Consider the following 47,909-nt stretch of genomic DNA (forward strand, 5'->3'; position numbering starts at 1 on the left):
ACCTCCTCTGCCAGCTTGTTGATAGCCTGCTGGCAGTTCAACAAAACAGGGGCTGACGCCAAAAGGCGCGGCCTTGTTTCAAGGAGGTTTTCATGACGGCACAACTCAAAGAACAGCGCTGCGTGTCGTTAAGCCAGCTGTCCGATCTTCGGCTTCTGCGCGAACACGCTTATATTGACGGGCGCTGGTGCTCGGCCGACAACCGTCAGGTTATCGAAGTCACCAATCCGTTCGACGGTGCGTTTCTTGGTACCGTGCCAAATATGGGCATTGCCGAAACCCGTAACGCCATTGCCGCGGCCCATGCGGCCTTTCCGGCATGGGCCGCCCTTCTGCCGCAGGATCGCGCCGCGCGTCTGCGCAGCTGGTTTGATCTTCTGATTGAAAACAAGGAAGACCTCGCCCTTCTGATGACGCTTGAACAGGGCAAACCGATTTCGGAATCCCGTGGCGAGATTGATTATGCCGCAAGCTTCATCGAATTCTTCGCCGAAGAAGCCAAACGGGTGAATGTCGAAAACATCTCATCCCACCTGCCCGGCCGGAATATGAGTGTCAAACGCGAACCGGTTGGCGTCACCGCGGCAGTAACACCGTGGAACTTCCCGTGTGCGATGATCACGCGCAAGGCCGCCGCCGCACTGGCCGCCGGTTGCACCATGATTATCCGCCCGGCGACCGAAACGCCGTTTTCGGCCACCGCCCTTGCCGAACTGGCCGAACGGGCCGGTATCCCGGCCGGTGTCTTTAACGTCGTGACCGGTGATCCCAATCCGGTTGTCGGCGAACTTTGCGGCAACCCGGTTGTGCGCGCACTGTCCTTTACCGGCTCGACCGAAGTCGGCCGACTGCTGCTGTCGCAAGGTGCGCAAACCGTCAAAAAAATGTCGATGGAACTGGGCGGACATGCGCCGTTCATCCTGTTCCCCGATGTCGATCTGGATGAGGCTGTCAATCACGCGGTCGGGGCCAAATTCGCCACCAGCGGGCAGGATTGCCTTGCCGCGAACCGCATCTTTGTCCATCGTGATATCTATGATGCGTTCCTTGACAAATATGCCAAGGCAATCGGCGAACTGCGCGTTGGCAACGGGCTTGATGACACCACCGAAATCGGTCCGCTCATGCATGATCGTGCGGTTGCCAAATGCGATGAACATGTTGCAGATGCCCGCGCCAAGGGTGCCCGCGTTCTGACCGGTGGCAAAAAGATGGGCGGGCTGTTCTATGCCCCGACCCTTCTGGCCGATGTGACCGAAGATATGAAAATCTATCACGAGGAAACCTTTGGCCCGGTTGCCCCGGTCATCCCGTTCGATACCGAGGAAGAAGTCATCAGCCGCGCCAATGATAGCGAATATGGTCTGGCGGCCTATGTCTATACCAGGGATCATGATCGCGCCGCGCGTGTTTCAAACGCACTTGAATACGGCATGGTCGCACTGAACTGCGTGAAAATCACCGGCGCACCGGTCCCGTTTGGTGGCGTCAAGCAATCCGGCCTTGGCCGCGAAGGGTCGCGCCACGGCCTCGAAGAATTCACAGAACTCAAATATGTCTGCGCCGCGTTCAAACAGTAACATGCGCAGCAGCCACCGCATTCACATGGGAGAAGCAAAATGAATGTCATCAAAAACACCACCGCCGATTTGCAGGAAATGGATCGCGCCCATTTCATGCATCCCTCGACCCACATGCGCCAGCACGCGGCGGGCGAAACCCCCAACCGCATCATCAATGGCGGCAAGGGCATCTATATCCATGATACCGAAGGCAAGGAATCGCTTGATGCCTTCGCCGGTCTTTACTGTGTGAATGTCGGTTATGGCCGTACTGAAATCGCCGATGCGATTTACGCCCAGGCCAAGGAACTGGCCTATTACCACACCTATGTCGGGCACGGGAACGAGCCGGTCATCCGCCTGTCGGATCGCATCGTCAAATCCGCCCCCGAAGGCATGCAGCGCGTCTATTACGGCATGTCGGGGTCGGATGCGAACGAAACCAACATCAAACTGATCTGGTATTACAACAATATCCGCGGCCTGCCGCAGAAGAAGAAAATCATCTCGCGCTGGCGCGGTTACCACGGTTCGGGCATCATGACCGGAAGCCTGACGGGTCTGGCAGCCTTCCACAACGCGTTTGACCTGCCGCGTGCGCCGATCCTGCACACCACCTGCCCGCATCACTACTGGAATGCCGACGCGGGCGAGACAGAGGCCGAATTTGCCAAACGCTGTGCCGATGACCTTGAAAAAATGATCCTGCGCGAAGGCCCGGAAACCGTTGCCGCCTTCATCGGCGAGCCGGTCATGGGCACGGGCGGCATCATCACCCCGCCCGAAGGATACTGGGCCGCGATCCAGAAGGTTCTGAACAAATATGATGTGCTTCTGGTTGCCGACGAGGTCGTCACCGCATTCGGCCGCACCGGGTCCTATTTCGGTTCGCACCATTACGACATCAAGCCCGACCTGATCACGATTGCCAAAGGCGTGTCTTCGGGCTACCTGCCGCTGTCGGGTGTGATCATCGGCGAACGCGTCTGGAAGGTTCTGGAACAGGGGTCCGATAAAATGGGGCCGATTGGTCATGGCTGGACCTATTCCGCGCATCCGGTCTGTGCGGCTGCCGCCAATGCCAACCTTGATATTGTCGATGGTGAAAACCTGACCGGCAATGCGGCCGATACTGGGGGCTATTTCCAGAAACGCCTGCGCGAAACATTTAACGAGCATCCGCTGGTTGGCGAAGCGCGTGGTGTCGGCCTGATGGCCGCACTGGAATTTGTCGCCGATAAAACCAAAAAGGAACGGTTCGATCCGAATGCGAAAATCGGCCCGCGCGTTTCTGCCGCCTGCCTTGAACGCGGCATGATTGCACGTGCGATGCCCCATGGCGATATTCTGGGCTTTGCCCCGCCGCTTTGCATCACCAAGGCCGAAATCGACAAGGTTATCGACATCGCCAAACAGGCCGTTGATGCGATTGCCGACGAAGTTGCCAGCGGCAAATAATAAGGCTCACACCATCCCCACCCGGCCTTCTTTATGACGACCGGGTGCACCACAGAGGCCGGACCCATGCCGGCCTCTGTTTTTTTGTCGGTACAAAATCATTTTCCCGACACCTGCGTCTACCAAGCAGACAAAAAGAAACCCCTGCGGCCAACATTGCAGGGGTTTCAGATATCATCCCGCGAAGGGGAATGGCGTCAGAGATGATTACATCTCGGTGCCAAATTCCTTGCGGAGCGCTTTCAGCACTTCTTCGGTGTCACCACCGACTTCCTTGACAAGGCTGTCACCAATACCGGCCGATGCCTCTTTGAAGGCAGCGCGCTGTTCATCATTCAGACGAATGACTTCGATTTCTGGCTTGGCTTTCTTGATGCGATCAAGTGCCTCGGCATTTGCCTTTTGCTGCGCTTCATAGATGAAGTCATCGAGTTCCGATTTGACTTCCTTAAGCATTTCTTTGCGCTCGTCAGACAGACCTTCATAGAAGGCAGCATTCGATACCACGGTGGTGGTATATTGCTGCTGACCGGCATAGATCAGATAGTCGGTAACTTCATAGAATTTCGCACTTTCGATGAAGAAGATCGGGTTGACCTGCGCATCGATAACGCTGGTCTGAAGACCGGAATAAACTTCACCCCAGGGCAACGCCACCGGATCGGCACCGAAGGACTCATAGCTTTCGATCAGGATCGGCGACGTCATGACACGGAATTTCACCCCATCAAATTCGGACGGCTGGGTCACCTTTTTCTTGGTGGTCCAGACCATCTCGCCTTCGGGATACATGGTATAAAGCTTAAGACCCTTGGACTCAAAATCCTTCGACAGACCTTCATAGATCGTCGGGCTGCTCGACAGGACTTCCTTGTTCACCTCGTTATCCTGCGACAGCAGGTAGGGAACACCGAAAACCTGAATTTCCGGAACAAAGGTGCCAAGATGGCCCGGCGACGCGTTCGAGAACTGGACAGCCCCCGCCGTCGTCAGTTCGGTAATGTCGTTTTCGGTACCCAACTGGCCATAGGTGTAGACGGTAACCGTCACATCACCGTTGGTTTTTTCCTCGACCAGGCGCTTGAATTCCTGTGCATACAGGTCCTGCACATCGCCCGGGCTTTCTTCATGCGCAAATTTCCATTCTTCGGCTTGGGCGGCTGTCCCGGCAACCGCAAAGATTGCGGCGGCAGACAGGGTCGCCTTGAAGAGCTTGTTCAAACTCATATCGAAGTCTCCCTTATTATGCCGCGACGACCGGGATTGAACCCTGGACCGGCGGCGATTAGTTGGCACATCAATGTCATGAACGCGCAAAGTGTTGGAATGTTCCTGCATCAGGTCAATGTTAGTTTTGTATCATGACAAAATAACATTGACGTCTACACATTAACCCACAGGTCATGTTAGGGTCGGAAAAACCCCCAAGGGGCACAAGGGTAGACAAGGGTAGGAATCGACAAGATGTGGCTGCCAAATATTGACCTGAGCGGCGATACGGGACCAAAATACAAGGCCCTTGTCGAAGCAATCATCACCGATATCGAGGCAGGACGCCTTCGCCATGATGTCCGGATGCCGACCCATCGTGAACTGGCCTATAGGCTGCATGTCAGCGTGCAAACCGTCAGTGCGGCCTACAAGGAAGTAGAACGACAGGGTTATCTCAGGTCGGAACGACGGCGCGGCACATTCGTCCAGGCACGCCTGACAGATCGCGCATCGACCTTTATTCTGGACAATCGCCAGCCCGACCTGATCGACCTGTCGATTGTGCGCACGGCCTATACCGATTTCCACAATGATCTGTCGCGCCAGATTCACAGCAAGCTGGCCGAGGAAACCCACCATAACTGGATGGAAAGCTGCCGCCCGGTCGCAGGATTCGAATACCACCGCGAAATCGGCAGCAAATGGCTGGCATCGATGGGAATTTCGGCCGAGCTTCCCAACATCCTGATCACCAATGGCGCGGCACAGGGGGTCTTTACCGCCCTTGCCACCGTGGTTCAGCCCGACGATGTCGTGCTGACCGAAAGCCTGACCGATCATGGTGTCATTGGCACTGCCAGCATCCTTCGCTTCAAGCTGGGCGCATTGCCAACCGATGACGAAGGCATTCTGCCCGACGCGTTTGAACGTGAATGCCGTGCGCGCCACATCCGCGCCCTTGTCGTGACCCCGATCTACACCAACCCGACCAACTGCCTGATGGGGCTGGAACGGCGCAAACGAATCGCCGAGATCGCCGAGCATTACGGCGTCTATGTCATCGAAGATGATGTCTATCGCCCGCTTCTGGAACAAAACCTGCCGCCGATCACAAGTTTCCTGCCGCGTCTGGGTTTCCATGTTTCCAGCCTGACCAAGATCGTCATGCCGGGACTTCGCACCGGTTTTCTGGTCGTGCCACAACACCTGTCGATCCGTGCCAGCAGCGTTTTGCGAGTCACCGGATGGATGGGAACACCCCTGATGGCCGAGATCGGCGCACGCTGGATTGCCGATGGCACCGTCGAACAAGCGGTAACGGTCCAACGCGCCCTGATGCGTGAAAGACAGACCCTTGTTGCGGAAATACTGGGTGATGCCGTGGTCCGCCATCACCCCACTTCGCTAAGCGCCTGGGTGCGCATTCCGCATCACTGGCAGGAAGAATGGTTTGCCTCGGAACTGAGGAAAAACGGCGTTGCCGTGACGATTTCCGACCCGTTCATGACCGTCAAGGTCCCCCGCCCGAATGCCATCCGGATTTGTGTCGGCGGGGCGGTTGATACCCCGTCCCTGCATCACGGCCTGATGCAGATCCGTCACACGATGGAACAGATGCCAGGTGTGCATGCCTTCGACGTTATGTATTGATTTTTGTGTCATGACAAAAATCTGATTGAACCGTCACAAACCGTTTTTATTCTGGCAGTCTGGCGTGAAGCGAGCAGGAAAACGTGTGGGAGGGAACCAATAACCACACACAACGTTCAGCAAGAATGTCTCGCACGCGCATCATGGAGGTCGTATGTCGGATTCTAACGGGGAGGCTCCCGCGCCGAAAGGCGGGGTGCTGTCGGTGCTGAAACGGCTTGATGACGGTTTATCCGTTGTCGAGCGTCAGTTGCTGGGGTGGAGCATCGTGATCATGGCCGTCAATACGGTCGCCAATGTGATCATGCGTCTGGGTTTCAGTTCGAGCATCTTCTTTTCCGAAGAGCTCAATCAATTTCTGATCATTCTTGTCACGTTTGTCGGCATTAGCGAGGCCGCCCGCATGGGGCGCCACATTCGCATGTCGGCCTTTACCGATATGCTGGGCCCGCAGGCCAGCAAGATCATGATGATCATCATCACGCTGGGCACCGCCGCCCTTCTGTTTCTTCTGGCATGGTATTCGATCGGCTATGTTTCATCGCTGATCCAGTCCAACCGCCTGACGCCGGCCCTTCGCATCCCCTATTATTTCACCGTCCTCATCGTACCCTTTGGCCTGACGGTCACGGGGATCCAGTTCGTACTTGCCGCGGCAACGAATATCTTCAGACCCGGAACGCATTTGTCGTACCGGGTGGAAGATACGTTCTCCGACGCTGACGATCATCATCTGTAAGGGGACGGAAAATGGATCTTGGAACCACAATTCTCATTGTGATGCTCGTCCTTCTGGTGCTGGGCTTCCCGATGATGGTGCCGCTGACCATGGCCAGCGTCGTCGCCTTTACCTTTTACATGCCGATTGATCCCAAAATTCTGATCCAGCAAATGGTGACCGGGATTTCTCCGGTGGCACTGATTGCCGTGCCGATGTTCATCTTTGCCGCCGATATCGTGACAAAGGGGCATACGGCCAACCGGCTTATCGATCTCGCCATGACCTTTGTCGGCCATGTGCGAGGCGGCCTTGCCGTAACAACCGCCCTTGGCTGCACCATGTTTGGGGCGGTGTCGGGTTCGACACAGGCAACCGTGGTCGCGATGGGCGGCCCGTTACGGCCCAAAATGCTGAAAGCCGGTTACAAAGACAGCTTTGCCATGGCCCTGATCATCAATGCCAGCGACATCGCGTTTCTGATCCCACCTTCCATCGGCATGATCGTGTTTGGCGTGGTCGGCAAGGTATCGATCGGTGAATTGTTCCTGGCTGGTATCGGCCCGGGCATCCTGATCCTGCTGATGTTTTCCGCCTATTGCGTCTTTTACGCAAAAAGGAACAACATTCCGACCATCCCGCGCATGAGCTGGGCGGAACGTGGCAAGGCGATTGTGAATGCCGGCCCGGCCATCATGTTCCCGGTTCTGATTGTTGGCGGCATTTATCTCGGCTGGGTCAGCCCGACCGAAGTCGCAGCCGTTTCCGTGGTCTATGCCATCATTCTTGAAGTCATGATCTTCAAGTCGGTGAAATGGTCCGAACTTCTGGAAATTGCCCGTTCGACCGGCCTGATTACCGCTGTGGTCTTCATCCTTGTCGGCGCGGGTACAACCTTCTCGTTTGTGATTTCCTTTGCCCAGATTCCGCAGCATGTGATCGGTGCATTGGGGCTTGAAGGTGCAAACAGCTATCTGATCCTTGCCGCGATCTGCATCGCCTTCTTCATCGGCTGCATGTTCGTTGATCCGATTGTCGTCATTCTGGTCCTGACACCGATCTTCATGCCGCTGGTACGTGATGCCGGGCTTGATCCGGTTCTGGTTGGCACGCTGGTGACGCTTCAGGTCGCCATCGGGTCGGCAACGCCGCCTTTCGGGTGCGATATTTTCACCGCCATCGCGATCTTCAGGCGACCTTATTACGAGGTCATCCGCGGAACGCCGCCCTTTATCTTCATGCTTCTGCTCGCGGCCGTGATTCTGGTCTTTGTTCCGCAGATCGCATTGTTCCTGCCGACCATGGCTTTCCGTTAATCGGCAGATAACCGGGATCATCCCGGAAAAGAACAACCACAATATCAAACCGGGGTGCGGGCAGTCATTGCCCCACCCCATCAAGGAGTTCAGGACGATGTCCGTTGCCCCCGCGGTCACGCCAGAGCCGGTAGACCTGTCCTATTTGCCCGATCCGGTTGCCCCGGCCGGGCGGATCGGGCTGATTACGCTCGCCACCGATTTCAACAGCGAGGATGACCTGCGCCGCATCATTCCCGCCGATGTTGGCCTGTTCACGACCCGCATTGAAAATGCCAATCCGATCACGGTCGATACCCTGCGCAGCATGGCCGACGATCTGCCGCGTGCCGCACGCACCCTGTTGCCGGGATATGGTGTGGATGTCGCCATTTTCGGCTGCACGTCGGGAACGGCGGTCAATGGATCGGACCGGATCGAAGCCCTGATCAACAAGGGCATGCCGGGCACGGCGGTGACCAATCCATTGCTGGCAACAGATGTCGCATTACGAACAATCGGTGCACAAAAAATCGCCGTGGTCGCCCCCTATGTTCTGGATGTCACCCGATCCGTTGCCGAACAACTGATCGCGCGCGGTTTCGATGTGACCCGGCTGATGGGGTTCGGGCTTGAAAACGATATCGATATGACGGCAATCCCGCCGGACGCCCTTTTGGCTGCGGCATTGCAGGTCAATAGCCCTGATGCCGATGCCGTGTTCATTTCCTGCACCGCAATCCGGTCCGCCGAGATTGTCGAACGTGCGGAAAAGCTTCTGGGCAAGCCTGTGATTACCAGCAATCAGGCAATGATCTGGCACGCGCTGCATCTGATGAAATACGACAAACCGGTCACGGGGTTCGGAACCCTGTTTGACCACGCCCCACACAAATCGTAACGAGGTCGCCATGAAGGAACCCATCACACTTGGTGATGTGCTTTCTGCCCGCAAGACCATCGCGGGCCACGTGATCCATACACCACTGCGCCCGTCTGCCAGCCTGTCTGAGCGGATCGGATCGCCCGTGTGGCTGAAATGCGAACACCAGCAATATACCGGCAGCTTCAAGCTGCGCGGGGCGGCGAATGCCGTTCTGAAACTCTCGCCCGAACAGAAGGAAAAGGGCGTTGTCGGCGTATCAACCGGCAATTATGGCCGCGCCCTTGCCAATGCGGCGCGCAATGCCGGGGTTCGCGCCGTGATCTGCATGTCCGAACTGGTCCCGAAAAACAAGGTCGAAGGCATCCGTGCCCAGGGTGCCGAAATATGCATATCCGGCACCTCGCAGGACGAGGCCCAAAACGAAGTGGATCGTCTGGTTGCGGAAAACGGCATGACCATGCTGCCCCCCTTTGACCATGCCGACATCATCGCCGGTCAGGGAACCCTTGGCCTTGAAGTTCTGGAACAGCTTCCCGAAGCCCACACGCTCCTGGTACCCTTGTCCGGTGGCGGGCTTCTGGCCGGGGTGGCACTGGCCGCGAAGTCGATCAACCCGGCGATCCGGGTTGTCGGCATTTCGATGGAACGCGGCTGTGCGATGATCACAAGCCTGCAGGAAGGCAAACCGACCGCAGTTAAAGAACTGCCGACACTGGCCGACAGCCTCGGCGGCGGCATCGGGCAAAACAACCAATACACCTTCGATATGTGTGCCGATCTGACCGATGACTTTGTTCTGGTCAACGAAACCCAGATCGCCGATGGCATCCGCGCCGCCTATCACGATGACCAGCAGGTGATCGAAGGGGCCGCCGCCGTTGGCATCGCCGCCCTTCGTGCCGGGCTGATCGATAATCCCGGCACCACGGTCGTTCTGTCGACCGGCTGCAATATCGACATGGATTTGCATAAACGTATTGTCGGCGGCGAAGACGTCGACCTGATGGCGGAGTAACCGATATGCCCAACATCAGAATTCTGACCGAAGCCGACCTTCGCAACGTGATCACCCTTGATAGCGATGCGATTGCCTGTATCGAAAATGCCTTTCTGGCACTGGCGACCAAGGATGTCCGGATGCCGCCGATCCTTCGGCTTGATATCGACGACCACAATGGCGAGGTCGATGTCAAAACCGCCTATGTCCCCGGGCTGGACAGCTTCGCGATCAAAATAAGCCCCGGCTTCTTTGACAACCCCAAACTCGGCCTGCCATCGGTCAACGGTTTGATGAACCTGTTTTCGGCCAAAACCGGCCTGCTCGAAGCCGTGATGCTTGATAACGGTTATCTGACCGATGTGCGCACCGCTGCCGCCGGGGGTGTTGCGGCCAAACATCTGGCACGCAAGGATGCAAAACATGCCGCGATCTTCGGGGCCGGTGTGCAGGCGAAATTGCAGCTAAAGGCGCTTAAACTGGTGCGCGGCATCACATCGGCGACCATCTGGGCACGCGATATGGCAAAGGCCGAACTCTGTGCCGCCGCCTGCGCCAGCGAGCTTGGCCTTTCCGTAACCGCAACGCCCGATGGCCGGGCTGCAGCCCGTGATGCTGATGTCATCGTCACCACCACCCCCGCGCGTGAACCCGTCCTTTTGTCGGACTGGGTCAAACCCGGCAGCCATATCACCGCCATGGGGTCGGATGCGGAACATAAAAACGAAATCGACCCGGCATTGATCGGCCGGGCAGACCTTTATGTGTGCGACAGCCTCTCGCAATGCCGGATTCTGGGCGAACTGCATCATGCCATTGATGCCCGGATCATCAAGGCCGACCACACATTTTCAGAACTGGGTCAGGTTATCGCAGGATCGGCATCGGGACGTGCTTCCGATGATGCGATCACGGTTGCCGATCTGACCGGTACGGGTGTCCAGGACACCGCAATCGCCACCCTCGCCCGTGCCCGCTGCGACGCAGCCAAGGCCGGGACCGAGATCACGTCGTAATAACAAAAGGAAACAGGGTCAGGAAAAACTGAAACCCCGCCTTTTTTTGGAGGCCTGCGATGAGCCAGGTTGAATTGAATTTCACGCGCGAGGAATATGCCGAGCGTCTGGAAAAAACAAAAAAAGCCATGGTGGAAAAGGGGCTCGATCTTCTGATCGTGACCGATCCATCAAACATGGCCTGGCTGACCGGCTATGACGGCTGGTCGTTTTATGTTCACCAATGCGTCCTCGTCCCGATCGAAGATGATCCGATCTGGTTCGGCCGGTCGCAGGATGCAAACGGGGCAAAGCGCACGGTCTATATGACCCATGATCGCATCATCCCCTATGCCGATTACTATGTGCAATCCACCACCCATCATCCGATGGATTACCTGTGCGAGGTGATCGACTATCGCAATTGGGGCACGCGCAATATCGGCGTGGAAATGGACAATTATTATTTCTCGGCCAGATGCTATGCGCAATTGCAGGCCCACCTGCCCAATGCAAAGTTCCATGATGCCACGGCACTTGTGAACTGGCAGCGCGCGGTAAAGTCCGAGACCGAGATTTTCTATATGCGTCAGGCGGCCCGCATCGTCGAAAACATGCATGAACGCATTTTCGAAGTTGTCGAACCGGGCATGAAGAAAAACGAACTGGTTGCCGAAATCTATCGTTCCGGGATTGTCGGCATTGACGGGATCGGCGGCGATTACCCGGCGATCGTGCCACTGCTGCCATCGGGCGCTGATGCCGGTGCACCGCATCTGACCTGGGATGACAAACCGATACCGGGCGATGCCGGAACGTTTTTCGAAATCGCTGGCTGTTATCGCCGCTATCACGCCCCGCTGTCGCGCACGGTTTATCTGGGGCAGCCCGAACAGCGTTTCCTTGATGCCGAAAGTGCCCTGATCGAAGGCCTTCAGGCTGGCCTTGAAGCCGCCAAACCCGGCAATGTCTGCGAAGACATCGCCAATGCCTTCTTTGGCGTCTTGCAAAAATACGGCATCCACAAAGACAGCCGGTGCGGATACCCTATCGGGCTTTCCTATCCGCCAGACTGGGGCGAACGCACCATGAGCCTGCGCCCCGGTGACCGCACGGTTCTTGAACCCGGCATGACATTCCACTTCATGCCCGGACTCTGGTTTGATGACTGGGGGATCGAGATCACCGAAAGCATGATGATCACGGAAACCGGCAGCAAAACACTGACCAGTTATCCAAGGCAGTTGTTCGTCAAAAACTGACCGCAACACCGATGATAAGACATCGCATCGGCAATAATGCGCCCGATGCAAGATTACCACGCAGGATACCGATGGTCGCGGTATCCTGCATTTTGCAAGGAAACGACCATGACAAAGAAATCGCCGATTACACCGACAATCCCGTTTGATCAGGACGGCATCCATCATGGCTTTTTGAAACTGCCCTATTCGCGTGATGATTCCGCGTGGGGGGCCGTGATGATCCCGATTACCGTCATTCGCAACGGCGATGGCCCGACCGCCCTTCTGACCGGCGGCAATCACGGTGACGAATACGAAGGTCTGGTATCGCTGTTCAAACTGGCGGGGAAACTGTCGCCTGCTGAAATCACCGGGCGGGTCATCATTTTACCGGCGATGAATTTCCCGGCATTTCTCAATGCGTCGCGGACTTCCCCGATTGACAAGGGCAACCTTAACCGCAGCTTCCCCGGCAAGGCCGACGGCACGGTGACACAGAAAATCGCCGATTACGTCCTGCGTCATCTGGTACCAGAGGCCGACATCGTCCTTGATCTGCATTCCGGCGGCAAGACGCTGGATTTCATTCCGTTTGCCGCGGTTCATGTCCTTGACGACAAGGAACAGGAAGCCCGCTGCGTTGCGGCGATGAAGGCCTTTGCCGCCCCCTATTCGATGATGATGCTGGAACTTGATTCGGTCGGCATGTTTGACACGGTTGTTGAAGAAGCCGGTAAAACCTTTGTCACCACCGAACTGGGCGGCGGGGGCTCAACCACGGCCGAACGGGTGGCGATTGCCGATCGCGGGGTGCGCAACCTTCTGATCCATGCCGGTATTCTGACCGGTGAACCGGACGTCCCCGACGATAGCGGCATCATGCTGGATATGCCGGACGGCAACTGTTTCGTTGCGTCGGTTTCAAGCGGCCTGTTTGAACCCTGTGTCGATCTGGGCGACACGGTTCTGCGCGGCGACCTGATTGCACGCGTTTACGATTCCAACCGTACCGGCAGCGTCCCCACCGAATACAAGGCAACCCGCGACGGCATTATCGCATGCCGTCATTTCCCTGGCCTGATCAAAACCGGTGACTGTCTTGCTGTCATTGCCGAGGTGGTCGGGAAATGATCAGGCTGGATGATCAGGATCTGAAAATCCTGCTCACGCTGCAACGTGAGGGGCGCATCACCAAGGTCAAACTGGCCGAGGCGGTGAACCTCTCGCCAAGCCCGTGCTGGGAACGGCTCAAACGCCTCGAGGACCTTGGCGTGATTTCGGGCTATCACGCGCATATCAATCTTGAAATGCTGGTCAAGCCGACCCTTGTGATGACCGAGGTAACATTGCGTCATCACCAGCACGAGGATTTCACGATTTTCGAAAAGGCCGTTCAGGACATTCCCGAAATCGTCGAATGCTATGCCCTTGGCGGCGGGGTCGATTATATGCTCAAGATACTCTGTCGCGATGTCGATGCCTATCAGCGTCTGATCGACGGGCTTCTGATCGCGGGGATCGGCATTGACCGCTATTTCACCTATATCGTCACCAAAAAGGTCAAGGTAACACCGGTCCCGCCGATTGACGCCCTTCTCGATTCCGGGGGGCGAAAATAACACCTAACACCCAATACCCAACATTGACGGGCGAAACACCCTGTCCCCTGAATTTAAACACTTCCCAACCTGCCAAACTTGTGGCGAAATCGGTTTTATCAGATGGCCTATGGGGGATGGGTGATGAAACCGGGCGTTACGATGATCAGGACCATGACCGTCGGCATTTTGGCTATCGGCCTTGCCGCCTGCCAGACGGTCACCCCATCCCCATCCGCCCCGGCACCCTCGCCCGCACCATCGCAAACATCCCTTGCCCCGGCCAGTGTTTCCGATCCCGGCAGCATCGCCTTTCGGATCAACCCATCGGGTAACGGCGCTTACTACGGCTGGCAGATGCAGGTCGTAAAGGCCTCCCGCAACAAGGGGTTCAAGCCCTTCACCACTGAACAGCTTTCCGCCGGGCAGATGAAGGAATACACCCTGTGGCCGGACAGCTATCTGGTCAGGGTCTCTCGACTGGGCGAACTGAAATCGGAAAGCTGGGTTGATGTCTTGCCCGGCGAGGTCACGGTGGTTTATGCCGATTACGGCCTGTTTTCCGAAGACGTCAAAATAAGCCGCGAACCCGATCCCGCCCGGATTGATCCCGGCATCGACACCACGATATGGCGCATACCAATCAGCACCACCTATGGCCCGGAAACCCTTTTTGCCGATGACGGATACCAGGCGGAATATAATGGCCCGCAAAATAACGGCAATCCGGTCGGCACCGGCACGGTCGAAATCACCCGCAACGAACAGCCCTTTGCCGAAATCGACAATGCCGACATTACCGGCGAAAAAATCACCGGTGACATCGAATATGCCGATGGCCGCGAGGTGGACGGCGAATATCTAAGCGACAGCCGTCAGATCGAACCGGGCAGCACGACCAAATGGCCCGATGGCACAAGCTTTACCGGCACCTATCGCGTATTCGACCCGCGTGAGGGTGAGTTGCGCATGGCGGACGGCAATGTCTGGCAGGGACCGGTGCGCGAACGCAAGCCCGCCGGTCAGGGCCGCCTGACCTGGTGGGAAGGCGGCTGGATGGAACTGCCCGAAGGATCGGCATTCCCAAGCCAGACCGGCCAATTCGTCTGTGGCGATGAAACGGTCGCGGCCGGTGATTGCTATTATTATGGCGGCAAAAAGCTCTCAGGGCCGGATGAACTGGCCGCCCTGATGGAACGTGATCGCCAACTTGCCGCAAAAGCCGCTGCCGAAGAAGCCGCACAAAAAGCCGCAACCGAAGCCACCCAACAGCAGGTCGCCGCGCAAGGCGGCTGCCGCAATGCCAGCGGCACATTCCGTGACAATACCGGCAATTCCACCCTTAAACTCGACTCCCCAGGCCAAGGGAGTGGTAATTTCGTCAGTTACACCTATGGCAGTGCGCAGAAATACCGGTTCGAGATCGGTTTCACCTATGTCACCACACCCGACAGCATTTCGGTCACTTATGGCAACGGCACCTATAGCGATGCGGCAACCGGGCAGGTCCTGCAACGCATGAGTGTGCCATCAGGCACCGTCCCGTGCCGTTTTGACGGTAATCTTCTGGTGATGGACGGGGTCGAATACCGGCAGTAATCAAACGAACAAACCGCCGAAAAACATCCCTACCTGCAATTAAACTCTTGGGCGAAACAAAGGCGAAAAGCGGCCAAACCGCCCCAATCCCCTTGATATTGGCCGCAAATTTGCCCACAGGCACACGTAACATTTTTGTCAGATGACAAGGAGATTGTTGCGTGTCTGCACCTGAAAAAACCAGTGAATCTGCGGAAAACAACCGCGGCGATAAAATCTTTTTTGCCGCTTTCATGACCGGCATCGCCGCGATCAGCTTTGGCATCGGTGCGTTTGTCATCCTGGCCGAAGTCCCGCCCTACCAGTCGATGAAAAATGCCTGGCGCGCGGGCACGGCATTATGGGAACAGCGCACCAAATACAGCAGCGTCGAACGGCTTGATTTCTGGTCCCCGGCCCGCACCGAAAAAACCGGTGTCACGATCAATAAAGCCGACAAGCCCCAGAAAGGTCTGACCCTGTATTCATCGGGTGACGGGCCGCATGCCGTTCTGATCGATATGGATGGCAACATCGTCCATGAATGGCGCATGCCGTTTAGCGAAATCCACGATGAAACATCGCCGATCCCGAACCCGCAAAAAGACGATTTCATGCATTGGCACACCGCCAAAATGGCACCGGATGGTGACCTGATCGTGCAATATACTGCGGCGGGCGATACGCCCTATGGCTATGGCATGGCCAAGATCGACCGCAACTCCAAACCGGTCTGGAAATATCTGGGGACCGCGCATCACGATTTTTCGATTGCGCCCGATGGCCGGGTTTATGCCCTGACACAGGAATTCCGCTTTAACACATATCCCAACCGCAAACAGCTGACCCCGCCGCGGCTTGATGATTTCGCGGTGATCCTGTCGCCCGAAGGCAAGGAAATCAAACGTGTCTCGATCCTTGATGCGCTGATCAATTCCAGCTTTGCCAACATGGTCGATTTCGCGCCCTATTTCTCGAACGAGGATGTGCTGCACACCAACACCATCCAGTTGATTACCGAAGAAACCGCGCAAAACTTTGCCAAGGGCAAGGCGGGCGATGTTGTTCTGTCCTTCCGTGATCTTGGCATCATTGCCGTGCTCGATATGGACGCGGAAAAAGTCGTCTGGGCAACCCGTGGTCCGTGGCTGGGCCAGCATGACCCGGATGTTTTGCCAAACGGCGATATCCTGCTGTTTGACAATCAGGGCCAGCTTGCCGATCCGCAAGCCGGACAATCACGCATCCTGCAAATTGATCCCGAAACCAACGGCATCACATGGGAATACAAGGGCACGGCCGAACAGAAATTCGACAGCAACATCCGCGCTGATCAGCAACGCCTTGCCAATGGCAATACCCTGATTACCGAATCAAGCGGCGGACGCCTTTTCGAAGTCACCCCGGAAGGCGAAATCGTCTGGGAATTCCACAATCCGATCCGCCGCGATGATCCCGATAACCCCGGCCAAAAACTGATCCCCGTTGTGTCGCAGGCCGAGCGCATCAGCGATGAACGCGCGGCCCTTTATCGCGATACCGACTTCACCCCGACCTCCACGAATGGAGACACCCAATGAAACAGAATATGAAACTGCTTTCCATCGGAACCGTGACGATTGCGGCTACCACCCTTCTGACCGCCCTGCCCGCACAGGCCTATGTCGGACCGGGTGCCGGGCTTAGCTTGCTGTCCGCTTTGTGGGCGGTTCTGGCCGCCGTGTTTGTCGCGGTTGGCTTTGTCCTGCTGTGGCCGATCCGCAAGATGATGCGCAACCGCAAACGTGCGCAGCAGGGCACATCCAATACCGCCTCGCATTCGGCATCTTCCAGTGCATCCCATCAGCCCAAAGCCTGATCGGGAACAGCGACGGAAAGAATAAAGCATGGGAATACTCGATTGGCCCGCCCCCGCCTTTGGTGCGCTTGATACCCTGATGGCAGATGCCCTTGGGCCGTTTGGCCGTGTCCTGATCTGGGCGTTGATCTGTGCCGTGATATCGATGCTGCTCTATAAATGGCTGTCACCGCAAACCCGCATCAAGGCGATCAAGGAACGGCTGAAAGAAGCCCGTCAGGCCATGGCCGAAGACGACGGCGAAGACTTTGCCGAAGGCATGAAGCTGGCCAAGGCGCAGTTGGCCCAATCGCTGAAACTGGTCGGTTTTGTCATCGGCCCGGCGGTTGTCGCATCCCTGCCGGCCCTTGCCCTGATTGTCTGGCTGGACGGGCAATATGGGTATAGCTGCCCGCCCCCCGGACAGCAGGTTTCGATCACCACCCAGCCGGAAAATGCCACCATCGAACAGGTCGGCATCAATCCGGCCGGATTGGAAGACGGTGCCTGTCCTGTTGTTCAGGTGCCCGGTGCCAGTGACGGTGAAACCTATCTGGTGGCACCGGCCGCCGCCATTCCCGTGATCCATCAAAAACAGTGGTGGAACCTGATTATCGGCAATCCGGCGGGCTATCTGCCCGACGACAGCCCGGTGACACAGCTTCGTTTCGAATTGCCAACCCAACACATCATCAGCGCCGGCCCCGACTGGGCGCGTGGCTGGGAACTGACTTTCTTCCTTGCCCTCATATTGGGGTCGCTGGCGATCAAAAAAGGATTTCGCATCGAATGACGGGCCAAACGACATCCGAAAAATCAACCACACCCGCGTCTAATGGCGCAGCCTTCCATGTATCGGGCTGGGATAACTGGCTAAGCGGCCTGATTGCCCGCCACCCGATGCAATGGATCAGACTTGGCAATTTCGAAACGAAACTTGCCGGTGATGCGATTGAGGATGTCACAATCGAAAAGCCGGTCTTTGTGGCGGGTCTTGCCCGGTCGGGCAGCACGATCCTTCTGGAAACGCTCGCACGCCATTCCGATGCGGCAACCCATCGTTACCGCGACTATCCGCCGGTTTTCACGCCCTATCTGTGGAACAAGTTTGTCGACCTTGCCCCCAAGGGCAAGGAAGTCGCGGTTGAACGCACCCATGCGGATGGCATCAACATCACGCCTGAAAGCCCCGAAGCGTTCGAGGAAATGATCTGGATGGCGTTTTTCCGCCACCTGCATGACGTGAATGAAAGCAACGTCCTTGACGGTCAGATCAGCAACCCGGCGTTCGAGAAGTTCTATCGCGATCACATCCGCAAACTGATCCATATTCGCGGCGGCAAACGTTACATCTCAAAGGCGAACTATCTGGTCACCCGGATGGAATATCTGCTGTCGATCTTCCCCGATGCCCGGTTCGTCCTGCCGGTGCGTGACCCGTTATGGCATATCGCATCCCTTGCCAAGCAGCACGACCTGTTCTGCAAGGGCGAACAGGATAACCCGCGTGCGATTGCCCATATGCAGCGTGTCGGCCATTACGAGTTCGGCCTTGATCGTCGTCCGATCAATACCGGCGATCTGCATGCCACCCGACAGATCATGAAACACTGGAAAGACGGCGAAGAAGTTGCCGGCTGGGCCCATTACTGGACCGACCTGCACCATTACATTGCCGATCGCATGACCGTGAACAAGGCCCTTAAAGATGCAACACTGGTGGTCCGGTACGAGGATTTCGTCGCCGACCCGGCAAATCAGTTGCGCCGCCTGTTTGACCATGTTGATCTGCCCGACGCCGAACCGATCATCAATGAAGTCGCCCCGACCATTCACGCGCCGACCTATTACCGCCCGAAATTCAGCGATGATGAAATTGATCTGATCCGCGATGTCACCGCAATTGCCGCGGCCCGTTTCGGCTATGACGGCACACAGCAGGACGGTGCAGGTGCCGCAAAAACAAAACGCGCCTAGGGATTTTCAAATCCCCGGCGCGTCCTGAATTAATCGATATCCGATATCTGGCAAAAGCGATCAGTGATGGTCGCTTTTGCGCCCTGTTGCCATATGCCAGAAATCCCAGCCACAAAGCGCCAGCGTAATCCCGACCATAATGCCAAGATCCCAGCGCGTGACATAGCCAAACAGAATGCCAAGAAAACCGGCAAACACGATAAAGGCCAGGATCGCCATTGCCTGATCAAGACGTGACGTGGTCATGACGATGCTCCTTCATTTTCAGAATTCGACAAAAATTCAACAAGCCAGCGCGCCGTTCGAAGCAACCGCGCATCATCGCCGCGCCGCCCGACAAGCTGCACGCCCATCGGCAATCCGTTTTCCGCCCAAAGCAACGGCAGCGTAATCGCAGGCGTGCCGCACAACGTCCAAAGACCGTTGAAAATGGCATTTCCCGTCGTATCAAGGTTTCCGGGTGCTGGCCCCGGCGCTGCCGGGGTAATGATCGCATCGCAACGCTGGAACACTTCATCAAGCGCAACATTGTAAAGATCGCGCCAATCAAGTGCCGCAAGATAATCCCGCGCCGTTACCCTGTTCCCGGCATCAAGCGCCTCTGTCATCTGCGGGGACAATTGATCGCGCCCGCGCTTTTCATAGCTGTAATAACATTTCGCCATTTCGGCAAAATTGATCTTGGCGCGCAAATCCGCCGCATCATCAAATGCCTTGGGCAACGGGGCTTCGAAACACTGTTCGCCAAGCGCACTGGTCAATTCGCGAAACGCCATCACGGTATCGTCGTCGGCCACGGTGTCAAATTGCGGCGGACGAACAAAAGCCAGTGTCGGCGTCACCAGCGGCTCGGTCCGGGCCGTTTGAAGCAACCTTGGCACCGGCTGCGGCATGGTCGCGGGGTCACGGGCATCATGACCAAACAGGATTTCGGCAATCAATGCCGCCCCTTCAACCGACCGGGCAAAAACACCAATGGTATCAAGTGTCGGCGACTGGGTCAGAACCCCCGTGCGGGCAATCGCGCCAAAGGTCGGCTTTAACCCGACCACCCCGCAAAAGGATGCTGGTCGGATCACCGACCCGCCGGTTTGCGTCCCCACGGCAAGCGGCACCATCGCCGCGGCCACCGCCGCCGCCGATCCGGCCGATGATCCCCCCGGTGTATGGGATGTGTTGTGCGGATTTCGGGTTTTCGACGGGCACATGAAGGCCATTTCGGTCGAAACGGTTTTCCCCATGATAATCGCACCCGCCGCACGCAGCCGTTCGACAAGCACCGCATCCTCGGTCGGCACCCGCCCGGCATCAAGCGGGGTACCGTTTTCGGTCGGCATCCGGGCGGTATCAATCACATCCTTCAACCCGACCGGCAGCCCATGCAACGGCCCGATGGGCATGCCAGACTGGCGGCGCGCATCAAGTGCACGGGCCTGCGCCATCACGTAATCACCATCCAGATAGGCCCATGCCTGAATTTCAGGTTCAAGGGCCGCAATCCGCTCAAGGCAGGCTTCGGCATATTCCACGGCGCGCACCGCCCCACTTGCCAGACGGTCGCGCAATTCAACAACATCAAGATTAAGCAACGGATTAAGGGTCATGACCACATCCTCCTATCGTGCACCATAGAACAGATCAGGCAGATGGAACACGATCTGGGGGAAGGTATACATCAGCACCATGCTGACAATCACCATGAACAGGAATGGCATGATTCCCTTGAAAATATCCGTCAGCAAAACACCCGGAGGCGAAACCCCCTTGAGGTAATAGGCCGACATTGCCATTGGCGGCGTCAGGAAGGATGTCTGAAGGTTCAGCGCAACCAGAATGCCAAAGAACAGCGGATCAATATCAAACAGCGGCAGCAGCGGCAGGAAGATCGGCACGAAGATGATGATGATCTCCGACCATTCCAGCGGCCAGCCCAGCAGGAAGATGATCAACTGCGCCAGCAGCAGAAACTGAAGCGGCGTCAGATCAAGCCCACCAACGAATTCGGCAATGACATGCTCGCCCCCCAGATATGAGAACACCGACGAGAACGTATAGGAACCGACAAACAGCCAGCACACCATCGCCGATGTCCGCACCGTCAGATAAACAGATTCCCGCAACCGGTCAAAGGTGAGCGCCCGATACGCCAGCGCCAGAACCATACCGCCCAGCGCCCCGATGGATGCCGCCTCGGTCGGGGTTGCCAGACCAAACAGGATCGATCCCAGAACCGCCAGAATAAGGAATGCCAGCGGGAAGAACGATGTCGCCAGCAACCAGAGAACCTTGAGCAGGGGAACATCGGGAATTTCATCCGATGTCGGACGCGGCGCGGCTTTGGGCTGCAACAGGGCACGCCCCATGACATAAACCAGATACAACCCGACAAGTGTCAGTCCCGGCAACAATGCACCGGCATAAAGCCGCACGATCGATACCCCCGAGGCCGCGGCATAAACAATCAGCATGATCGATGGCGGGATCAGAATACCCAGCGTCCCGCCAGCACAGATGATGCCGGTGGCAAAGCTTTTGTCGTAGCGCGCTTTCAGCATCGCGGGCAGTGCCAGCATCCCCATCAGGGTCACCACCGCACCGACAATCCCGGTCGCGGTTGCAAACAGCGCACAGGTCACAAGGGCCGCAACCCCCAACGAACCGGGCACATTTTTGGCCGCAATATTGAGTGTCGAAAACAACCGATTGACGATATTGGCGCGCTCAACGATGTAGCCCATGAACAGGAACAGCGGAACCGCGGTCAGAACCTCGTTGGACATCACCGTATATGTCTGGTTGATGAACAGATCGAATATCCGGTTATTCACCGCCCCTTCGACCCAGGTGATCGCCGATGTCAGACTATCGCTGTCCTCGGCCAGACGGTTAAAGGCACGCCACATGCGTCCTGCGTCAAAATAGGCGTAGTAACCAAAACCGATCCCCAGCGCCATCAGCGTAAACGCAACGGGAAAGCCAAGGAAAACAAGCATAATGAAGATGCCAAGCATCATCAGGGCGACATGTGCGTCAATCACGTTTGCAGCTCCGTTCGGACCGGTTATCGCGGAATTCGATTTGGTTAATTGTCTTTTGCGACATGCTGCTTCATCAGCAATTCTTCGGTTTCTTGGACATCGTCATCAGCACCCCGCCAGTATCCTTCGCGGATACACATGATGCAGCGCATGACCTGTGCGATCCCCTGAATGAACAGAAGAATGCCTGCGGCCACCATGATCGACTTGAACTGGAAAATCGGAACACCCGCCGGGCTGTTCACGCTGACTTCCCCGTATCCCCACGACCGTGACGAATATTTCCAGCCCGACAGGATCAGGGCGGTGATACCGGGAAAGAAAAAGAAGATGTAAAGCACAAGATCGACACTCGCCTGTGTCCTTGGCTTCCAGAGACGATAAAGGAAATCACCCCGCACATGGCCGCCGCGTGAAAGCGTATAGGCCCCGCCCATCATGAATAACGAACCATACATGATGAAGGACACATCAAGTGACCATGTCGTCGGTGCGTTGAAAACATAACGCGCCATCACTTCGTAACTCATTCCCAATGTCATCAGGATGATGAGCCACCCGAAAGCCTTGCCAAACCAGGCCGAAAGCTTGTCCGCGAATTCAATAAAACTGATCATGAAGTCTTTTCCGTTACCGTCGCAACCGCCCCGGAAACCACTGGTCCCCGGGGCAGCCTTTGGGTCAGACAAACCGTATGAAACCGGCCGGTTTCATTACAGTTTCAGTTTGCCCGGGAAGTAGTGATCATAGGCCAGCTGATAGTCCGGCGAGTTCATCAGTTCATAATAGGTCACGCGCTCAACCCAGGCACGCTGGCTATCAAGAACCTTTTTCATGAACGGATCTTCTTCAAGCTGCGGGATCAGTTTGTCCCAGGCTTCAAGCTGTGCGGCCAGAATTTCCTTCGATGTACGATGGATGGTAACGCCTTCATCCGCAAGTTTCTGAAGATCGGACGAATAGTTATCCATCGCCAGTGCCGTGTTCGACGTCGAAGCAGCCTCTACGCCATAGCGCAGGATCGCCTGTAGATCAGGTTCGAGATCTTCATAGAAATCACGGTTGAAGATGAACTCGAAGCTTTCGGACGCCTGATGATAGGACGACAGATAGTAGTTCTTCGCCACATCCTGCGCACCGAACCGCATATCCGAAGACGGGTTGTTGAATTCAAACGCGTCAATCACGCCGCGTTCCATCGCCGGGACGATCTCGCCGCCCGGCAACTGTGCGACCGACATGCCCATCGACTGCAGAAGATCAGCCGCTAGACCAACGGTACGGTATTTGAAGCCCTGAATGTCGGCAACAGAATTGACCTGCCCCTTGAACCAGCCGAACGGCTGGGCTGGCATCGGGAAGCCAAGAAGACCAATCACGTTAAGCCCCATAACGTCCTGGGTCAGCTCGCGATAGAATTCCTCCCCGCCACCGGCATAGAACCAGCTCAGCATGGTGGTGGCAGAACCACCAAACACCGGACCGGTACCAAACAGCGACGCCGCCTTGTTCTTGCCATACCAGTAAACCGGCACGGAATGGGCGATATCGATCACACCATCATTGACGCCATCGAGAACCTGGAATGCGCCGATAACGGCACCAGCCGGTAAAAGATCGACCTTGAGGCGACCACCCGACATGGCTTCGACACGATCGGCATATTGCTTGGCAAACGTCATCCAGATATCGGATGACGGCCAGGACGTCTGCATTTTGACGACCAAAGGTGCCGGTTGTGCATGAACTGCCGGGGCGGCAAACAGCCCCGAAGCAGCAGCACCACCGGCAACAACACCGGTCGCACCCTTGGTAAGGAACGAACGGCGGGACACTTGCTTGGACTTCACGTCTTCAGGCGTAGGTATCTTTTTCATTACTTCCTCCCAGAATTATCGCCGCGACCGACAACTAATTGGCGGAAAACTGGCGATGATTTTAAGCCTTACATAGGGACAGACCCGACACAAGGAACATCGAATATTTGGCCTTCCACCATGTGGAAAACTTTCTTCGATTGTTATTTCCCGGACCCTGATGAATTCCGGGATGCAGCATGTTTTTGTTTTTGGCGCCGCGATCAGGCAACGCGATCCCGTGGTTGCCCACCGGAAAAGAAGGCATCAAGATTATCAAGTGCCCGAAACCCCATGGCATCACGCGTCTCTTCGGTTGCGGAGCCGATATGCGGCAACAGGAACACGTTTCTAAGGGCGGCCAGATCCGGGTTTCCGCCCGGTTCATTGCGGAAAACATCAAGCCCCGCGGCAAACAGTTTGCCACTTTGAAGCGCCTTGACCAGTGCGGCCTCGTCCACAAGATTGCCGCGCGCCGTATTGATCAGGATCGCCCGATCGGGCAGCATTGCGATGGTTTTCTCATTGATGATGCCGGTCGTGTCCGGCGTTGCCGGACAATGCAGCGACAAAACATCCGATACCGCCAGAAGCCCTTCGACCGTGTCGTGGAAAACAGCGCCTTTTTCAAGGGGGTCGGGCAAACGGGTCCGGTTGTGATAATGCACTTCCATGCCAAAACCGCGTGCGCGTTCGGCGGCAACCTGCCCGACCCGGCCCATGCCCAGAACGCCAAAACGCTTGCCGGTCACCTGCCGCCCGACCATGAAGGCCGGCGACCAGAAATCCCATTTCCCGGCCCGCACCATGGCGTCACCTTCCGCACCACGCCGGGCCGCGCCCAGCATGCACAGCATGGCGATCTCGGCCGTCGCATCGGATAGCACATCGGGGGTATTGGTGACCGTGATCCCGGCCTTCTTTGCCGCCTCAAGATCAACATGGTCAACACCGACCGAATGATTGGCAATGATCCGCAACCGATCACCAAGATCGGCAATGACATCGGCACTGAAATGTTCGGAATGACAGGGAAGAACCGCGTCAACATCCTGACAGCGCGCAATCAGCTCATCACGCGAAAAGACGTGATCCGCGTCGTTCAGAATGACCTGATAATCACGCGCCGCACGCGCCTGGACCGCATCGGTCAGGCGCCGGGTGATCAGTAGCACAGGCTTCTCCGCCATCGTCTACTCCCTGTTTCCTGCATGGATTGCAGTTTTCTTTATACCGCATTGAAACACTTTCGCGGCAGATAGAACAATAGCATATCAACCCAACAGGGTGACTTTTCCACCAGATGGAATACCAGACCGCTTTGCCCGTCATCGCAAAATCCCCGGATGCCGCCTTTCCGTAACGGCACCCGGCCCTAAAAAAGCAGGCGGTCGATCATAAGGATCGCTGGCTGAACTGAACTGCACCATGGCCTCGACAAATTTCATGTTGTTGTGTTTGCCTTTGCCTCTTCCCCAATTCACCCTTCTATGCACAAATATTGATATGTTCGATCTGCATTGGGGGGGATCTATGCAGAAAGCTGTTTTCAAAGCACGCCGTCTGTCACATGCAGGCACCCTGCTTGTCGCACTCATTGCCCTTGTCGGCTGCCAGACGACGGACATCACCACCGCGACCAGCGACTTTTTCAGTACGCTCACCAATGCGAGCGAAACTTCAGGAACTGCGCCTGCAACAAAGCAGGCGGCCTCCGGTGAATCGACTGCCGCGTCTGCAACGCCTGAAAGCACGATAAAAAAGTCGCCATACAAATGGGGATTGCTGTCCCTCCTCGTTGGCGGGGGTGGGCCAATCGGGGACGATTGGTATCTTTTTGTCTATCCCACCGCCAGCACCCAAAATTTTGTTGGCGTCAACGGGCCAATGCTGACCGTTGCAAATACGCATAGCGTTCAACTATGGCCCGGCGATTATCGTGTCATCGTCCGACATAATACGGTCGATAAATTCGACAGGGTCGTTACGATTTCGGCCGGAGAAACGCTGCGCCTGACCGGGGAATACGGCTATTTCTCCAACTCCGTAAAATCCGAACGCTTTCCGTTTTACAACGAAAACCAGCTCCTGTTGGCCACTGTACTCAACAGGGCCGAAGACATCTTTCTGCCTGTCGTCGTTGCCTGGAGCGGGCAATGGAAGTTCGAGTTTTTCGGCCCGCAACTCAATGGTGAAGTCAACGGCCCCGGACCCGTTCGGATATCGAAGGATGGCAATGAAGAAGCCCGCATCATCGAGGCTGAAGTCACCCCCGAAAGCATCAAGGGCACGTTCGAGCTGTCCGATGGCGGCAGGTTTGAGGGACGCTTTGACCAGTCAGAATTCAGGCTGGACCCCAGCCCCATCGTAAAATGGAAGAATGGGGAAACTTTCGAAGGCACATTTGATGTTGTTGTGCCCAAATCAGGAAAACTTACCCGCCGAAGCGGCTCGGTCTGGGAAGGCGAGATCGCCAAGGGCAACCCGACGGGCAAGGGCCGCATGACCGCCCCCGATGGTCACTGGGTTGAATACGACAATTATGAAATGAAAGAAAATTTCATCGGATTGCGCCCGTGTGGTTCGGTCTCGCAGCCTGATGGAACCTGTCCGTATTACAAGGGCAAGGAACTGGCATCAGAAGCCGAACTCAACGCAAAGATTGCCGAAGACAAACGCCTTGCCGAAATTGAACGTCAGAAACGCGAAGAACAGCGCAAGGCTCAAATGGCCGCCGCCGCTGCGGCAGCAGAAGCACAACGAAAAGCCGCCACCGAACAGGCCGCGCGCGAAGCCGCCATGCCCCAAAAGGCTGATGACTGCACCACCGCTACCGGCACCTTTAGCGCCGATGGCAACCTGACCACCTACACCATGAACGGATCAGGCAGCGGCAGTGGGCATTTCCGGCAATTCACCTATGGCGGCGGGGCGCAGTATCAATTTGATATCGATTTTCGATTTGATACGACCCCGGACAGCATCACCTTCCAATATGATGAGGGCATATATCGCGATGCATCAAGCGGTGCGGTTCTGCAACGAACCTCGATCCCCGGCGGCAGTGCACGATGCAGCTTCAATGGCCGAATTCTGACCATTGATGGCAAGGAATTTGTGCAGAACTGAAAAATATGGGCCGCTACCATGCTGGCGGCGGCCCGATAGCCTGACACAGGATCAGACGGGAAGAACCCAAAAACGGGAACAGAATGTCTGGTTTATTTTCCCGGATAATACCCGGGCAATAACCGTTTAAATCTTGGTCCAGACTGCGCCGCTCTTTGCAGAACGTACCACTGCCTCGACAAATTTCATGCCTTTGACGCCTTCATTGATGCCCGGGATCAGCATCGATGCAGGATCGGCCTTGCCGTTGGTAATCCGCGCGATCAGCTGATCGGCGAAATCGGTGTAAAGATTGGCAAAACCTTCAAGATAACCTTCCGGGTGGCCCGGCGGCACACGCACGCCGCGCAATCCGGCCGATCCGATCCCCGCCCCGCCGCGGGTCATCAGTTCCGGACGACCATCAAGCGGGCGGAAATGCAGATGGTTGGGATGTTCCTGCGCCCATTCAATGCCGCCCTTGTCGCCATACACCCGAAGCCGCAGCCCGTTTTCATGGCCAATCGCCACCTGGCTTGCCCAAAGCATCCCGCGCGCGCCATTGTCGTAACGCAGCAGGATCTGGACATTATCGTCAAGCTTGCGGCCCGGCACGATGGCATCGATATCCGCGCACAGTTCCGAAATCTCAAGCCCGGTGACAAAATCGGCAAGGTTATGGGCATGCGTTCCGATATCGCCCAACGCCCCGCCCATCCCGGCCTTGGCCGGATCGGCACGCCAATGCGCCTGCTTGTTGTCGGTATCCTCGACACGCGTTGCCATCCAGCCCTGCGGATATTCAACCTGTACTACCCGGATATCGCCAAGCTTGCCATCACGCACCATCTGACGGGCTTCGCGCACCATCGGATAGGCGGTGTAATTATGCGTCAATGCAAACAGAAGTCCGGTTTCGCGCACCTTGGCCGCCAGCAATTCGGCTTCTTCAACATTCAGGCAAAGCGGCTTGTCACAAATCACATGAATACCGGCATCCAGCATCGCCATGGCGGCCGGGAAATGCAGGTGGTTTGGCGTGACAATCGCGCAGGCATCAATGCCATCCTCGCGCGCGGCTTCCTGTTTGGCCATGTCGGCAAAACTGTCATAGGACCGATCCGGTGCAATAAACAGTTCCGCCGCCGATGCGCGTGCAATATCGGGTTTGGACGACAACGCCCCGGCAACCAGTTCATACCGGTCATCCAGACGGGCCGCAATGCGATGCACCGCGCCGATAAACGCCCCCTGCCCGCCGCCAACCATGCCAAGGCGGATGCGCCGCGCCGGATTTTTCGTCTCAGTCATGTCAATCTCCGTCCTGATTGGTTTTCTGCCGCCGTCTTAATCAAGCCCCAGCAGACGCCGATTGGTTGCCTCGTCCGTACCGCCATCGGCGAAATCGTCAAACGCCTTTTCGGTCACGCGGATAATGTGATTGCGAATGAAATCGGCCCCTTCGCGCGCGCCGTCTTCGGGATGTTTAAGCGCGCATTCCCATTCCAGCACGGCCCAGCCATCAAAATCAATCGCCGCAAGCTTCGAAAAGATCGCGCCAAAATCAACCTGCCCATCGCCAAGCGACCGGAAACGCCCCGCACGCCCGACCCAGCTTTGATAACCGGAATAAACGCCCTGCCGCCCGGTCGGATTGAACTCCGCATCCTTGACGTGGAACATCTTGATCCGGTCGGCATAGATATCGATGAAATCAAGGTAATCGAGCTGCTGCAAAACAAAGTGGCTCGGATCATAAAGGATGTTGCACCGTGCGTGGTTCCTGACCCGCTCAAGGAACATCTCGAACGTCACACCATCAAACAGGTCTTCACCCGGATGGATTTCATAACAGACATTTACGCCATTTTCCTCGGCCACATCAAGGATCGGCAACCAGCGTTTTGCCAGTTCGTCAAACGCGGTTTCAATCAGTCCCGCCGGGCGTTGCGGCCACGGATAGACATAAGGCCAGGCAAGCGCGCCTGAAAATGTCGCATGATCGCCAATGCCCAGATGGCGTGATGCCCTGATCGCATCCTTGACCTGATTGACCGCCCATTCCTGGCGGGCCTTCGGGTTGCCGCGTACTTCGGGGACGGCAAACCCGTCAAACATCTCGTCATAGGCCGGATGCACCGCCACAAGCTGCCCCTGCAGATGGGTCGAAAGCTCGGTAATCTCGACACCATGCTCGGCCAGAACACCTTTGGCCTCGTCACAGTAATCCTTGCTTTGGGCAGCCTTCTCAACATCGAACAGGCGCTTGTCCCAGCTCGGGATCTGCACCCCCTTATAGCCAAGCGACGCCGCCCAGCGTCCGATATTGGAAAGGCTGTCAAACGGGGCCTCGTCCCCGGCAAACTGGGCAAGGAAAATCGCCGGTCCCTTAAGCGTTTTCATACTGACCTCGTGTGGTTTTTTCCGGGTGGCCCGGATGTCATCTGGTGACGAATGTGATGTAAAATCAAACCCCGCCCGGCCTGTCGTGACAGGGCGGGGTTCCTTCTGCCTGCTCGCGTTTATTCAACAACGCCAATTCGCATCAGAACAGCCCGATCAGAACGGGCTGTCCGGGAAATAGAAGTTCTCGGCATTTTCCTGGGTCACGACGGTCGCCCCCAGAATGTAACGGCCTTCGACCGCCGCATTGGAAACGAACTTCATCGCCGTAATATCCATCGCGGTTGCGATCATCGATGGCGGATACAGAACGTCAATCGGGGTCAGTTCATCACCATCCATCACGCGCTTGATGATGTCCTTCATGCCAGCCCCGCCAACGATGAACAGTTCATCGGTCCGGTCGGCCTGCTTGACGGCTTCGATCACGCCAAGCGCGATGTCATCATCCTGCGCCCAGACCGCATCGATTTCCGGGAAGCGCGACAGGAAGTCCTGCATGACTTCATACCCGTCATCACGGTTCCAGTTGGCGTGCTTCATATCAAGGACCTCGATATCCGATCCTTCGATTGCCGTCATGAAACCTTCGACGCGTTCTTCGTCAATGACGGTCGGGATGCCGCGCAGGATGACGATCTTGCCTTTGCCATCCAGACGATCCTTGATGTATTCGCCCGATACACGGCCCAGTTCCGGGTTGTTACCCGCAACATAAACATCCTCGATCCCCGGCAGCGAAAGGCCACGGTCAACCACGGTAACAAATTTGCCCGCTTCCTTGACCTGCTGGACCGGTACGGTCAGCGGATCGGATTCAAACGGCAGAACCACCAGCGCATCGATATTCTGAACCGATACCAGATCTTCAAGATCGTTGGCCTGTTCGCCCGCGCCATTGGCGGTCACAACAATGACATCAAGGTTCGGATAGGTCGCCTCAAGGCGCTTTTCGGCCTGTTCGGCGTGATAGTTCAGACCACCGGCCCAGCCATGGGTCGCCGCCGGGATCGAAACCCCGATCTTTACCTTTTCCTGTGCCAGTGCCGTGGTCGATGCCAAGGTCGATGCAAGACCAAGGCCCACAACACAGGCCGCCCCAAGAAACTTTGTAATCGTTTTCATTCAAGCTTCCTCCTGATCAAAAAATGATTCTGTACGTCATCTTGAACCGGACGTTGATCGCCGGTTATTTGCTTTTCTTGCGTCGCCAGTCCCCGCGTTGCAGGAACACGGCAACGATAATGATCAAGCCCTGAACAGCCCCGTTCAGGTAATTGCTGATCGCGTCAGTAAGGTTAAGGATATTGCCAATCGTGGTCAGCATGATCGCCCCGACCACCGTGCCCCAGATGCGGCCATAACCGCCCTTAAGCATCGTGCCGCCGATGATCACGGCCGCAATGGCTTCAAGTTCCCAAAGAACACCGGTCGAACTCGATGCCGACCCAAGGCGGGGCACATAAATGATGGTCGCAATCGACACACAAAGCCCCTGAATGACATAGGTCATCGTCTTGACCCGGTCGACATGGATCGCCGAATAACGCGCCACCTGCTCGTTCGAGCCGATGGCAAAACATTTGCGCCCGAACGGCGTCATATTCAGCAACACATAACCCGCCACCGCCACGGCAAGGAACACCAGAACCGGCACCGGAATACCCAGCAATTCGCCGTAATAAACCGGGCGATAGGTGCCGCGCACCTCGAAATCAAGCGAAAGCGTCCCGCCATCGGCCATATAGGTCACAAGCGATCTGTAAATCCCCATCGTGCCAAGGGTGACGATAAAGGCCTCGATCTTGCCCTTGGTACTGACCAGGCCATTCACCGCCCCGGCCCCGATGCCAAGAATGACGCTTACCACAATCCCGATCAGAACGGTCTCAAGCCCCGGTCCGAGTGTCTCAACCAGCGTATTCATAACCACGATCATCGCACCGGATATGAACGCCGCCATCGAACCGACCGAAAGATCAATCCCGCCCGCCGTAATCACAAAGGTCGCACCCACCGCGATAATGCCGATGAAGGCCGCACGGGTGAAAATATTCGAAAGGTTGCCGCCACTCAGGAAGGCGTCATTGATCGCCGTTCCCAGAACAAACAGCACGACAAGGGCCATAAACGGGCCAAGCGCCTTGAAATCGATGGAAAAACGGGGCGAGGCACTGGCCTCGCGGCGCTCAAGGCTACTCATGAACAGACACTCCCTCCTGGCCTGAAATTCCTGTCGCGTGCCGCATGATTTCATGTTCGTTGCGGTCGTTTCCTTCAAGAATGCCGGTAATGCGTCCGGCCGCCATGACCGCGATGCGATCTGACAGGCCCAGCATTTCAGGCATTTCCGACGACAGGAGAATGACGGATTTTCCGCGATCAGTCAGATCGCCGATAAAATGGTAAATCTGGCTTTTGGTGCCGATATCGATGCCGCGCGTCGGCTCGTCGATGATCACGATATCCGGGTCGGTTTCCATGACCTTCGCCAGCAACAGCTTCTGCTGATTGCCCCCCGAAAAATCACCGACCTTTGCCTTGCGGTCGGCCGCCCGGATATCAAACGCCTCAATCGCCTTTTCAAGGGCGGCTTCCTCGGCCTTGCGATCAACAATCACGTTGCCGAACTTTTCCAGCGCCAGCAATGTCAGGTTGGGCCGCATATCCATATTCAGCAGCAACCCGCTGCCTTTCCGGTCCTTGGTCAGATAGGCAATGCCGCTGTTTTTGGCATCCTGCAAACTTGTGATCCGCACCGGCTTGCCATCGCGTTCAATCGTCCCCGACGATCTTTCACGAAGGCCGATGATCGCCTCCATCAGGGCGGTCCGCCCCGCCCCGACAATCCCGGCAAAACCAAGAACCTCGCCCTTGTGCAGGTCAAAGCTCGCATCGCGCACCTGTACGGGCACCGAAAGATCGCGCACCGATAAAACAATCGGCGCGCTGGTATCCGATACCCGGTGCGGGAACATCTGTTTGATGTCGCGCCCGACCATAAGCCGCGCCATGTCATCCTTGCTCAGCCCGACCACCGGCTCGGTCACGATATGGCGGCCATCGCGCAACACGGTGACCCGGTCGGCAATGGCTTTGATTTCATCAAGCTTGTGGGAAATATACAGGATCGCGACACCCTGTTCGCGCAGACGCCGGATCTGATCAAACAGGATTTCAACCTCGCGCCCGGTCAGAACCGCGGTCGGTTCATCCAGGATCAGAATATCGGCCTTTTTGCTCAGCGCCTTGGCAATTTCGACCATCTGGCGATCAGAAACCGAAAGATCGCGAATACGGGTGCGCGGATCGACATCGCATTGCAACTGCTCCAGAAGCCGCTTGGCCTCTGCGCGCATCGCGGTTTTATCAAGGAACCATCCCCGCTTGATCTCACGACCCAGAAAGATGTTTTCTTCAACGCTAAGCTGCTCGGCAAGGTTAAGCTCCTGATGGATCAGGATAACCCCATGCCCCTCGCCCGCCTCGCTATCGGCAAAGCTGACCTCCGCCCCGTCAAGGACAAGCCCGCCTTCGGTGGGTTCGTGATAGCCCGACAGGATTTTAACCAGCGTCGATTTGCCCGCACCGTTTTCGCCCAAAAGCGCATGCACTTCCCCCGCATGCAGATCGATGGAAACATCGAAAAGCACCTGGGCCGGGCCAAAGGACTTGCAAATCTTCCGACCGGACAGGCGTATGTTGCCCTCCGTGCCGGGATTAACGGCATGAACAGCCGCATCCGTCATCTATGTAACCTCCCTAGCGTCGCATTGATGCGATCAACTTTTGATTGCCTCTTGTGTAAACGTTTTCATTATTTATGTAAACCTTTACATTTATCGTGTTGTGATGAAAATCACGTCGGAAATCCGGCCTTCGCACGGGCATCAATGCCGCTGGACAGCGTATCAGCGGCAGAGTAGGAAGAAGCATGATCGAAAAAATCGCGACGATTGAAGATGTTGCCGAACATGCCGGGGTATCCATTGCCACCGTCAGCCGCGCCTTGCACAAACCCCATGTGGTTTCCGAAACCACGCGCGAAAAGGTGCAAACCGCCATCGCCGCGACCGGCTATACCGCCAATGTCATGGCCCGAAACCTGCGGCTCAATCGCTCTGGCATGATCCTTTTGCTCGTACCCGATATCGGAAACCCTTTCTTTTCGGAAATTCTATCAGGAATCGAACAGGGCGCCAGCAAGGCGGGCTATAACGTCCTGATCGGCGACACCCAGAACGAACCCGAACGCGAAGCAACCTACGCCGCCTATCTGCGCAGCAATCAGGCCGATGCGATGATCCTGCTCAATGGCCGCCTGCCCGCACCGCTGGCCAACACCCCGCGCGGGATCATCCCGCCCGTGGTCATTGCCTGCGAACGCATTCCGGGCTGCAACCTGCCGACCGTGATCATCGACAATGAAAAGGCCGCCTTTAGCGCGACCAAACATCTGCTCGACCTCGGCCACAGCCGCATCGCCCATATCGCCGGCCCCGCCAGCAACATCCTGACGACGGATCGCGTCGCCGGATATCGCCGCGCACTATCAAGCAGCGGCATCGAAGCCAACCCGTCCCTGATCTATAGCGGCGATTTTTCGATTGAATCGGGTATCTCGGCGGCCCGCGCCTTGCTCAAAGACATCAAAAACCGCCCGACGGCGTTTTTCTGCGCGTCGGACGGCATGGCAATCGGCGTCATTGTCGCGGCCAAGGAACTTGGGCTTCGCGTGCCGCACGATGTTTCCGTGGTTGGCTTCGATGATATCCATCTCGCCGCCAATTACGACCCGCCCCTGACAACCGTGCGTCAACCGCGCCGACGTCTGGGCGAACAGGCGATTTCGCTGCTTCTCGCACGGCTCGATAAAACCGGAACCATTCCCGAACCGGCGGAAAATCCGGTCATTGTGCCGACCGAACTGATCATCCGCCAAAGCACCGGCCCCTGCCCAACTTAGTCAGCGATCAGCGATTGGCAATCTTCTGCCATTCCTCGTAAACGGCCCGTGCCCGATCTTCGTGGTCGCCACTGTATTTCGGCTGATCGGCGGCAAAGATTTCAAACCGGATGCCGTTCGGATCACGAATGAACAACCGCCGCGATTTCCCGTCATCCTCGTTGTGATAAACCACCTTGTGCTGGAACAAATGGTTCTGCCAGGCAATCACATCGCGCGGCGCATCGCAGCGCAACCCGATATGAAACACGTCATCTGGCATATCAGGATCATCGGGATACGGCCCGGTATCGGCTGGCCAGTCAAAGAATGACAGCCGCGTCCCATCAGAAAGCGCAAAGGTAATCAGCAGATAATCGCTTTTCCACGACGGACTGTAACCACTTTCGGCATGAACCAGTCGGGCCCTCAGAACACGGGAATAAAAATCATCCGTCGCCGCAAGATCGCGGGTGGGAAAGGCCAAGTGATCGACACTGACGGGTGCAGGCATGGACGCCTCCTCATTTGTCGCTTGGGTGATTGGGGCTCAGGCCCCTAAATCATTATAAAACTTAGTCATCCGATCCCGATGATCAAGGGTCAAACGTCTGGCAACCTGTCATTTTGACACCCTCAATGGTATCGGCCGCCATTTGGCGCTGTGCCTCAGGCCCCCTGACCGGGCCCGGCCAGCAACCCGGCTTCAACCCGCGCCATGGCGCGCTCAAACACCGCCGTATCGTCAAGCGCACGCGACAAAACCAGCGCCCCCTGGATCGATAAAATCGCATCTTCGGCAATGTCCGATGCCCGGTCCGCATCATGGCCGATCCGCACAAGCGCCTGCTGAAGCGACCGTTGCCAGACCGCAAAATAATCGCGGATTGCGTCGGAAAAACGGTCACGCACATTATCAAGTGCAAACGCCCCGATCAGGCAAACCCGCTTTCCTGACCGGAAATAGGTCGCAACCGACCGGCACATTTCCAAAATCGCCGCCCGCGGGTCATCCCCGTCACGCAGCGGCTTGTAAACCGCGTCCTCGAACCAGCCATCGATCTCGCGGAGCACTTCGGATGCCATCTGCTCTTTGCCGCCGGGAAAGAAATGGTAAAGACTGCCCTTTCCCAGACCCGTCCGGCTCCCGATCAGTGAAAGGCTCGCCCCTTCATAACCATACTCGCGGAAAATCTCCGCAAGGACGGGAATAACATCGGAACGCTCCGCGATAATCTTTGGCATGGCTTACTTATAATCCCAGATCGGACAGGCCCGGATGATCCGCCGGGCGCGGCCCCGAACGATCCCAGAAGAATTTGCGATCTTCTTCACGGATCGGCATGTCATTGATGCAGGCAAACCGGCGATGCATCTGGCCATTCTCGGCAAATTCCCAATTCTCGTTGCCATAGGCCCGATACCAGTTCCCCGAATCATCGCGATACTCATAGGCAAAACGCACCGCGATCCGGTTGCCGTCATGCGCCCACAACTCTTTGATCAATCGATATTCAAGCTCCTTGTTCCATTTGCGGGTCAGAAAGGCAATGACCTCCTCGCGGCCATTGGCAAATTCCGCACGGTTCCGCCAGATCGTATCGACCGTATAGGCCAGCGACACCCGCGCCGGATCACAGCTGTTCCAGCCATCTTCGGCCATACGGACTTTCTGGATTGCGGTTTCCCGCGTAAAGGGCGGCAGGGGTTGACGTAGCTCTGACATGATTTTCTCCTTCGTTTTGTACCAATCGGTAAACTATGTTCCAAACGGTACAAAAAAGCAATCACCAAAATCCCGTTCGGGCTTTTTGCCCCCCTACCATGCAAAATCCGCGATTTGGTGATATTGTCGGAAATCGGACATGCGCAAAGCCCCGCCGGACCGCGCCAAGTTTCACGAAACGGAAACCTGCATGTGATCGCTGCCGGTTTCCCTATGGAATCAGACGGTTAATGCCGCAAACCCTGCTTTAAACGCCCTACCAACCGCGCCGATCAACAGGCCATGCGATCATCGGATGCGGTCATACTGTTGACCCATGTGCGCGCCGCTGCTATTGGGTCGCGGCGCATGCGATACAGGCACAGAACGCCTTCGCATCGATGGTATGAAATTCGTTGGCGCAAACCGGGCTTGAATGCCGAACCTTGCGGGGAATGTTTGCCGGTCGACGGACGTTTTCCGTGTTGTCTTTTCGGTCCCTGAAAACAGGGCCTTCGGTCGAGGAACCAGAATACGATGCCGCATACGCCTTATTATCTGATCGATAAATCGAAACTGCTGCGCAACATGGAAAAGATCGCCTATGTGCGCGAACATTCCGGCGCAAAGGCCTTGCTGGCATTGAAATGCTTTGCAACCTGGTCGGTCTTCGATTTCATGTCGGACTATATGGATGGCACGACATCCTCGTCGCTGCACGAAGTCAAACTGGGCCGTAAAAAATTCGGCAAGGAAACCCATGCCTACAGCGTGGCCTATGCCGATTCCGAAATCGACGAAGTCATCGAAAATGCCGACAAGATCATCTTCAATTCGATCAGCCAGCTTAACCGCTTTGCCGATGCTGCGTCCGGCATCGTGCGCGGCCTTCGCCTGAACCCGCAGGTTTCAAGTTCCAGCTTCGATCTGGCCGATCCGGCTCGCCCATTTTCGCGTCTGGGCGAATGGGACGTAACCAAGGTCGAGGCCGTCATGGACCGCATTTCCGGCTTCATGATCCACAATAACTGTGAAAACGCCGATTTCGATCTGTTCGACAAAATGCTGGGCGATATCGAAACCAAGTTCGGCACGCTTCTGTCGCGCGTCGAATGGGTAAGCCTCGGTGGCGGCATTCACTTCACCGGGGACAATTACCCGCTTGATAAATTCTGCGCCCGGCTCAAGGCCTTTTCGGAAAAATACGGTGTTCAGGTTTATCTTGAACCCGGCGAAGCCTCGATCACCAAAAGCACCACCCTTGAAGTCACCGTGCTTGATACGCTGTTTAACGGCAAAAACCTTGCGATTGTCGATAGCTCCATCGAAGCCCACATGCTCGATCTTCTGATCTATCGCGAAACCGCCAAGGTCGAACCGAACACAGGCGATCATACCTATATGATCTGCGGCAAATCCTGCCTTGCCGGTGACGTTTTTGGCGAATTCAATTTCGAAAACGAGATCAGGGTCGGCGACCGCGTTTCCATTCAGGATGCCGCCGGTTACACCATGGTCAAAAAGAACTGGTTCAACGGTGTCGGCATGCCGTCCATCGTGATCAAGGAACTCGACGGCAGCGAACGCGTTGTACGTGAGTTCACCTTCGATGATTATGTTTCGAGCCTTTCGTAAAAAGGCGCTTTGGGTTTCATCTATTCGTAAAAAGGGAGTTTTTGGCCCGAAATGAAGAAGAATGTTCTGATTATCGGCGCAGGTGGCGTCGCACAGGTCGTCGCGCACAAATGTGCACAGCATAATGATGTGCTTGGCGATATCCATATTGCGTCGCGCACGGCGGAAAAATGCCAGAAAATCATCGACAGCATTCACGAAAAGAAAAACCTGAAGAATGCCGGCGTCCTCGAAGGCCATGCGCTTGACGCAACCGATATCGATGCCACCGTCGCATTGATCAAGAAAACCGGCTGCGAAATCGTCATCAATGTCGGTTCCGCCTTCATCAACATGCCGGTCATGTCGGCCTGCATCAAGGCGGGCGTTGCCTATCTCGATACCGCCATCCATGAAGAACAGGACAAGATCTGCGAAACCCCGCCCTGGTACGCAAATTACGAGTGGAAACGCCGTGAAGAATGCGAAAAGGCCGGTGTCACCGCGATCCTGGGCGTCGGTTTTGATCCGGGCGTGGTCAATGCCTATGCCAAACTCGCGGTCGAGGATTACTTCGACAAGATTGACTCGATTGACATCATCGACATCAATGCCGGCAGCCACGGCAAATATTTTGCCACCAATTTCGACCCGGAAATCAATTTCCGCGAATTCACCGGCACGGTCTATTCCTGGCAGAACAACGCCTGGCAGGAAAACAGGATGTTCGAGGTCAAGAAAATCTGGGACATGCCGGTTGTCGGCGAAAGCCAGACCTTCATGACCGGCCATGACGAAGTCCATTCCCTCTCACAGAATCTGGACGTCCCCAATGTCCGTTTCTGGATGGGCTTTGGCGATCATTACGTCAATGTCTTCACGGTCCTGAACAATATCGGCCTGCTCTCGGAAAAGCCGGTCACAACCGCCGAGGGCCTCGAAGTCGTGCCGCTCAAGGTCGTCAAGGCCTGCCTGCCCGATCCAAGCTCGCTGGCCCCCGACTATACCGGCAAAACCTGCATCGGCGATCTGGTCAAGGGCCGCAAGGATGGCAAGGAAACCGAGGTCCTGATCTATAATGTCGCCGACCACAAGGACGCGTACGAGGAAGTCGGAAGCCAGGGTATTTCCTATACCGCTGGCGTTCCGCCCGTCGCAGCCGCCATGCTGATCGCAACCGGCGAATGGGATGTGAAAAAGATGGCAAATGTTGAAGAACTGCCGTCCAAACCGTTCCTGAACCTTCTGAACGGCATGGGTCTTCCGACCCGCATCAAGGACGCCAATGGCGACCGTGCGCTTGATTTCGCCTAAGCCACGATCCTTGCGACCCTGAATTACGACGGCGGGCTTGATGCCCGCCGTTTTTATTTAAGCGACCCCAGAACCGCGAGGCTCTCATAGCGCTTGATATAGGGCTGATGAAAAACCCGATCCACGAACGCGCTATATTCATCCATATCGGCGACCTGAATGCGCAGGACAAAATCATGCGCCCCGGTCACGTGATGGCATTGCACGACTTCGGGCATTTTGCCGAATTCCTCGCGCATCAGCATATAGCGATCCGGCCGGTCACGATCCATGGTCAGCAAAACAATGATCATCATCCGTTTGCCAAACACCTTGGGGGATACCACGGCAACGTCGCGCTCGATCACGCCGCTTTCGCGCAAACGCTGCACCCGGCGAAGACACGCCGCCGATGACAATCCCACCTGTGCCGACAATTCATTTCCCGTCAGGCGACTGTTCTGCTGCAACAGTTCCAGCAGGCGATAGTCGAATTTATCAAGTTCGGTCAAAATGCCCCTGCCCCAAACCCATGGTCTTCAATAACGCCCGAAACAATGACCGAACCGGGCCGATAAGAAAAATCGTTTTTACGTAAAATTTGCGGAAATTTCGCACGCTTTTGCGATCTTTGCGCACCGAACTCGCGCAAGGCAGGCTAATTTTTACCTGTGTTCGAAACCGATCTCGAACTCATTAGCAAAGCAAACTAGCGAGCCAGCATCATGCCAGCACAGATCACGACAAACTCCCTCGTCGCCACCGCCCCCCATGCCGGGCCGACCGCGCACGCGTCGTTCGGCACATTTGTCTGGCGCTGGCTCGTCCTTTCGATCCGCCACATTGCGAAACGTCGCAAAATTGCGCGCGATGCCGCATTGCTGCGCGACTATCCCGATTTCATGCTGCGCGATATCGGACTTGACCGCAGCGCTATTGAACAGGCCTGCCAGACCGGCAAGCCGGCCAGCAGCAATTAACGCGGACAAAGATCAGGATGGGCGCGCGCAAACGCGTCCATCGCAAGGCACCGCTCGGCAATCTGGTTGACCATCGGAAGGTGGCTTAAATCGACCTCCCACCGACGCGCATTATAAATCTGCGGAATCAGACAGATATCGGCCATTGATGGCCGGTCACCGTGGCAAAAGCTGCCCGTGCCCGGATGGTCCAGAAGGCGTTCAAACGCTTCAAGCCCCTCGCCGATATATTTCCCCATCCATTCCAGCCGCACCTTCGCCGGGTCCTCGCCGTGGGCCTCCGCCTGCTTCATGATATTGCCGACAACACCCAGATTACAGACCGGGTGAATATCCATGGCAATCGCGTGTGAAAGTGCGCGCACGCGTTGCCGCCCGACCGCGTCCTTGGGCAGGAAACCCGCATGGCTGCGGGTCTCATCCAGATATTCGATGATTGCGAGGGACTGGGTTAGCACAAGCCCGTCGATCTCAAGGGCGGGCACCAACCCCTGCGGATTGCGTTTGCGGAAATCAGGCGCTTTATGCGCCCCCGCCACAAGGTCAATCGCAACGGTCTGATACGCCATATCCATCAGCGAAAGCGCAATCCTGACCCGATAGCTGGCCGAAGACCGCCAATAATCATACAGGATGACGTCGCTCATGGTGCGTACTTCACAACGCTCTGGTCAATCGCGCCAAAGATCGACTGACCATTGGCATCGCGCATCTCGATCCGGACCTGATCCCCAAACTGCATGAACGGCGTTTCCGGTTTGCCGTTTTCAATGGTTTCGATCATGCGGATTTCGGCAATGCAGGAATATCCCGCCCCGCCCTGTGCCACCGGCTTGCCCGGCCCACCGTCAAGCTTGTTCGAAACCGTGCCCGACCCGATGATCGATCCGGCACAAAGCGGGCGGGTTTTCGCCGCATGCGCGATCAGTTGGGCAAAATCAAAGGTCATATCGACCCCGGCATTGGCCCGGCCAAATGGCTTGCCATTCAGATCAACGCAAAGCGGCAGGTGAACCTTGCCACCATCCCACGCATCGCCAAGTTCATCGGGCGTCACCGCCACCGGCGAAAAGGCCGAGGACGGCTTGGACTGGAAAAAGCCAAACCCCTTGGCAAGTTCACCGGGGATCAGACCCCGCAACGACACATCATTAACCAGCATGATCAAACGGATCGCATCGCGCGCCTGATCAAGTGATGCGCCCATCGGCACATCACCCGTGATGACGGCAATCTCGCCTTCCATATCAATGCCCCATGCCGTATCGGCCATGCGGATATCATCACGCGGTCCCAGGAAACTGTCCGAACCGCCCTGATACATCAGCGGATCGGTCCAGAATGTTTCGGGCATTTCCGCACCGCGCGCCTTGCGCACCAGTTCGACATGATTGACATAGGCCGATCCATCCGCCCACTGAAACGCACGCGGCAACGGTGAATGCAGCTTGGCTTCATCAAGCGCGAAACGTTTGGCAATCGTCGATCCGGCGGCGATTTCATCGGCTAGTTCACTGAGGCGCGGCGCAACTTTGTCCCAGTTATCAAGCGCTGCCTGCAATGTCGGCGCAATCGCACTGGCATCGACATATTCGCCAAGGTCTTTGGTCACCAGAACAAGCTGGCCGTCACGGGTGCCGTTTTTAAGGGTTGCGAGTTTCATCGGTTTTATGCCTCCGGCATTCCTGTCGTTAAGTCCTGTGATGTTCTTTTTACCGGTCGCCGTTTACGGGCGACCTTCCGGCGTGCCATCAAACTTGCGTTCCAGCCCGTCCCAGCAATCAAGATAATCATCCTGAAGCGTCTCAAGCTCGGCGGCAAATTTCGTCAATTGCTGCGGAAAACGGGTTTCAAACATGAAGGCCATCGTGCCCTCAAGCTTCTGCGGGCCAAGCTCGCCGTTTGATGCCTTTTCAAAGCCAAACGCATCCGGGCCATGGGCCAGCATCATGTTATGCAGGCTCATGCCACCGGGAACGAACCCCTTTTCCTTGGCATCATACTGACCACAAATCAGCCCCATGAATTCCGACATGATATTGCGATGATACCATGGCGGGCGGAAGGTATGTTCCGCCACCATCCAGCGCGGCGGGAAGATGACAAAATCGATATTGGCCGTCCCCGCCTCGCCCGATGGGGCGGTCAGCACGGTAAAGATCGACGGATCGGGATGATCAAACAGGATCGCACCCACCGGCGAAAATGTCCGAAGATCATATTTGAACGGCGTGTAATTGCCATGCCACGCCACCACATCAAGCGGCGAATGCCCGATCCCGGTTTCATGAAACTGCCCGCACCATTTGATCAGGATCCGGCACGGGGTTTCCTTATCCTCATAGGCCGCCACGGGTGTCTTGAAATCACGCGGATTGGCAAGGCAGTTGGCCCCAATCGGCCCGCGTTCCGGCAGGGTGAATTTCGCCCCATAGTTTTCGCAGACATAACCGCGCGCCCCGCCATCAATCCCGGGTGTCAGGATCGAAACCTTGAACATCATACCGCGCGGGATCAATGCGATTTCAAGCGGCGCGACATCCATGATGCCAAGTTCGGTAAAGATGCGAAGCGTGCCGCTTTCGGGCACCACCAGCAATTCGCCATCCGCATTGAAAAAATAATCGTCCACCATATCGGTGTTGCACACATAAACGTGGCTTGCCATGCCGGTCTGGGTCATGGCATCCCCCGCCGTGGTCACGGTTCGCATACCGGAAATGAAATCGGTTGGCGTGCTTGGCATCGGCACCGGGTCCCAGCGCAACTGACCAAGTGCAAGGCTATGGTCATTCACACACGGGGCGGTTTTCCATTCCGGCAGGGCAAAGGATTTGAACCGCCCGTTATGGCGCACGCTCGGCCGCATGCGATAAAGCCACGACCGTTCATTGGTGCCGCGCGGCGCGGTAAAGGGTGACCCCGAAAGCTGTTCGGCATAAAGGCCATAGGCGCATTTTTGCGGGCTGTTCTGCCCCTGCGGCAAGGCACCGGGCAGACTTTCGGTTTCGAAATCATTGCCAAAACCGGGCATGTAACGCAGATCGTTCGCAACGCCGTTTTCAGCACTTCCGGCGGTTCCATTGGTAACGTTGTGATCCGTCATTGCCTTTTTCCTACCAATCTTCGATATAGTTACATCCGTAACTGTAATTTTTGTAACTATCAAACAGCCTTTTAAAGCCATGAAATCCGAGAAATCCGAATTCGATCTGCACCGCTTTCTGCCGTTCCTGATGCATCACGCCAGCGAAAAGGTCAGTCTTGGCTTCCGCGATATCTATCGCGACCGATACCGGATGACGCGATCCGAATGGCGGGTTCTGGCAACCCTTGGGCAATATGGCCGACTTACCGCGACCGAAATCGTCACCCATACGGGGCTTCATAAAACCAAGGTCTCGCGTGCCGTTTTCTCCATCGAACAACGCCGCTGGCTCCGACGCGCCCAGAACGAAAATGATCGTCGCGTTCACCGCCTTGAACTGACCTCGCAGGGCCAATCGGCCTTTCAATCACTGTGCGAGGCGGGCATCGCCTATGACAAAAAGGTCCGCGATTTTCTGGGCGATGCGGATTTCAAACGCCTTTCCGACCTCCTGACAAAGCTGAATGATCTTTGATAATTGCTGTTTGACTGTCCTCGGCCTCATCGCGCGGCTTCCCGCCCCAGCTCTGGGTGAAATCGGCAATCGCACGCAAAAACACGTCAAAGGCCGGTTGCCCCGGCTGGAAATAATTGGCCTTCGGGTTCATCAGCGTCACGCAACACGCCACCGCCCCGTCCAGATTATAGACCGGCGCACTGATCGCCGATAAGCCCGGCACGATATCGCCTTCGATCACCGCCGCACCGCGTTCGCGTGTCGCGGTAATCAGCCGATCCACCGTGGCATCATCCCAATGCAGGATATCCTGCTCCGCCCGAATGACATGCTCAATCGCCCCGCGCGGCATGGTCGATAAAAACGCCTGCCCGGTGGCGGATCGCAATAACGGCATCACCGTGCCAAGCCCCATGGTCGATATGATAGGCGGCCCGCCATGTTCGGTCCTGATCAGGACCGGGCCCCGTTCGCCCCAGATCGCCAGATGCCCGGACGACCGCAATTCAATCGCCAGATTGCGCAAAAGCCGCCCGGCCCGCATCACAACATCATTGCGTTCAATCGCCGAAATCCCCATCCGCAACGCCATCGGCCCCAGGCCATAAAGCCCGGTCAGATCATCCTGCCAGGCAAGACCGATCCGCACCAGACTGGCCAGATAGCGATGAACCTTCGCCGGCGGCATATCCACCGCCGCCGCCAGATCCTTTAACGGCACCGGGAATTTGAAGTCGCACAATGCCGCAATGATCACGCCACTGACCTCGACCGACTGAATGCCCTTGCGCGTATCGGCGGCATCAACAGCATCAACCGCGTCCGAAATATCGATGTCGCTATCCGCAATCGGGATGTTTTTCGATGGGGCTTTGGTCAAAATTTACCTGCATAAATTTCATATTGCGTAATTGATTATATATATCATAATTCCAATTCAAAGAAAAAACAGCACTCCACACCGATGATCAGAACGTGGAAAGCCCATAAGCGGCCGTGATGCGCCCTTGGCACCGGACCGATCAAAAGCACGATCAAACACATGATCAGAAAACAGGGAGAGGAACATGAAACCGATGAAACTTCGCAACACACTGCTTGGGCTTCTGGCCGGGGCAACCATTCTGGCCGGTGCGGGCATGGCCCACGCTGCCGATATCACGCTAAAGGTCAGCCACTATCTGCCGCCAAGCCACGGCTTCCAGAAAGACTTCCTCGAAAGCTGGGGCAAGGAACTGTCGGAAAAAACCAACGGCAAGGTCGAAGTCGAAATTTATGACGCGACATCGGCCTTTGGCAAAATCGACCGTCAGGCCGATCAGGTCCGCGCAGGTGTGATGGATATGGCCGTTGGCCTGAACGGCATTCCGCGTGACCGCTATCCGGCCGCCTCGATTATTGAACTGCCATTTCTGGTGAAATATGCCGATTCCGGGTCTGAAACCCTTTGGACGCTTTACAAGGAAGGTCTGCTTGGCAGCGACTATAAAGACTTCAAGCTCCTTGCCCTGTTCACCCATCCGGGCGGCCTGATCCATACCCTTGATAACCCGGTTCGATCCCTTGACGATCTCAAGGGCCTTCGCCTCAGAACGCCAAGCCCGGCGATTTCGGCGATGCTGGAATCCTTTGGCGCATCCCCGGTCGGCCTGCCGCCATCGGCGATTTACGAAAACCTGCAAAAGGGCAATATCGAAGGTCTGGTTGCCACCTGGGATCTGGTCAACGCGGTCAAGGCCAACGAACTTCTGAAATATCACACCGATGCGGCGGCCTATACCGCCGGCTTCTATTTCGTGATGAACCAGAAAAAATATGACAGCCTGCCCGATGATGTCCGTGCGGCCATTGACGAGATTTCAGGCGACGTCCTTGTCGGCAAATTTGGCGACTGGTGGAACAAATGGGAAGCCGTTGGCAAGGCCAACGCCGAACAGCATGGCAATGAAATCATCATGATCGATGACGCCACCCGTGCCAAATGGCAGGAAGCATCCCAGCCGATGATCCAGGAATACCTTGCGGGCCTCAAGGAAAAGGGCGTCTCCGACCCCGACGCCATATACAAGCGCGCACAGGAACTGATCGCGGAATTTGATGCCAAATATCACGCTGGCGACAAATGACGGGACGTGCTGAAAAATCCGGTGGATCGCGGCTTTATGCCGCGGTTCACCAAATGGATCACTTGATGAACCGGCTGACCGACATTCTGGCCTTTGTCGGCATGGCGGCCTTGATCGGGGCGATTGCCATTGTGGTTGTCGATATCATCTGGCGGCGCATTGGCGGGCAATCGCTGGTCGGCGCGGTTGACCTCACCCAGTTTTGCGTCATGGCCGCCGCATCATGGGCAATCCCCTATGCTTTTAGTGCGCATGCCCATGTCACGGTTGACCTGATCGGCAAGAACCGCCTTCGCATCCTGTTTAAAACCATTGATCGATTGATCCCGCTTTTATGCGCCGGGCTGATGGCCTTCCTGCTTTATCTGTCGTGGGGGCGCGCGATGGAACAATGGACCTATGGCGATGTATCGCAGAACCTTGCGATCCCGATGATCCTGTTCTGGGCCTTCCTTCTGACCGGCATGGCGATCTCGACACTGGTGTGTCTTGTGCAATTTCTAAAACTGCTTTTAACGGACGAGAAGAACTGATGGCGACGGAATGGGCGGGATTGATCGGGTTTGTGGCGGCTCTCGCACTGGCCCTTTTGCGTGTACCGGTCGCCGTGGCGATGGCGGTTGTCGGCATCGTCGGCACCCTGCTTCTGACCGACTGGATGTCGGCAAGCTACGTCATGGCAAGCCTGCCGTTCGAGGCGATATTCCCCTATGGCCTTTCGGTGGTGCCTTTATTCATTTTCATGGGCGTGTTCGCATCCCATTCCGGGCTATCAGGCAATCTGTTTCGCGGCATTACCGCATTTTCCGGCCATCGTCCGGGCGGCTTGGCCGCGTCCAGCATCGGGGCCAGCGCGGTATTTGGCGCGATTTGCGGATCATCGCTTGCGACCTGTGCGACCATGGGCCGGGTGGCCCTGCCTGAAATGCGCCAACGCGGCTATGCCAAAAGCCTTGCCGGGGCATCGATTGCTGCGGGCGGAACGCTTGGCGTTCTGATCCCGCCCTCGATCCTGCTCGTGATCTACGCGCTCATGACCGAACAATCCATCGGTGCCCTGTTTGCCGGTGCGATGATCCCGGGCCTTCTGGCGACGGTGCTTTACATCATCTCCATCCGCATTCAGGTCATGCGAAATCCTTCATTGGCCCCGGTCAGTGACTATGTCCCATGGTCACAGCGCTGGGGGGCATTGCTGCGCATGTGGGATGCCATCGTCTTGATCGTTCTGGTGATCGGCGGGATTTATGCCGGCCTGTTTTCCCCCACAGAAGCCGCGGCCGTTGGTGCCGGTGGTGCTCTGCTGTTTGCGTTCCTGCGCAAACGCCTGAACTGGACGGTTTTACGCACCGGCATTCGCGAAACCGCTGGCATGACCGGGATGATCTTCCTGATCCTTATCGGGGCCGCACTTTTCAATTTCTTCATCGAAACCAGCGGCCTGACCCAAACCCTCGTCGACTGGATCACGACACAGGGCTATTCGCCGCTTGTCGTGCTAATCGCCCTTCTGGTGTTTTATGTCGTGCTCGGATGCTTCATGGACAGCCTTTCCATGATCCTCCTCACCGTGGTTCCGGCATATGGCGTGATCACCGGGGTTGGTTATGATCCGATCTGGTTCGGGGTTGTTCTGGTATCGGTTGTTGAAATCGGCCTGATCACGCCGCCGATTGGCATGAACCTGTTCATCATTCAGGGCGTGTCATCGGACATGACGATCACCACCCTGTCACGCGGCATCCTGCCCTTCCTCGCCGCCGATTTCATCCGCGTGATCCTGATGGTCGCCATCCCCGGTCTGGTTTTGTGGCTGCCGCATCTTCTGGGGTTTGGTGCCTACTAGCGATCAGGCCCCGGTGTAGCCGTTTTCGACCCATGCCGGAAACCCGCCCCAACCCCGGACAAGGGCAACAGCATCATCGATGGCAGGACACACACCCCGCCATCGATGATCAGCCTTTCGGCATGTCCGAACGCTCCATCGGCCCAATCACCAACAACGCCAGGCAACGACGATCCCGCCCCCATCCAACCTCAGACCGCTGACAAAGCATTCCCAACCTGATCGTCATTCCCGCGAAGGCGGGAATCCAGTCTCTTTCAATCGGGCACGGATTCCGGGTCTGCGCTCCACTGCGCCCGGAATGACGATTTGATCAGCCACCAAACCAATCCAGCCACCCCGCAGCCCCCGGAATCGCCAAACGCCACCGACCGGGTGGGCCA

At 56.5% G+C, this 47,909-nt stretch carries 45 protein-coding genes; 25 read left to right on the forward strand and 20 right to left on the reverse strand.

Going from position 1 to position 47,909, the window contains the following annotated elements:
* Positions 1-92: 92 nt before the first annotated feature.
* Entirely contained in the window at positions 93-1,580 is a 1,488-nt protein-coding gene (locus SMB34_RS05250; RefSeq protein WP_037988166.1) for an NAD-dependent succinate-semialdehyde dehydrogenase, read from the forward strand.
* Between the two features lie 39 nt (positions 1,581-1,619).
* Positions 1,620-3,020, forward strand: a complete 1,401-nt coding sequence (locus SMB34_RS05255; protein ID WP_051682134.1) for an aspartate aminotransferase family protein — start codon at positions 1,620-1,622, stop codon at positions 3,018-3,020.
* 207 nt (positions 3,021-3,227) lie between these two features.
* Here SMB34_RS05255 and SMB34_RS05260 read toward each other — a convergent pair whose 3' ends face one another.
* Entirely contained in the window at positions 3,228-4,247 is a 1,020-nt protein-coding gene (locus SMB34_RS05260) for a TRAP transporter substrate-binding protein (protein WP_037988169.1), read from the reverse strand.
* 237 nt (positions 4,248-4,484) lie between these two features.
* Between SMB34_RS05260 and ehuR the strand changes: the two genes are divergently transcribed.
* From ehuR to SMB34_RS05330, 14 genes are all read left to right on the forward strand, one after another.
* Positions 4,485-5,882, forward strand: coding sequence for a MocR-like ectoine utilization transcription factor EhuR (gene ehuR, locus SMB34_RS05265; RefSeq protein WP_037988171.1), 1,398 nt, complete (start codon positions 4,485-4,487; stop codon positions 5,880-5,882).
* Between the two features lie 154 nt (positions 5,883-6,036).
* Positions 6,037-6,621 (forward strand): TRAP transporter small permease, encoded by a 585-nt coding sequence (locus tag SMB34_RS05270; protein ID WP_037988174.1) that lies wholly within the window; start codon positions 6,037-6,039, stop codon positions 6,619-6,621.
* An 11-nt stretch (positions 6,622-6,632) separates the two neighbouring features.
* Positions 6,633-7,916: a TRAP transporter large permease gene (locus tag SMB34_RS05275; RefSeq protein ID WP_037988176.1), complete on the forward strand. Its 1,284-nt coding sequence runs from the start codon at positions 6,633-6,635 to the stop codon at positions 7,914-7,916.
* Positions 7,917-8,013: 97 nt separating this feature from the next.
* Positions 8,014-8,796 (forward strand): maleate cis-trans isomerase family protein, encoded by a 783-nt coding sequence (locus tag SMB34_RS05280; RefSeq protein WP_051682136.1) that lies wholly within the window; start codon positions 8,014-8,016, stop codon positions 8,794-8,796.
* A gap of 10 nt (positions 8,797-8,806) precedes the next feature.
* Entirely contained in the window at positions 8,807-9,796 is a 990-nt protein-coding gene (gene eutB / locus SMB34_RS05285; protein ID WP_037988179.1) for a hydroxyectoine utilization dehydratase EutB, read from the forward strand.
* A 5-nt stretch (positions 9,797-9,801) separates the two neighbouring features.
* Positions 9,802-10,794: an ectoine utilization protein EutC gene (gene eutC / locus SMB34_RS05290; protein ID WP_037988188.1), complete on the forward strand. Its 993-nt coding sequence runs from the start codon at positions 9,802-9,804 to the stop codon at positions 10,792-10,794.
* Positions 10,795-10,853: 59 nt separating this feature from the next.
* A complete protein-coding gene (doeA, locus tag SMB34_RS05295) occupies positions 10,854-12,035 on the forward strand; it encodes an ectoine hydrolase DoeA (protein WP_037988189.1) in 1,182 nt (393 codons plus the stop codon).
* 108 nt (positions 12,036-12,143) lie between these two features.
* A complete protein-coding gene (gene doeB, locus SMB34_RS05300) occupies positions 12,144-13,148 on the forward strand; it encodes a N(2)-acetyl-L-2,4-diaminobutanoate deacetylase DoeB (RefSeq protein ID WP_037988190.1) in 1,005 nt (334 codons plus the stop codon).
* Complete coding sequence (locus SMB34_RS05305; protein WP_037988192.1) at positions 13,145-13,636, forward strand: Lrp/AsnC family transcriptional regulator; 492 nt, start codon at positions 13,145-13,147, stop codon at positions 13,634-13,636. Before doeB ends, SMB34_RS05305 begins: the two co-directional genes overlap by 4 nt.
* Positions 13,637-13,738: 102 nt before the next feature.
* Entirely contained in the window at positions 13,739-15,214 is a 1,476-nt protein-coding gene (locus SMB34_RS05310; protein WP_037988194.1) for an MORN repeat-containing protein, read from the forward strand.
* 161 nt (positions 15,215-15,375) lie between these two features.
* Positions 15,376-16,773, forward strand: a complete 1,398-nt coding sequence (locus SMB34_RS05315) for an arylsulfotransferase family protein (RefSeq protein ID WP_037988196.1) — start codon at positions 15,376-15,378, stop codon at positions 16,771-16,773.
* Complete coding sequence (locus SMB34_RS05320; protein WP_037988199.1) at positions 16,770-17,051, forward strand: hypothetical protein; 282 nt, start codon at positions 16,770-16,772, stop codon at positions 17,049-17,051. Before SMB34_RS05315 ends, SMB34_RS05320 begins: the two co-directional genes overlap by 4 nt.
* A gap of 28 nt (positions 17,052-17,079) precedes the next feature.
* Positions 17,080-17,823 (forward strand): hypothetical protein, encoded by a 744-nt coding sequence (locus SMB34_RS05325; RefSeq protein WP_037988201.1) that lies wholly within the window; start codon positions 17,080-17,082, stop codon positions 17,821-17,823.
* Entirely contained in the window at positions 17,820-19,007 is a 1,188-nt protein-coding gene (locus SMB34_RS05330) for a sulfotransferase family protein (RefSeq protein ID WP_037988204.1), read from the forward strand. Before SMB34_RS05325 ends, SMB34_RS05330 begins: the two co-directional genes overlap by 4 nt.
* Before the next feature lie 60 nt (positions 19,008-19,067).
* Here SMB34_RS05330 and SMB34_RS05335 read toward each other — a convergent pair whose 3' ends face one another.
* From SMB34_RS05335 to SMB34_RS05360, 6 genes are all read right to left on the reverse strand, one after another.
* Entirely contained in the window at positions 19,068-19,253 is a 186-nt protein-coding gene (locus SMB34_RS05335) for a hypothetical protein (RefSeq protein WP_037988206.1), read from the reverse strand.
* The gene (locus SMB34_RS05340; RefSeq protein ID WP_007088955.1) at positions 19,250-20,611 is read right to left on the reverse strand and encodes an amidase; all 1,362 of its coding nucleotides are present in this window, start codon (positions 20,609-20,611) and stop codon (positions 19,250-19,252) included. Before SMB34_RS05340 ends, SMB34_RS05335 begins: the two co-directional genes overlap by 4 nt.
* Before the next feature lie 12 nt (positions 20,612-20,623).
* Positions 20,624-22,045, reverse strand: a complete 1,422-nt coding sequence (locus SMB34_RS05345; protein WP_007088956.1) for a TRAP transporter large permease — start codon at positions 22,043-22,045, stop codon at positions 20,624-20,626.
* Positions 22,046-22,089: 44 nt separating this feature from the next.
* The gene (locus SMB34_RS05350; protein ID WP_007088957.1) at positions 22,090-22,662 is read right to left on the reverse strand and encodes a TRAP transporter small permease subunit; all 573 of its coding nucleotides are present in this window, start codon (positions 22,660-22,662) and stop codon (positions 22,090-22,092) included.
* Between the two features lie 96 nt (positions 22,663-22,758).
* Positions 22,759-23,922, reverse strand: coding sequence for a TRAP transporter substrate-binding protein (locus SMB34_RS05355; protein ID WP_051682137.1), 1,164 nt, complete (start codon positions 23,920-23,922; stop codon positions 22,759-22,761).
* Between the two features lie 203 nt (positions 23,923-24,125).
* A complete protein-coding gene (locus tag SMB34_RS05360) occupies positions 24,126-25,091 on the reverse strand; it encodes a 2-hydroxyacid dehydrogenase (protein ID WP_037988209.1) in 966 nt (321 codons plus the stop codon).
* Positions 25,092-25,434: 343 nt separating this feature from the next.
* On the opposite strand from SMB34_RS05360, the gene SMB34_RS05365 reads away from it, so the two are divergent.
* Positions 25,435-27,030, forward strand: coding sequence for an MORN repeat-containing protein (locus SMB34_RS05365; RefSeq protein ID WP_037988211.1), 1,596 nt, complete (start codon positions 25,435-25,437; stop codon positions 27,028-27,030).
* Positions 27,031-27,156: 126 nt separating this feature from the next.
* Here the strand turns inward: SMB34_RS05365 and SMB34_RS05370 are convergent, their stop codons facing one another.
* The 5 genes from SMB34_RS05370 to SMB34_RS05390 all read right to left on the reverse strand — a co-directional run bounded on the left by SMB34_RS05370 (position 27,157) and on the right by SMB34_RS05390 (position 33,161).
* The gene (locus SMB34_RS05370) at positions 27,157-28,320 is read right to left on the reverse strand and encodes a Gfo/Idh/MocA family protein (RefSeq protein ID WP_037988212.1); all 1,164 of its coding nucleotides are present in this window, start codon (positions 28,318-28,320) and stop codon (positions 27,157-27,159) included.
* Positions 28,321-28,356: 36 nt separating this feature from the next.
* Entirely contained in the window at positions 28,357-29,412 is a 1,056-nt protein-coding gene (locus tag SMB34_RS05375) for a sugar phosphate isomerase/epimerase family protein (RefSeq protein WP_037988217.1), read from the reverse strand.
* 156 nt (positions 29,413-29,568) lie between these two features.
* Entirely contained in the window at positions 29,569-30,537 is a 969-nt protein-coding gene (locus SMB34_RS05380) for an ABC transporter substrate-binding protein (protein ID WP_037988224.1), read from the reverse strand.
* 64 nt (positions 30,538-30,601) lie between these two features.
* Positions 30,602-31,615 (reverse strand): ABC transporter permease, encoded by a 1,014-nt coding sequence (locus SMB34_RS05385; RefSeq protein WP_037988226.1) that lies wholly within the window; start codon positions 31,613-31,615, stop codon positions 30,602-30,604.
* Positions 31,608-33,161: a sugar ABC transporter ATP-binding protein gene (locus tag SMB34_RS05390; RefSeq protein ID WP_051682138.1), complete on the reverse strand. Its 1,554-nt coding sequence runs from the start codon at positions 33,159-33,161 to the stop codon at positions 31,608-31,610. Before SMB34_RS05390 ends, SMB34_RS05385 begins: the two co-directional genes overlap by 8 nt.
* 185 nt (positions 33,162-33,346) lie before the next feature.
* On the opposite strand from SMB34_RS05390, the gene SMB34_RS05395 reads away from it, so the two are divergent.
* Positions 33,347-34,378, forward strand: a complete 1,032-nt coding sequence (locus tag SMB34_RS05395; protein WP_051682139.1) for a LacI family DNA-binding transcriptional regulator — start codon at positions 33,347-33,349, stop codon at positions 34,376-34,378.
* Between the two features lie 7 nt (positions 34,379-34,385).
* On the opposite strand, the gene SMB34_RS05400 is transcribed toward SMB34_RS05395, so the two are convergent.
* From SMB34_RS05400 to SMB34_RS05410, 3 genes are all read right to left on the reverse strand, one after another.
* On the reverse strand, positions 34,386-34,871 hold the full coding sequence (locus SMB34_RS05400) for a VOC family protein (protein ID WP_037988231.1): 486 nt from the start codon (positions 34,869-34,871) through the stop codon (positions 34,386-34,388).
* Positions 34,872-35,026: 155 nt separating this feature from the next.
* Positions 35,027-35,602, reverse strand: a complete 576-nt coding sequence (locus tag SMB34_RS05405) for a TetR/AcrR family transcriptional regulator (RefSeq protein WP_007088968.1) — start codon at positions 35,600-35,602, stop codon at positions 35,027-35,029.
* A 7-nt stretch (positions 35,603-35,609) separates the two neighbouring features.
* Positions 35,610-36,083 carry a nuclear transport factor 2 family protein gene (locus SMB34_RS05410; RefSeq protein ID WP_037988232.1) on the reverse strand — a complete coding sequence of 158 codons (474 nt, stop codon included), beginning with the start codon at positions 36,081-36,083 and terminating at the stop codon, positions 35,610-35,612.
* A gap of 516 nt (positions 36,084-36,599) precedes the next feature.
* Between SMB34_RS05410 and SMB34_RS05415 the strand changes: the two genes are divergently transcribed.
* Together SMB34_RS05415 and SMB34_RS05420 are read left to right on the forward strand one after the other, a co-directional pair.
* Positions 36,600-37,697: a carboxynorspermidine decarboxylase gene (locus tag SMB34_RS05415; RefSeq protein ID WP_037988233.1), complete on the forward strand. Its 1,098-nt coding sequence runs from the start codon at positions 36,600-36,602 to the stop codon at positions 37,695-37,697.
* 51 nt (positions 37,698-37,748) lie between these two features.
* The gene (locus tag SMB34_RS05420; RefSeq protein ID WP_037988235.1) at positions 37,749-38,990 is read left to right on the forward strand and encodes a saccharopine dehydrogenase family protein; all 1,242 of its coding nucleotides are present in this window, start codon (positions 37,749-37,751) and stop codon (positions 38,988-38,990) included.
* A 53-nt stretch (positions 38,991-39,043) separates the two neighbouring features.
* Here SMB34_RS05420 and SMB34_RS05425 read toward each other — a convergent pair whose 3' ends face one another.
* A complete protein-coding gene (locus SMB34_RS05425) occupies positions 39,044-39,481 on the reverse strand; it encodes an Lrp/AsnC family transcriptional regulator (RefSeq protein WP_037988237.1) in 438 nt (145 codons plus the stop codon).
* Positions 39,482-39,694: 213 nt separating this feature from the next.
* Here SMB34_RS05425 and SMB34_RS05430 point away from each other — a divergent pair, with 213 nt between their 5' ends.
* Positions 39,695-39,949 (forward strand): DUF1127 domain-containing protein, encoded by a 255-nt coding sequence (locus SMB34_RS05430; RefSeq protein ID WP_037988239.1) that lies wholly within the window; start codon positions 39,695-39,697, stop codon positions 39,947-39,949.
* Here the strand turns inward: SMB34_RS05430 and maiA are convergent.
* The 3 genes from maiA to hmgA form a co-directional block, all read right to left on the reverse strand.
* The gene (gene maiA, locus SMB34_RS05435) at positions 39,946-40,596 is read right to left on the reverse strand and encodes a maleylacetoacetate isomerase (RefSeq protein ID WP_037988240.1); all 651 of its coding nucleotides are present in this window, start codon (positions 40,594-40,596) and stop codon (positions 39,946-39,948) included. The two genes, SMB34_RS05430 and maiA, sit on opposite strands and share 4 nt — an antisense overlap.
* Positions 40,593-41,612: a fumarylacetoacetate hydrolase family protein gene (locus tag SMB34_RS05440; protein WP_037988242.1), complete on the reverse strand. Its 1,020-nt coding sequence runs from the start codon at positions 41,610-41,612 to the stop codon at positions 40,593-40,595. The genes maiA and SMB34_RS05440 overlap by 4 nt, the downstream gene beginning before the upstream one ends.
* Positions 41,613-41,675: 63 nt before the next feature.
* Positions 41,676-43,055, reverse strand: coding sequence for a homogentisate 1,2-dioxygenase (hmgA, locus tag SMB34_RS05445; RefSeq protein WP_037988244.1), 1,380 nt, complete (start codon positions 43,053-43,055; stop codon positions 41,676-41,678).
* A gap of 79 nt (positions 43,056-43,134) precedes the next feature.
* Between hmgA and SMB34_RS05450 the strand changes: the two genes are divergently transcribed.
* Complete coding sequence (locus tag SMB34_RS05450) at positions 43,135-43,572, forward strand: MarR family winged helix-turn-helix transcriptional regulator (protein ID WP_037988246.1); 438 nt, start codon at positions 43,135-43,137, stop codon at positions 43,570-43,572.
* Here SMB34_RS05450 and SMB34_RS05455 read toward each other — a convergent pair.
* Positions 43,529-44,434: an IclR family transcriptional regulator gene (locus SMB34_RS05455; RefSeq protein ID WP_037988248.1), complete on the reverse strand. Its 906-nt coding sequence runs from the start codon at positions 44,432-44,434 to the stop codon at positions 43,529-43,531. The genes SMB34_RS05450 and SMB34_RS05455 overlap by 44 nt on opposite strands.
* A 187-nt stretch (positions 44,435-44,621) precedes the next feature.
* On the opposite strand from SMB34_RS05455, the gene SMB34_RS05460 reads away from it, so the two are divergent.
* Genes SMB34_RS05460 through SMB34_RS05470 form a run of 3 tightly spaced genes read left to right on the forward strand, consistent with a single transcriptional unit; the run spans position 44,622 to position 47,526 of the window.
* A complete protein-coding gene (locus SMB34_RS05460) occupies positions 44,622-45,680 on the forward strand; it encodes a TRAP transporter substrate-binding protein (protein WP_037988250.1) in 1,059 nt (352 codons plus the stop codon).
* Positions 45,677-46,213, forward strand: a complete 537-nt coding sequence (locus SMB34_RS05465; RefSeq protein ID WP_037988252.1) for a TRAP transporter small permease — start codon at positions 45,677-45,679, stop codon at positions 46,211-46,213. The genes SMB34_RS05460 and SMB34_RS05465 overlap by 4 nt, the downstream gene beginning before the upstream one ends.
* A complete protein-coding gene (locus SMB34_RS05470) occupies positions 46,213-47,526 on the forward strand; it encodes a TRAP transporter large permease (protein WP_037988253.1) in 1,314 nt (437 codons plus the stop codon). The genes SMB34_RS05465 and SMB34_RS05470 overlap by 1 nt, the downstream gene beginning before the upstream one ends.
* The last annotated feature ends 383 nt before the right edge of the window (positions 47,527-47,909 follow it).

Source organism: Thalassospira permensis NBRC 106175 (assembly GCF_000714555.1).
Taxonomy (GTDB): domain Bacteria; phylum Pseudomonadota; class Alphaproteobacteria; order Rhodospirillales; family Thalassospiraceae; genus Thalassospira; species Thalassospira xiamenensis.

Coding starts and splice junctions, on each gene's coding strand:
- SMB34_RS05440 (WP_037988242.1), bottom strand. CDS start 41,612: ATGAAACTCGCAACCCTTAAAAACGGCACCCGTGACGGCCAGCTTGTT.
- SMB34_RS05465 (WP_037988252.1), top strand. CDS start 45,677: ATGACGGGACGTGCTGAAAAATCCGGTGGATCGCGGCTTTATGCCGCG.
- SMB34_RS05450 (WP_037988246.1), top strand. CDS start 43,135: ATGAAATCCGAGAAATCCGAATTCGATCTGCACCGCTTTCTGCCGTTC.
- SMB34_RS05350 (WP_007088957.1), bottom strand. CDS start 22,662: ATGATCAGTTTTATTGAATTCGCGGACAAGCTTTCGGCCTGGTTTGGC.
- ehuR (WP_037988171.1), top strand. CDS start 4,485: ATGTGGCTGCCAAATATTGACCTGAGCGGCGATACGGGACCAAAATAC.
- SMB34_RS05360 (WP_037988209.1), bottom strand. CDS start 25,091: ATGGCGGAGAAGCCTGTGCTACTGATCACCCGGCGCCTGACCGATGCG.
- doeA (WP_037988189.1), top strand. CDS start 10,854: ATGAGCCAGGTTGAATTGAATTTCACGCGCGAGGAATATGCCGAGCGT.
- SMB34_RS05325 (WP_037988201.1), top strand. CDS start 17,080: ATGGGAATACTCGATTGGCCCGCCCCCGCCTTTGGTGCGCTTGATACC.
- SMB34_RS05255 (WP_051682134.1), top strand. CDS start 1,620: ATGAATGTCATCAAAAACACCACCGCCGATTTGCAGGAAATGGATCGC.
- SMB34_RS05470 (WP_037988253.1), top strand. CDS start 46,213: ATGGCGACGGAATGGGCGGGATTGATCGGGTTTGTGGCGGCTCTCGCA.
- SMB34_RS05275 (WP_037988176.1), top strand. CDS start 6,633: ATGGATCTTGGAACCACAATTCTCATTGTGATGCTCGTCCTTCTGGTG.
- hmgA (WP_037988244.1), bottom strand. CDS start 43,055: ATGACGGATCACAACGTTACCAATGGAACCGCCGGAAGTGCTGAAAAC.
- SMB34_RS05415 (WP_037988233.1), top strand. CDS start 36,600: ATGCCGCATACGCCTTATTATCTGATCGATAAATCGAAACTGCTGCGC.
- SMB34_RS05420 (WP_037988235.1), top strand. CDS start 37,749: ATGAAGAAGAATGTTCTGATTATCGGCGCAGGTGGCGTCGCACAGGTC.
- eutB (WP_037988179.1), top strand. CDS start 8,807: ATGAAGGAACCCATCACACTTGGTGATGTGCTTTCTGCCCGCAAGACC.
- SMB34_RS05400 (WP_037988231.1), bottom strand. CDS start 34,871: ATGCCTGCACCCGTCAGTGTCGATCACTTGGCCTTTCCCACCCGCGAT.
- SMB34_RS05320 (WP_037988199.1), top strand. CDS start 16,770: ATGAAACAGAATATGAAACTGCTTTCCATCGGAACCGTGACGATTGCG.
- SMB34_RS05410 (WP_037988232.1), bottom strand. CDS start 36,083: ATGTCAGAGCTACGTCAACCCCTGCCGCCCTTTACGCGGGAAACCGCA.
- SMB34_RS05280 (WP_051682136.1), top strand. CDS start 8,014: ATGTCCGTTGCCCCCGCGGTCACGCCAGAGCCGGTAGACCTGTCCTAT.
- SMB34_RS05380 (WP_037988224.1), bottom strand. CDS start 30,537: ATGAAAACGATTACAAAGTTTCTTGGGGCGGCCTGTGTTGTGGGCCTT.
- SMB34_RS05270 (WP_037988174.1), top strand. CDS start 6,037: ATGTCGGATTCTAACGGGGAGGCTCCCGCGCCGAAAGGCGGGGTGCTG.
- SMB34_RS05430 (WP_037988239.1), top strand. CDS start 39,695: ATGCCAGCACAGATCACGACAAACTCCCTCGTCGCCACCGCCCCCCAT.
- SMB34_RS05330 (WP_037988204.1), top strand. CDS start 17,820: ATGACGGGCCAAACGACATCCGAAAAATCAACCACACCCGCGTCTAAT.
- SMB34_RS05305 (WP_037988192.1), top strand. CDS start 13,145: ATGATCAGGCTGGATGATCAGGATCTGAAAATCCTGCTCACGCTGCAA.
- SMB34_RS05310 (WP_037988194.1), top strand. CDS start 13,739: ATGGCCTATGGGGGATGGGTGATGAAACCGGGCGTTACGATGATCAGG.
- SMB34_RS05335 (WP_037988206.1), bottom strand. CDS start 19,253: ATGACCACGTCACGTCTTGATCAGGCAATGGCGATCCTGGCCTTTATC.
- eutC (WP_037988188.1), top strand. CDS start 9,802: ATGCCCAACATCAGAATTCTGACCGAAGCCGACCTTCGCAACGTGATC.
- SMB34_RS05250 (WP_037988166.1), top strand. CDS start 93: ATGACGGCACAACTCAAAGAACAGCGCTGCGTGTCGTTAAGCCAGCTG.
- SMB34_RS05460 (WP_037988250.1), top strand. CDS start 44,622: ATGAAACCGATGAAACTTCGCAACACACTGCTTGGGCTTCTGGCCGGG.
- SMB34_RS05355 (WP_051682137.1), bottom strand. CDS start 23,922: ATGAAAAAGATACCTACGCCTGAAGACGTGAAGTCCAAGCAAGTGTCC.
- SMB34_RS05370 (WP_037988212.1), bottom strand. CDS start 28,320: ATGACTGAGACGAAAAATCCGGCGCGGCGCATCCGCCTTGGCATGGTT.
- SMB34_RS05340 (WP_007088955.1), bottom strand. CDS start 20,611: ATGACCCTTAATCCGTTGCTTAATCTTGATGTTGTTGAATTGCGCGAC.
- SMB34_RS05365 (WP_037988211.1), top strand. CDS start 25,435: ATGCAGAAAGCTGTTTTCAAAGCACGCCGTCTGTCACATGCAGGCACC.
- SMB34_RS05390 (WP_051682138.1), bottom strand. CDS start 33,161: ATGACGGATGCGGCTGTTCATGCCGTTAATCCCGGCACGGAGGGCAAC.
- maiA (WP_037988240.1), bottom strand. CDS start 40,596: ATGAGCGACGTCATCCTGTATGATTATTGGCGGTCTTCGGCCAGCTAT.
- SMB34_RS05375 (WP_037988217.1), bottom strand. CDS start 29,412: ATGAAAACGCTTAAGGGACCGGCGATTTTCCTTGCCCAGTTTGCCGGG.
- SMB34_RS05385 (WP_037988226.1), bottom strand. CDS start 31,615: ATGAGTAGCCTTGAGCGCCGCGAGGCCAGTGCCTCGCCCCGTTTTTCC.
- SMB34_RS05395 (WP_051682139.1), top strand. CDS start 33,347: ATGATCGAAAAAATCGCGACGATTGAAGATGTTGCCGAACATGCCGGG.
- SMB34_RS05260 (WP_037988169.1), bottom strand. CDS start 4,247: ATGAGTTTGAACAAGCTCTTCAAGGCGACCCTGTCTGCCGCCGCAATC.
- SMB34_RS05405 (WP_007088968.1), bottom strand. CDS start 35,602: ATGCCAAAGATTATCGCGGAGCGTTCCGATGTTATTCCCGTCCTTGCG.
- doeB (WP_037988190.1), top strand. CDS start 12,144: ATGACAAAGAAATCGCCGATTACACCGACAATCCCGTTTGATCAGGAC.